This is a genomic window from Haloterrigena salifodinae (genome assembly GCF_003977755.1).
GTDB lineage: Archaea > Halobacteriota > Halobacteria > Halobacteriales > Natrialbaceae > Haloterrigena > Haloterrigena salifodinae.
On the sequence record NZ_RQWN01000006.1, the window covers coordinates 1 to 57671 of the forward strand.

Annotated in this window: 41 protein-coding genes and 5 pseudogenes (1 of these 46 running past the window's edge); 24 read left to right on the forward strand and 22 right to left on the reverse strand. The window is 62.6% G+C overall.

Going from position 1 to position 57671, the window contains the following annotated elements; all coding sequences use genetic code 11:
• The 3 genes and pseudogenes from EH209_RS21340 to EH209_RS25310 form a co-directional block, all read left to right on the forward strand.
• Nucleotides 1–627: SRPBCC family protein (locus tag EH209_RS21340; RefSeq protein WP_282957108.1), on the forward strand; the 627-nt coding region annotated here is incomplete at its 5' end.
• 58 nt (nucleotides 628–685) lie between these two features.
• Nucleotides 686–1045 carry a hypothetical protein gene (locus EH209_RS21345; protein ID WP_126664840.1) on the forward strand — a complete coding sequence of 120 codons (360 nt, stop codon included), beginning with the start codon at nucleotides 686–688 and terminating at the stop codon, nucleotides 1043–1045.
• Nucleotides 1046–1148: 103 nt separating this feature from the next.
• Nucleotides 1149–1403, forward strand: a pseudogene (locus EH209_RS25310) (IS6 family transposase); the annotation flags it as partial.
• A gap of 603 nt (nucleotides 1404–2006) precedes the next feature.
• Here the strand turns inward: EH209_RS25310 and EH209_RS21355 are convergent.
• The 6 genes and pseudogenes from EH209_RS21355 to EH209_RS21370 all read right to left on the reverse strand — a co-directional run bounded on the left by EH209_RS21355 (nucleotide 2007) and on the right by EH209_RS21370 (nucleotide 7222).
• Nucleotides 2007–3329: a dicarboxylate/amino acid:cation symporter gene (locus EH209_RS21355; RefSeq protein ID WP_126664841.1), complete on the reverse strand. Its 1323-nt coding sequence runs from the start codon at nucleotides 3327–3329 to the stop codon at nucleotides 2007–2009.
• Between the two features lie 45 nt (nucleotides 3330–3374).
• Nucleotides 3375–3494: pseudogene (locus EH209_RS24835) on the reverse strand (IS6 family transposase); the annotation flags it as partial.
• A gap of 84 nt (nucleotides 3495–3578) precedes the next feature.
• Complete coding sequence (locus EH209_RS24285; RefSeq protein WP_164722104.1) at nucleotides 3579–3716, reverse strand: hypothetical protein; 138 nt, start codon at nucleotides 3714–3716, stop codon at nucleotides 3579–3581.
• Between the two features lie 126 nt (nucleotides 3717–3842).
• A complete protein-coding gene (gene aceB / locus EH209_RS21360) occupies nucleotides 3843–5153 on the reverse strand; it encodes a malate synthase AceB (protein ID WP_126664842.1) in 1311 nt (436 codons plus the stop codon).
• Nucleotides 5154–5354: 201 nt separating this feature from the next.
• Nucleotides 5355–6122: an IclR family transcriptional regulator gene (locus EH209_RS21365; RefSeq protein ID WP_126664843.1), complete on the reverse strand. Its 768-nt coding sequence runs from the start codon at nucleotides 6120–6122 to the stop codon at nucleotides 5355–5357.
• Between the two features lie 731 nt (nucleotides 6123–6853).
• Nucleotides 6854–7222: a VOC family protein gene (locus tag EH209_RS21370; protein ID WP_126664844.1), complete on the reverse strand. Its 369-nt coding sequence runs from the start codon at nucleotides 7220–7222 to the stop codon at nucleotides 6854–6856.
• A gap of 157 nt (nucleotides 7223–7379) precedes the next feature.
• On the opposite strand from EH209_RS21370, the gene EH209_RS21375 reads away from it, so the two are divergent.
• Complete coding sequence (locus tag EH209_RS21375; protein WP_126664845.1) at nucleotides 7380–10370, forward strand: FAD-binding and (Fe-S)-binding domain-containing protein; 2991 nt, start codon at nucleotides 7380–7382, stop codon at nucleotides 10368–10370.
• Nucleotides 10371–10462: 92 nt separating this feature from the next.
• On the opposite strand, the gene EH209_RS21380 is transcribed toward EH209_RS21375, so the two are convergent.
• Nucleotides 10463–12688 (reverse strand): LUD domain-containing protein, encoded by a 2226-nt coding sequence (locus tag EH209_RS21380; protein WP_126664846.1) that lies wholly within the window; start codon nucleotides 12686–12688, stop codon nucleotides 10463–10465.
• Entirely contained in the window at nucleotides 12681–13205 is a 525-nt protein-coding gene (locus EH209_RS21385; RefSeq protein WP_126664847.1) for a LutC/YkgG family protein, read from the reverse strand. Before EH209_RS21385 ends, EH209_RS21380 begins: the two co-directional genes overlap by 8 nt.
• A 440-nt stretch (nucleotides 13206–13645) precedes the next feature.
• Between EH209_RS21385 and EH209_RS21390 the strand changes: the two genes are divergently transcribed.
• Nucleotides 13646–15382: an L-lactate permease gene (locus EH209_RS21390; protein ID WP_126664848.1), complete on the forward strand. Its 1737-nt coding sequence runs from the start codon at nucleotides 13646–13648 to the stop codon at nucleotides 15380–15382.
• Nucleotides 15383–15542: 160 nt separating this feature from the next.
• Here EH209_RS21390 and EH209_RS21395 read toward each other — a convergent pair whose 3' ends face one another.
• Complete coding sequence (locus EH209_RS21395; RefSeq protein WP_126664849.1) at nucleotides 15543–16262, reverse strand: fumarylacetoacetate hydrolase family protein; 720 nt, start codon at nucleotides 16260–16262, stop codon at nucleotides 15543–15545.
• 738 nt (nucleotides 16263–17000) lie between these two features.
• Here EH209_RS21395 and EH209_RS21400 point away from each other — a divergent pair.
• On the forward strand, nucleotides 17001–17216 hold the full coding sequence (locus EH209_RS21400; protein ID WP_126664850.1) for a hypothetical protein: 216 nt from the start codon (nucleotides 17001–17003) through the stop codon (nucleotides 17214–17216).
• 836 nt (nucleotides 17217–18052) lie between these two features.
• Here the strand turns inward: EH209_RS21400 and EH209_RS24840 are convergent.
• Together EH209_RS24840 and EH209_RS21410 are read right to left on the reverse strand one after the other, a co-directional pair.
• A pseudogene (locus EH209_RS24840) lies at nucleotides 18053–18271 on the reverse strand (aldehyde dehydrogenase family protein); the annotation flags it as partial.
• Nucleotides 18272–18761: 490 nt separating this feature from the next.
• Nucleotides 18762–19243: pseudogene (locus EH209_RS21410) on the reverse strand (IclR family transcriptional regulator).
• Nucleotides 19244–19470: 227 nt separating this feature from the next.
• Between EH209_RS21410 and EH209_RS24290 the strand changes: the two are divergent.
• Nucleotides 19471–19647 carry a hypothetical protein gene (locus EH209_RS24290; RefSeq protein ID WP_164722106.1) on the forward strand — a complete coding sequence of 59 codons (177 nt, stop codon included), beginning with the start codon at nucleotides 19471–19473 and terminating at the stop codon, nucleotides 19645–19647.
• Nucleotides 19648–20264: 617 nt separating this feature from the next.
• Here the strand turns inward: EH209_RS24290 and EH209_RS21415 are convergent.
• The gene (locus EH209_RS21415; RefSeq protein WP_126664852.1) at nucleotides 20265–22745 is read right to left on the reverse strand and encodes a glycoside hydrolase family 31 protein; all 2481 of its coding nucleotides are present in this window, start codon (nucleotides 22743–22745) and stop codon (nucleotides 20265–20267) included.
• A gap of 233 nt (nucleotides 22746–22978) precedes the next feature.
• On the opposite strand from EH209_RS21415, the gene EH209_RS21420 reads away from it, so the two are divergent.
• Together EH209_RS21420 and EH209_RS21425 are read left to right on the forward strand one after the other, a co-directional pair.
• Nucleotides 22979–26041: a glycoside hydrolase family 2 TIM barrel-domain containing protein gene (locus tag EH209_RS21420; protein ID WP_249038874.1), complete on the forward strand. Its 3063-nt coding sequence runs from the start codon at nucleotides 22979–22981 to the stop codon at nucleotides 26039–26041.
• A gap of 118 nt (nucleotides 26042–26159) precedes the next feature.
• Nucleotides 26160–27800: a beta-galactosidase small subunit gene (locus EH209_RS21425; RefSeq protein WP_126664853.1), complete on the forward strand. Its 1641-nt coding sequence runs from the start codon at nucleotides 26160–26162 to the stop codon at nucleotides 27798–27800.
• A 74-nt stretch (nucleotides 27801–27874) separates the two neighbouring features.
• On the opposite strand, the gene EH209_RS21430 is transcribed toward EH209_RS21425, so the two are convergent.
• Together EH209_RS21430 and EH209_RS21435 are read right to left on the reverse strand one after the other, a co-directional pair.
• Nucleotides 27875–28975, reverse strand: a complete 1101-nt coding sequence (locus EH209_RS21430; protein WP_211338406.1) for a Gfo/Idh/MocA family protein — start codon at nucleotides 28973–28975, stop codon at nucleotides 27875–27877.
• Between the two features lie 204 nt (nucleotides 28976–29179).
• A complete protein-coding gene (locus EH209_RS21435; protein WP_126664855.1) occupies nucleotides 29180–32125 on the reverse strand; it encodes a glycoside hydrolase family 3 protein in 2946 nt (981 codons plus the stop codon).
• 232 nt (nucleotides 32126–32357) lie between these two features.
• On the opposite strand from EH209_RS21435, the gene EH209_RS21440 reads away from it, so the two are divergent.
• The 8 genes and pseudogenes from EH209_RS21440 to EH209_RS21475 all read left to right on the forward strand — a co-directional run bounded on the left by EH209_RS21440 (nucleotide 32358) and on the right by EH209_RS21475 (nucleotide 40790).
• On the forward strand, nucleotides 32358–33497 hold the full coding sequence (locus EH209_RS21440; RefSeq protein ID WP_126664856.1) for an ABC transporter ATP-binding protein: 1140 nt from the start codon (nucleotides 32358–32360) through the stop codon (nucleotides 33495–33497).
• A gap of 230 nt (nucleotides 33498–33727) precedes the next feature.
• Entirely contained in the window at nucleotides 33728–35167 is a 1440-nt protein-coding gene (locus tag EH209_RS21445; RefSeq protein WP_126664857.1) for an extracellular solute-binding protein, read from the forward strand.
• On the forward strand, nucleotides 35164–36150 hold the full coding sequence (locus tag EH209_RS21450; protein WP_126664858.1) for a carbohydrate ABC transporter permease: 987 nt from the start codon (nucleotides 35164–35166) through the stop codon (nucleotides 36148–36150). The genes EH209_RS21445 and EH209_RS21450 overlap by 4 nt, the downstream gene beginning before the upstream one ends.
• 1 nt (nucleotide 36151) lies before the next feature.
• A complete protein-coding gene (locus EH209_RS21455) occupies nucleotides 36152–37069 on the forward strand; it encodes a carbohydrate ABC transporter permease (RefSeq protein WP_126664859.1) in 918 nt (305 codons plus the stop codon).
• A gap of 64 nt (nucleotides 37070–37133) precedes the next feature.
• On the forward strand, nucleotides 37134–38102 hold the full coding sequence (locus EH209_RS21460) for a sugar phosphate isomerase/epimerase family protein (RefSeq protein WP_126664860.1): 969 nt from the start codon (nucleotides 37134–37136) through the stop codon (nucleotides 38100–38102).
• Between the two features lie 680 nt (nucleotides 38103–38782).
• Nucleotides 38783–39055 (forward strand): annotated as a pseudogene (locus tag EH209_RS25205) (mandelate racemase); the annotation flags it as partial.
• 183 nt (nucleotides 39056–39238) lie between these two features.
• Nucleotides 39239–40336: a Gfo/Idh/MocA family protein gene (locus tag EH209_RS21470; protein WP_126664862.1), complete on the forward strand. Its 1098-nt coding sequence runs from the start codon at nucleotides 39239–39241 to the stop codon at nucleotides 40334–40336.
• A 115-nt stretch (nucleotides 40337–40451) separates the two neighbouring features.
• The gene (locus EH209_RS21475; RefSeq protein WP_126664863.1) at nucleotides 40452–40790 is read left to right on the forward strand and encodes an L-rhamnose mutarotase; all 339 of its coding nucleotides are present in this window, start codon (nucleotides 40452–40454) and stop codon (nucleotides 40788–40790) included.
• A gap of 7 nt (nucleotides 40791–40797) precedes the next feature.
• On the opposite strand, the gene EH209_RS21480 is transcribed toward EH209_RS21475, so the two are convergent.
• Both EH209_RS21480 and EH209_RS21485 read right to left on the reverse strand, forming a co-directional pair.
• On the reverse strand, nucleotides 40798–41667 hold the full coding sequence (locus tag EH209_RS21480; RefSeq protein ID WP_126664864.1) for an amidohydrolase family protein: 870 nt from the start codon (nucleotides 41665–41667) through the stop codon (nucleotides 40798–40800).
• Between the two features lie 12 nt (nucleotides 41668–41679).
• Nucleotides 41680–43455 carry an alpha-L-fucosidase gene (locus EH209_RS21485; protein ID WP_126664865.1) on the reverse strand — a complete coding sequence of 592 codons (1776 nt, stop codon included), beginning with the start codon at nucleotides 43453–43455 and terminating at the stop codon, nucleotides 41680–41682.
• A 172-nt stretch (nucleotides 43456–43627) separates the two neighbouring features.
• On the opposite strand from EH209_RS21485, the gene EH209_RS21490 reads away from it, so the two are divergent.
• Genes EH209_RS21490 through EH209_RS21500 form a run of 3 tightly spaced genes read left to right on the forward strand, consistent with a single transcriptional unit; the run spans nucleotide 43628 to nucleotide 46546 of the window.
• On the forward strand, nucleotides 43628–44737 hold the full coding sequence (locus EH209_RS21490) for a sugar ABC transporter substrate-binding protein (RefSeq protein WP_126664866.1): 1110 nt from the start codon (nucleotides 43628–43630) through the stop codon (nucleotides 44735–44737).
• A gap of 13 nt (nucleotides 44738–44750) precedes the next feature.
• Nucleotides 44751–45755, forward strand: coding sequence for an ABC transporter permease (locus tag EH209_RS21495; protein ID WP_126664867.1), 1005 nt, complete (start codon nucleotides 44751–44753; stop codon nucleotides 45753–45755).
• Entirely contained in the window at nucleotides 45752–46546 is a 795-nt protein-coding gene (locus EH209_RS21500) for an ATP-binding cassette domain-containing protein (RefSeq protein ID WP_126664868.1), read from the forward strand. The genes EH209_RS21495 and EH209_RS21500 overlap by 4 nt, the downstream gene beginning before the upstream one ends.
• Before the next feature lie 162 nt (nucleotides 46547–46708).
• Here the strand turns inward: EH209_RS21500 and EH209_RS21505 are convergent, their stop codons facing one another.
• Nucleotides 46709–47515 (reverse strand): SDR family NAD(P)-dependent oxidoreductase, encoded by an 807-nt coding sequence (locus EH209_RS21505; RefSeq protein WP_126664869.1) that lies wholly within the window; start codon nucleotides 47513–47515, stop codon nucleotides 46709–46711.
• Between the two features lie 126 nt (nucleotides 47516–47641).
• On the opposite strand from EH209_RS21505, the gene EH209_RS21510 reads away from it, so the two are divergent.
• Together EH209_RS21510 and EH209_RS24295 are read left to right on the forward strand one after the other, a co-directional pair.
• A complete protein-coding gene (locus EH209_RS21510; RefSeq protein WP_126664870.1) occupies nucleotides 47642–48406 on the forward strand; it encodes an IclR family transcriptional regulator in 765 nt (254 codons plus the stop codon).
• Nucleotides 48407–48508: 102 nt separating this feature from the next.
• The gene (locus tag EH209_RS24295) at nucleotides 48509–48652 is read left to right on the forward strand and encodes a hypothetical protein (RefSeq protein WP_164722103.1); all 144 of its coding nucleotides are present in this window, start codon (nucleotides 48509–48511) and stop codon (nucleotides 48650–48652) included.
• A 383-nt stretch (nucleotides 48653–49035) separates the two neighbouring features.
• Here EH209_RS24295 and EH209_RS24845 read toward each other — a convergent pair whose 3' ends face one another.
• Nucleotides 49036–50061, reverse strand: a complete 1026-nt coding sequence (locus tag EH209_RS24845; RefSeq protein ID WP_249038875.1) for a transposase — start codon at nucleotides 50059–50061, stop codon at nucleotides 49036–49038.
• A complete protein-coding gene (locus EH209_RS24850) occupies nucleotides 50000–50665 on the reverse strand; it encodes a hypothetical protein (protein WP_249038876.1) in 666 nt (221 codons plus the stop codon). Before EH209_RS24850 ends, EH209_RS24845 begins: the two co-directional genes overlap by 62 nt.
• A 1192-nt stretch (nucleotides 50666–51857) precedes the next feature.
• Here EH209_RS24850 and EH209_RS21520 point away from each other — a divergent pair.
• On the forward strand, nucleotides 51858–53081 hold the full coding sequence (locus EH209_RS21520) for a tyrosine-type recombinase/integrase (protein WP_126664871.1): 1224 nt from the start codon (nucleotides 51858–51860) through the stop codon (nucleotides 53079–53081).
• Nucleotides 53082–53622: 541 nt separating this feature from the next.
• Here the strand turns inward: EH209_RS21520 and EH209_RS21525 are convergent.
• Both EH209_RS21525 and EH209_RS24430 read right to left on the reverse strand, forming a co-directional pair.
• Nucleotides 53623–54015, reverse strand: a complete 393-nt coding sequence (locus EH209_RS21525; RefSeq protein ID WP_126664872.1) for a DoxX family protein — start codon at nucleotides 54013–54015, stop codon at nucleotides 53623–53625.
• 992 nt (nucleotides 54016–55007) lie between these two features.
• On the reverse strand, nucleotides 55008–55283 hold the full coding sequence (locus EH209_RS24430) for a hypothetical protein (protein ID WP_126664873.1): 276 nt from the start codon (nucleotides 55281–55283) through the stop codon (nucleotides 55008–55010).
• Between the two features lie 663 nt (nucleotides 55284–55946).
• Between EH209_RS24430 and EH209_RS21540 the strand changes: the two genes are divergently transcribed.
• Nucleotides 55947–56996, forward strand: coding sequence for a glycoside hydrolase family 88/105 protein (locus tag EH209_RS21540; protein ID WP_126664874.1), 1050 nt, complete (start codon nucleotides 55947–55949; stop codon nucleotides 56994–56996).
• 178 nt (nucleotides 56997–57174) lie between these two features.
• Here the strand turns inward: EH209_RS21540 and aroE are convergent, their stop codons facing one another.
• Nucleotides 57175–57671, reverse strand: the 3' portion of a protein-coding gene (gene aroE / locus EH209_RS21545) for a shikimate dehydrogenase (protein WP_126664875.1). It continues 304 nt past the right edge of the window; only the last 497 of its 801 coding nucleotides appear in the window; the start codon falls outside the window, past its right edge; its stop codon occupies nucleotides 57175–57177.

The window sequence follows — 57671 nt, forward strand, 5'->3', positions numbered from 1 at the left end:
GTGAATCTCAACGAGGATCCGATGCCGCTGGCCGAACAGGCCGGCGTGATGAAAGACCGCCTCGAGGCGCTGCCCCTCGGGGAGTACGAACATGCCACCCGAATCGTCTCGGAAGTCGAGTGCAACTGGAAGGTGTTCGCGAGTAACTACTCGGAGTGCGACCACTGCCAGGCTAACCATCAGGACTGGATCAAGGGCATCTCGCTCAACGATTCCGAACTCGAGGTCAACGACTACCACTGGGTGCTCCACTACACCCACGCCCAGGACGTCGAGGACGAGATGCGGATCCACGACGAGCACGAGGCCCAGTTCCACTACTTCTGGCCGAACTTCACGGTCAACATGTACGGCACCGCCGACGGCTACGGCACCTACATCATCGATCCGATCGACACCGACCGCTTCCAGCTCATCGCGGACTACTACTTCCGCGATAGCGAACTCTCCGAGGAAGAGCGCGAGTTCGTCCGGACGAGCCGCCAGCTCCAGGAAGAAGACTTTGAGCTGGTCGAACGCCAGTGGGAAGGCCTCAGAACGGGCGCGCTCGCTCAGGCCCAGCTGGGCCCCAACGAACACACTGTCCACCGCTTCCACCAGCTCGCCCAGGAAGCCTACGACTCGTGATGGTATTGCCGCTGCATAACCGATCGACACTGAAACACGACAATCAGAATCAGAACCCATGAGTACCCAAGATCAGGCACCGTACGTCGCGTCCTGTCCGGAGTGCGACGTCGATCTGCGAACCGACGCCCCGAACGAGATCATCGACTTCCACCGCCGTCACTATCGCGTGACGGGCCACGACGTGGAGTTCGAACACGCGCAGTTGGAGTTAGACGAGGACGTCACGAGTGACGGTCTCAAGGATGTTGTCTGGCAGCTCCAAGAGCAGTACGAGAACGGCGTCCCGATCGGCGTCGTCGCGGCGGCGATGTCCGACCGCGGACTATCGATTGGTGAGACGGTAGACGAGATCCACGAGGTACGGATGACCGGCGGCCTGTACGAACCGCAGGACGACCATTTGGGCGCGTTCTGACGTTGGTCCCGATCCTCGAGTCGCGTGCTTCGAAGTCGCCGCTGACGGGTGAGCCCGGGTTCTTCCTCTGGACCGACTTGCACCGCGTGTCCTGAAGAAGGCGCCGTCGCGGACCGCTGTCGACGAAACTACTGTCAGACCAACAAGAAACGGTCTTGCCTTCTACTGCAAAGACATCGAGACAACGTTGGTTCTCGACGCTTCATTATTTAGTTGAGACATCTCTGACAAGGTGGCTGCGTTTCTGCAGAAACGCCGCGAGAAACACGATCTTTCCGAGGCTGAGTTTCTCGTCGATCAGTTTAGCTATCGGACTGCCCTTGCTCGAGTAGGATTATACGGTCGAGTGAATTATACTAGCTAAAGCCACATTGAGAATTCGTTCTTCCGTGAGTTCCTCGACAAATACGACATCTCCGACGCCGCGTTTCTCGTCGATAGCGATCAATCACTGAACGACGCCTACCAGCGGCGTGGCCTCGATTTCAGATGCAAAACGCACGGGATCCGACTAGTAGTAAACATATCTTTAGAGAGGTAAAACGAAGAACCTCTTCCTTTCTAAACCGCTTCAGCAACGAACACACGGAACGGCTAATAAGTGCTTAATCTTGTTCGTATTTCTGGAATCAGCTTCCCTAACTACGATGGTAGAGTTCACTCGAGTTCGCTTCCTGTGTCCTATCGCGAAAGTTAAGAAGTATAATAAATGTCGAAGTCGATGGTTTATAATGTCGTATTTGTGTCCGCAATCGGCACAGTATGATGACGAACGACACCGTTCGTTGACGTGGAGGCACCCAATGGGATAGAGACGAGTATGCGTTCGAGCGTGGTCGCGCTTTCGAGGGTACTTCTCGCTGTTCTTATTCGGACCAGTAGCAGTAGTAATACGGCAGCCACTGGTAGTATAAGTTGCTCGAGTTCGTCGGAATCGGAGTCGACTCGAGCTGGGTTCCGCTCAGTCGTTGTCTGACACGCTTACAGACTCTTCACTGAACTCGACTGGTGTCTCGGTCCAGACGCCGGACGAAAGATCGATCGCATCGTTCCACTTTGCGACTACCGTGGTCACTGCGAGGTCGCCAGCAATGTTGTTCATGGTCCGAAGGCGGTCGAGTAGTGGATCGATGCCCGCGATCATCCCAATGACCTCGAGTGGTAGCCCTACCTGCGTCAACACCGCAGTCATCATGACGAGGCTGGCACTGGGAACGCCCGCGGTGCCAATACTTGCAAGGAGTGCAGTAAGCAGGATGGTAAACTGTTCGACCAGTGTAAGGGAGACACCGGCCATATTCGCGGCGAAGACCGCGACAATACCGAGGTACATCGATGTCCCGTCCATATTGATCGTCGCACCTAACGGGAGTGAAAAGCCATACACGCGCTCTTCGACACGGAGGTTCTCGTCGGCATCCGACATCGTGACGGGAAGCGTTGCGGTGGACGATCGAATACTGAGTGCTGTAATAAGCGCCTCCTTGATCCCACGCAGGAAGGCCACTGGTGAAGCGCCGACTGCTCCTCGGATGATCAGGAGCAGATAGACGAGGGAAATCTGGAGGCCAATAGCAAGCGCGAGAGTCAGGGAGAGAGTGAAGTACGCACTAATCGCTTGTACGCCAACTTCCCCGAACAACGCTGCCATGAGTGCGAACACACCGAGGACGCCGAATTCCATAATTCCCCAGACGATTTTGAACATGACCTCTGCTCCGGCGTCAACTACGTCAAAGATGGTGTCAATGCCGTTCCGGACCGCTGAGTCCGGTTCGACTTCTGCTCGTACCATTGTCATCCCGAGACCGAAGATGAGGGTGAAGAATATGATCGCCAGAATGTTCCCCTCGGCTATCGCAGCGAACGGGTTCTCAGGGACAATATTGAATACTTGATCCACGAGCGACGGTGTTTGTTCGGTCTGGACGTCAGTCTGCTCTACGGTCATCCCTGCGCCGGGGTTGATGAGATTGCTCATACCGAGTCCCATCGCGATAGCAACAGCCGTCGTGGCGATATACAGGAGTACGACCTGTCCGCCGACCTTCCCCAAATTCTTCGGGGAGAGTTCTCGCGTCGCCATCAATAATGTGAATATTATGATGGGAACGATGATCATCTCGAGTAATCGGACAAAGAGATCACCAACCGGCTGCAGTGACGTTGCCGGCTGACCAACTCCCAGTCCAACGAGAGCACCGAGAACGAACGCTGCTCCGATTCGATAAACGATCGGAACTGATCGGTATTGTCGCCATGCCGACCGAAATAATCTAGCCATAGTTTCCAATGTAAAATTCAGGAACTTGCTGATAGTCTTTACGGATTAAACTATATAGTTCTGGGTCTCCTCGGCTATCGTCTTTCCATCGAGCGATTGATGCGGTCGCTGTCGCTTATAGTAATGCACAAGTTATGCAATCCATTTGCGTGCGCTCGACCGACTGCTATCCAGGCGTTCAGCCGCGTAACTCCCGTTGGGCGAGTCTTCCAGCAGAGATTTAGACGTACTCTCTGACCTGTTCGATTCTCAACTGTCCTCTCTATACACGGTCGCTATCTCACCTATTCCACCTATTGCAACCCTTCTATCTATTTTATCTATCTGAACTATTGCACCTATTCTTCCTCTTCCCTCTATGAGGCGTCCGTATTCAATTTCCAGCACCGAGACGCTTGTTCGTCTGGACCACCAGTCTTCATCCGGACCACTACTGACCGTCGGATCTCCGAACCGCTCTCACAAACCCCTCTAATATAGAAAATACCGGATTCTCTGAATATTGCGCCCTGATCAGCCGACCACCATCGCGCGCTCCACGAGGTCCTCGCCGTACATCTCCTCTAAGTCCTCGTGTTGGTCCGGCCGGTTCTCGTAGACGTCTTGGAACAGCGTGATCGGGGTCTGGGCCGCCTGGTAGGTAGCCTCGTCCCACATTCGGTCGTTGCTGATCTCGACCTCGACGCCGTCGATGACGATGGTCGCCGATCGCTCCATCGCGATCGCACCCTTTCCGGCTTCCTTGGCCGCTTCGAACTCCTCCATCGAGTCGACGATGTCGTTCAGACTCGGGATGTAGGAGGCCAGATCCAGAAGCTCCTGGGAGAGTTCGTCGCCGTCGAGTTCGCGCTCGTCGCCGCCGACGCTGAGTCTGTACTGGTCGTCTGTCGCTTCTTTGAGTTCGATCGCGTCGCCCTCGTAAACGTAGCGACCGTCCTCCGCTTCGAGTTCGATCTCGCGGTCGTCGACCTCGAGAAGCCAGCTTCCGTTCTTCGGCGGGAGCGGCGACTTGTTTGCCTCGACGACCTGACCGGGGGTCAGCGACCAGATTCCGAGCATCCCCTTCGCCTGGTTGTCGGTCATCCGCTCGTGGTAGCCCTCGACATCGCGGATGTCGTCGTACGGGCCGTCGATTGCGATCAGTCCAGCCGCGCTCGCGCCGCGGGAGGTGTTGTGTCGCAGCTCCGGCCACGGCGGCAGTTCGCCAGTCGGCGTGATCGCGCGCATGTCCTTGGTGTAGTCGACCTCGCCGTCGACGAGGAGGAACAGCCGCTCTAAGTTGTTCGAGGGCTTGCCCATCTCCTCGCGGAGGTCGCCGAGCGCCAGTTCGGCCTCGCCGCTCTCGACGATGACCGACATGGCCAGACTCCCCTCCTCCAGTCCGTGCTCGTTCTCGACGATGGTGATGAACTCGTCGGCCTTCTTCCAGTCGTCGATGTCGCCGACTTCCGGAATCACGACGCCGTCGAGGTGTTCGACGGCGTCGTTTTCGGGATCTGCGAGCTCGAGGATTTGCTGGAAGCCCTGGTATCGGGTCTCGGGGCTCTCGCGGTGCCAGACGACGCGGGGGTGGACCTCGCCGGGGACGTTGTCGCCGTCTTCGGACAACACGTCGATGATGTTCTCGATTCCCTCGTCGCGCATCGAAGGGGCCGTCGCGTCCTCGTTGTCCGGCACCCAGACGTCCGGCGCTTCGATGCCGCTAAGCTGGGCGGCACGGCGCAGCATCTTGGCGGAATCGTCTTCTCCTTTCACGGCCGTCGGGGTCGTAAAGAACGTCCGAACGAACTCCCGATCGTGAAGGCGATCAGTGTGCGTACTCATGAATCCAATTACCGGTATTCTTTCCTACTATTAATATTGTGTGGTGCGCTCTCTCGGTAGCCGCTATCACGGTCGGCCGCACGAATCGTAGGTACTGTCCGCTTCCCATCGGCGTTTGTCGGTGGCTTCTCCCGGCTCAACACTCACGATCGGGCGTGCGACGTAGAACGTCAGAACGGATCGCTGACAGCGGTCGCGTCGTCAGACGTTGTACTTGTTGAGTTCGATCACGTTCACCGTTCGCTGGAGTTCACTGACGAACTCGTTCGACTCCCAGTCGTCGTCGATCCGGGCGGTCGGCCCCGACACGCTGATCGCGCCGATGACGTCCGAATCGAACTTGATCGGCGCGGCGATACAGCGAAGCCCCTCGAGTCGCTCCTCGTCGTCGACCGCGAACCCGCGCTCTCTCGTCCGCTCGAGTTCCTCGAAGAGTTCTCCGCGCGACGTTATCGTCTGGGGCGTCACCTGCGGGAGCCCGTGTTGGTCGATAATCGCGTCGACGCGATCCGCCGGGAGCCGGGAGAGGATCGCCTTCCCGAACGCCGTGCTGTGCATGTGGTGTCGACAGCCGATGTAGGTGTCCAGTTCGACCGCGCGCTCGCCCTTCGAACGGCACAGGTAGACGCCCTTGCCGTCCTCTTCGACGACGAGGTGGACGAGTTCGCCCGACTCTTCGGCCAACTCCTCGACCTTCGGCTCCGCGACCTTGTAGACGTCTCTCTGGCTCCGGATCTGCCCGCCGATATCGAGGAACTTGAGGCTGAGCCGGTAGGTTTTGGTCTCCGAATCCTTCACGACGTAGCCGTGTTTCTCGAGCGTGCTGAGGTGGTTGTGGACCGCGCTTTTCCCCATCTCGAGTTCGTTCGCAAGCGTCGTCACTCGCGCTTCCCCCAACTGGTTGAGCTCCGCGATGATTCGCAGCGACTTCTCGGTCGTCCGGACCGGGTGTTTCGCCCGTTTCGTCATAGTCAACTGTATTATCACGAGCAATATAAGTGTTGTTCTCACATAGCAAACAATGTGTCTATCGGTGTCGAGGATAGGCTCGTTTTATCGTTTTCCGGCAGCGATACACCGGAACTCCTCCCGCTCCTGCCGATCCTCGCCAGCCCCGGGCGATGCCGTTTCGGATAGCGAATCGAACGGCGCCGAACTGGCAGTCGCCTTTGCTGCGAAGAGAGTCTCAACCACGCGTCTCCGTGGTTAATTCCGAATCTATGTCCCTCAACCGCTGGGGACGCTTTCTCCGGCCAACCGTTCTGGAATAGAAAACGACGGAGCGTGGCTCCTTTGTTCCTCTCCGTTTCGCTGCGACACTATCTCAATTATTTACAGATGTACGAGTGTAATTCAGTTGGCCGGCGTGTTCACCGTTGGCAATGATTCTGGAATAGAGAACAACTGAACTGCTTCGAGTCAGCGAGCCGGACCCAGTAGTCGCGCCTCGCTGGTCTTCCCGTCCGTTCACAATTCGCCATCGCGGAACAGAGGTGGAATACGAACGAAACACGGACGGGAGTTGGACGGAAGACAGGCGAATAGGCGGAAGACGAACGGCACACAATGACGAGACGGCCGAAACCGACGACGGACTTTCGTGAACCATCCGGGAGGTAATCCCGAAATACTCGCCTTGCTTCGCTGTAGAATCGGTGAGCCGCGCTGTACCGGACCCGGTGAGCCGCGTTACACCGGAGTCAGTCTAACGATTCGACGAGTTCGACTTTCCGACCGTCCGGGTCGTAGACGAACGCCGTTCGAGCACCGGCCTCGGGCTGATCACCCGGTTCTTTGACGACGCCGTAGTGATCAATCTCCGCGAACACCTCGTCGACGTCGTCGACGCCGATGGCGAGGTGGTCCCAGGCCGTTCCCTCTTCGAACTCCGTCTCACCGTCGGTATCGGAAAGCTGCAGTTCGATCCCGTTTTCGTCCGCGATGTACCGGTTTTTCGTTTCGCCGTCCGGGGTTTCGAACTCCCAGCTCTCCTCGAACCCGAACTGTTCGTAGAACTCGATCGTCTCGTCGGCGTCGGCGACGTTGATGTTGAGATGGATGAACTCCATATCTCAGTTCCCGACGACCATTCTCTTAAAGTCGTTGATCAGTGCTCGAGGCGACCCGCTCGAGACACGGGTCGGTCCCCAATCAGTGTACCTTTCGAAGGTAACGGATGCAACTAATGGCAGGGTTTATAATAATTGATGTACGAAAAAGAATACGATGGCTGTTGAAAAGCCACAGGGCGATCTCAGCAACTACGAGGAGTTTCGAACTACGCTCGACCACGACTACAGCGACGTCGGTGAGTACGCCGAACTCGCGGACGATCTGCGATCGGTTATCAAGGGGGAAGTTCGGTTCGACGAGTACGCACAGGTACTGTACTCGACTGACGGGAGTATCTACCAGGCTCGTCCGGCCGGCGCCGTCCTCCCTCGGGATACGGAGGACGTGCGAAACGCCGTCCGCGTCGCAGCCGAGCACGACGTCCCGATCATGGCCCGCGGCGCCGGGTCCTCTCTCGGGGGACAGACGGTCGGTCCGGGCTGTGTCGTGCTCGATATGTCGACCTATATGGACGATATCCTCGAGGTCGACGCTGAGGAGAAACGGGCGCGCGTCCAACCGGGCGTCGTCCAGGACCACCTCGACGATCACCTTGCACAGTACGGCCTCAAGTTCGCGCCGGATCCCGCTTCATCGAACCGCGCGACGATCGGCGGCGGGATCGGGAACAACTCGACCGGCGCTCACTCCGTTCGCTACGGGATCACCGACGCCTACACCGAGGAGTTGAACGTCGTCCTCGCCGACGGCTCGTTGATCCATACCCGCGAGGTCGTCCTCGACTCCGAAGAGTACGAGGAAATCGTCTCGAGGGACGACCGCGAGGCAGAGATCTACCGGACCGTCCGCGACCTCGTCGAGGAGAACGCCGACGAGATCGAGGCCCGCTACCCGGACCTCAAGCGCACCGTCTCCGGCTACAACCTCGACAGGGTGATCTACGAGAACGAGGACGGAGAGACGGTCATCAACCTCTCGAAGCTCTTCGTCGGCGCGGAGTCCACCCTCGGCGTGATCGTCGAAGCGGAGCTCAGCCTCGTGACGCTCCCCGAGGAGACCGCGCTCGTGCTCTACTGTTTCGACGACCTGATCGACGCGCTCGAGGCGGTCCCCGAAGCCCTCGAGTTCGATCCCAGCGCGGTCGAACTGATGGACAGCGAGGTGTTCAGGCTCGCCCGGGAGTCCGAGCAGTTCTCCCGTTACGAGGAGCCGATCCCCGATGGGACGGAGGCGGCGCTGATGCTGGAGTACGACTCGGAACTCCACGACGACTTCGAGGCGGCGATCGGGCAGACGAACGCCCACTTCGTCGACGAGGGCGACGCCTTCGAAGCCCTCGAGGCCTACACCGAGGACGAGCAGGCGGACCTCTGGAAGCTTCGGAAGGCGGCCATTCCGCTGCTGATGAGCCTCGAGGGCGATCCAAAGCCGTACCCGTTTATCGAGGACGCGACGGTTCCGCCCGAGGAACTCGCCGAGTACGTCGAGAAGTTCATGGACATCCTCGACGACCACGATACCTCGGCGGCGTACTTCGCCCACGCGGGCAGCGGTACGCTCCACATCCGGCCCATCCTCAACCTGAAGGAGGACGAGGGCGTCCAGGCGATGCAGTCGATCTCCGAGGATGTGACGGACCTCGTCGTCGAACACCACGGCTCGTTCTCCGGCGAGCACGGCGACGGGCTTGCCCGTACCGCGTTCAATCCGAAGATGTACGGCGAGGATCTCTGGGCCGCGTTCCAGGAGGTCAAGTCGGTCTTCGATCCCGACTGGCGGATGAACCCCGGCAAGGTCGTCTACACCGACGAGAACCCGACCGACATGCGCGAGAACCTCCGGTACGGTGCGGGCTACACGTCGATCGAGCCCCAGACGAAACTGGACTTCACCGACGAGGGCGGGTTCTCGCAGCTTGTCGAACTCTGCAACGGCTGTGGGACCTGTCGGCAAACCGACGACGTGATGTGTCCGACCTATCGGGGGATGAAAGACGAAATCGCGACGACCCGCGGCCGGGCGAACATGCTCCGATCGGCGATCTCCGGCGAGATCGACGAGGAAGAGATGTACTCCGAGCGCTTCCAGGAGGAGGTGCTCGACCTCTGTGTCGGCTGCAAGGGCTGTAAGAGCGACTGCCCGACCGGGGTCGATCTAGCGAAACTCAAGGCCGAGACCAAACACCAGTACCACGAACGGGAGGGGATCGGGCTCCGCGAGCGGCTGTTCGGTAATATCGACACGGTCTCGAAGCTCGGGAGCGCGCTCGCGCCGCTGGCCAACGCCGGAAAACAGCTCCCGGGCAGTCGACTCGTGATGGAGAAGGTCGCCGGCATCGCGCCCGAGCGGATGCTGCCCTCCTTCGAGCGCGAGTCCCTCCAGGAGTGGTTCGCCGAGCGCGGCCCGCGGGTGAGCCCGGAAACCGCCGAACGCAAGGTGGTGCTCTTCCCCGACACCTACACGAACTACAACTACACCCGGCCCGGGAAAGCCGCCGTGCGCGTGCTCGAATCGGCCGGCGTCCACGTCGAGATCCCCGAGGACGTCGCGCCGAGCGGCCGTGCGGCGTTCTCGGTCGGCATGCTCGACGCCGCCGAGGAGCGCGCCCAGGCAAATATCGACCTCTTCTCCGACTATATTGAGAACGGGTACGACATCGTCACGGTCGAACCGTCCGACGCAGTGGTCTTTCAGGACGAATACGGCGATCTGGTGAGCACGCTGCAGGCCGAAACCGTCTCCCAACACGCCTACGGCATCAGCGAGTACATGGACACGTACCGGCTCCTCGAGCGGTTGCCCCTCGACGAGACCGACGAGACGCTCGCGTACCACGGCCACTGCCACCAGAAGGCCACCGGCAAGGACCACCACGCGGTCGGCGTCCTCCGGCGGGCCGGCTACGCGGTCGATCCGATCGACTCCACCTGCTGTGGAATGGCTGGCTCGTTCGGCTACGAGGCCGAACACTACGACCTCTCGAAGGCCATCGGCGAGCGGCTCTACGAGAAACTCGACGAGAGCGACGGGACGCCGGTCGCACCCGGCGCGTCCTGCCGGAGTCAGATCGGCGACCAAGAAACGCGAGACGAGAAGCCGCCGCACCCGATCGAGAAGGTGAACGACCTGCTCACGGGATCGTAGTCGTCTCCGCGGTTCGGCGACTGAGCCGCGAACCAACTGCTATCGCGGTTCTCTCGCGAGACGGCCGAAAGAAAAACCGGTGGTAGCAGTGGTCAGCGGCCGATTCGCTGCCGCGGATCGAGTAGCTCCACTGGGTGGACGGCGTCGCGCTCGAGCAGCGAGCCGAGCTGGTCCTCACAGGAGGTGCCGCTCGCGGCGACGATTCGATCCCGCGCCTCGGGGGCCGTGAACTGCTCGCGAAGGCGGTCGCCGACGTCGATGCTCAGCTCGTAGTACTCCGTCTTGTAGCCGAAGCTGCCGGCCATCCCGCAGCACTCGACGTCGCTCTCGAGGACATCGTAACCCGCTTTCTCGAGGACCGTCGTCGTGTACGGCTCGAGGCCGAGGGTCCGCTGCTGGCAGTGGGAGTGGTAGGCGATTTCGGCGTCGGCGCCGCCGAGCGCGTCGGCGTCGGCGCCGTTCTCGAGCAGTCCGTAGATGTACTCGAGGGCCTCGTAGCTGCCATCGCGCAGCCGTTCGAACGACGCTTCGGGCAGCAGCTTCTCGTACTCCCGGCGGAACATCGCGAGGTCCGACGGCTCGACGACGACCACGTCTCGGCCTGCGTCGATGTGTTCGGCGAGGGCGGCGTAGACCCGGCTGGCGCGCTCGTCCGCGGTGTCGATCATCCCCTGCGAGAGCGGTGCGCGGCCGCTCTCGGGTACCTCAGGGATCCGAACGCGAACGTCGAGCGCCTCGAGGACCCGGACCGCCGCCTTGCCGCGGTCGACGTCGACGTGGTTCGTGTAGGTGTCGGGATAGAGGACGGCCTCCCGATCAGCATCGGCCGCGTCGACCCGCGGCCCGCGACTCTCGTACCAGTCCCGAAGCGTTTCGCGCTCGAATTCCGGTAGCTCGCGTCGGCTGTCGACGCCGGCGACTCGCTCGAGGACCGTCCGTGCCGGTCCGGCGGAAGCGAGCCAGTTGGAGACGGGTGCGGTCGCGCTCCCGAGCTTCGCGAGCGTCTCGTAGTTGCCGAACAGTCGCTTCTGCAGGTCGATCCCGCCCGGCTCCTCGTCGGGGGTGAGTCCCTCGACGAGGAACTCGAACTGTCCCTCGTCGCCCCCGCGGTTGAGCCGGTCGCGGACGACGGTGTTGATCCACGGGATGTCGATCTCCACCGGGCACTGGTTGACGCAGCGCGAACAGCCCGTACAGAAGTCGTTGAACTCGGCGGCGCTGTCGTAGCCGTGGACGCCGGCCTCCCAGCCGGTCGCGATTCCCCCGGAGTAGGTTTCGCCGCCGAATGCGTGGCCGCCGACGGACTGGAAGTTCGCACAGGAGTTGGCGCAGGCCGAACACCGGATGCAGTACAGCGTCTCCCGCAGCTGGTCGTCCTCGCGCATGGCCATGCGACCGTTGTCAATCAACACGAGGTGGAACTCGCGGTCGTCGTCGCGGTCGGCGAACGCGACGTCGGGCTCGTCGACGTCGACGACCGGCGACTCGACCGGCGGCGTCAGCAGCGAGATGTAGGAGGTGATATCCTGACCGGTTCCCGAGCGCCCGATCAGTTCGATGAAGGGGGCCAGATCCTCGACGCTCGGGACGATCTTCTCGACGCCCGCCACCGCGACGTGGGTGTCCGGAACGACGGCCGACTTGCGGGCATTGCCCTCGCTCGTGACGAGCGCGATCGTCCCCGAGTCGGCGGTGATGAAGTTCGCACCAGTCATCCCGACGTCCGCCTCGCGGATGAGCCCGCCCAGCCGCTCGCGGGCGAACGCGGTCAGCTCCGCGGCGGTCTCGAGGGGCTCCTCCGGGTCGAACCGCTCGTTGAACAGCCGGGCGATGTCCGCCTCGGACCGGTGGATCGCGGGCGCGACGATGTGCGACGGCGCCTCGTCGGCCACCTGTAACACCCACTCGCCGAGGTCGGTCTCGACGACGTCGACGCCGTCGGCTTCGAGGGCCTCGTTGACCTCGAGCTCCTCCGTGGTCATCGACTTCGATTTGACGAGCCGGTCGGCGTCCTTCTCGCCTGCGAACTCCCGAATGTAGCGGTTGGCGTCGGCGGCATCGTCGGCGAGGTAGACGGTCCCGCCGTTTTCCTCGACGGTCGCGGTCAGTTCGTCGATCAGCTCCGGCAGCCGCTCGATGGCGTCCTCCTTGATCGCCCGCGCCTCGGACTTGAGCTCCTCGTAATCCTCGAGGTCGGCCACCGACTCGTACCGTCCCTGATTGAACCCGATAGTGTTCTCCTCGACCGCGTCGCCCTCCGTCTCGAGCAGGCGGCGGATGTGGGCCGCCTTCGAACGGCGGCTGTCGGCGTCACTCATTGGTCTCACCGTCCTCGAGCAGGACGACGTGGACCGCTTTCGGGCCGTGCGCGCCGCGGACGAGCGCTCCCATGTCGGCCGTCGCGCTGGGCCCCGTCGCGAGGATCGCGCTGCCCCCGTCTCGAAGCACGGGCCCGAGGCGATCGATCGCCGTTGGCATGTCCGGAACGAGGTCCGACTTCCGGAGGATCGGCACGTGCAGTTCCGGGAAGAGACTGACCTGTTCGCTTCCGTCCGTCCGCGCGGGTAGGACGACGCTCCCGTAGTCGGCGATGCCCAGCGAGGCCGACGTGACGCTCGTCGTCGCCGCCTCGAGCGTCGCCGGCGTCGGCGCGTCGTCGATCCAGTCGGGCAGCGAGACCACCTCGAACTCGAGGGGCGTTCCGATTACCGGCTCGCGAACGATCTCCTCGAGCACGGACTCGAGGGCCGTCGGCTCCGTTCGGGTCACCGGCACCTCGAGCTCGGCGAGCGACTCCTCGAACCGTTCCCGGGTCGTCTGTACGTCGACTGTCATACCCGAAATGACCGAGCCCGGCTATTTCATTGTTCCCCTCGTTTTCGGCGCAGGTACTCGGCGCCGGTACCGCTTCGATGGGAACGTTAGTCGAATGCGTTTCGATCGGAGTACGCTTTCCGCCCGAGGTTGTCGTTCCGAGGGTCGAATTGCTAGTATAAAGCTGTTTTTCGCCCGCTCGAGACCCAATTCGACTGGTATCGCTCCGAAGCTAACCAATCAGAGACGTTCATTATACTATTCAGTTGATGAACTAGACAATCGGGAATTCAACGTCTGTCGCCGGTTTCTGCCGTCAACGACGGTCCATAATATGATAATAGTCGACAATTATAAATGCTATCTGAACAGTTTACCACCCATGCCATGCTCCACCAATGATGGCAGTAGGGTAGTCGTCGAAGCACCGTTGCTCGGACGCTCCGCCGGGGGTGATTCGGATGGCTAGTGCGGTTGAACTCGCGCTGGCGGCGACGCCGCTCCTGCTCGCGGGCGTGTTGCTCGTGGGGCTGCTGTGGCCGGCGACGCGCGCGATGCCGATTGCGTACGTCGCCGCGCTGATCGTCGGCTACTTCGTCTGGGACATGCCGGGTGAGTATCTCTTCGCCGCCTCCGCGGTCGGGGTGATGACGGCGATACAGATCCTCTGGATCGTCTTCGGCGCGTTGTTGCTCCTGTATACGCTGATGCAGGCCGGGGCCTTCGATCGGATCAACCGCGGGTTCGCGACGATCAGCGACGATCGACGGGTGCAGATCGTCCTGATCGGCTTCTTCCTGGCGGCGTTCATCGAGGGCGCGGCCGGCTTCGGGACGCCTGCGGCGGTCGTCGCGCCGCTCCTGTTGGCGCTCGGGTTCCCGGCGCTGGCGGCTGTGATAGCCGGACTGGTCGGTCATATCCTCGCTGTCACGTACGGCGCGGTCGGCACACCGATCGTCATCGGGATCCAGGATCCGCTCGGGTCCACCGAAGCCACGAGCACGGCGATTACGGAGGGCGGATTCACCGTCCAGGAGTTCTCGCTTCAGGTCGCCGTCTGGGCCGCGACCTATCACTCCCTAATCGGGTTCGTCATGCCGCTGTTCGCGGTCGGGATGGTCGTCTACTTCTTCGGTGACACGGACGAACGCAGCCTGGAGCCGGCCTGGGAGGTCGCGCCGCTGTGTCTGTTCTCCGGAATCGCGTTCGTCGTTCCCTACTGGCTGGCGGCGCAGGTCAGCGCCGAGTTCCCGAGCCTGATGGGCGCGATGGTCGGCGGCGCGATCGTCGTCGGCACCCTGAAGGCGGGCTACTTCGTGCCCGACGAGGAGTGGGACTTCCCGGACCGCGAGGAGTGGCCGGCCCACTGGGTCGGAACGATCGAACCCGGACAGGCCAACGCACCCGGCGTGGGCGGCGGCGCCGGCGACGCGACCGCCGCCGACGGCGGCGTCGTCAGAACCGACATGTCGCTGCTCCGCGCCTGGGCGCCGTACATTCTGCTGGTCGTCCTGCTCGTTGTCACGCGGGTGGTCGAACCGCTCCCGTCCGTCCTCCAACAGTTCGGCACGCAGTGGAACGACATCCTCGGAACCGGTCTCAGCGGCGGTATCGACTGGGTGTACGTGCCCGGCTTCTGGCTGTTCGTCTGCGCGCTGATCGCGATTCCCCTCTACGGGATGTCTGGCACGGAGGTCAAAAACGCCTGGAGCGAAGCGGGACAGAAACTCATCGCTCCGCTGATCGCGCTCGTGTTCGTCATCGCGATGGTGCAGGTGATGCTCCAGTCCGGCGCACACGCCGACGGGACCGAGAGCATGATCTTCGTCCTCGCCGAGGCGACCGCCACCGCCGTCGGCCCCGCCTACCCGTTCATCGCCGCGCTCATCGGTGCGCTCGGCGCCGCGATGGCCGGTTCGAACACGGTTTCGAACATCACCTTCGGCGGGTTCCAGTTCGAGGCTGCCTCCCAGCTTGGACTGCCGACGCAGGTCATCGTCGGCGCACAGGCCGTCGGCGGCGCCATCGGGAACCTCGTGGCGATCCACAACGTTGTGGCCGCGCTGGCGACCGTCGGCCTCGTCGGCAGCGAGGGGCGAGTCATGCGACTGAACCTGATCCCACTCATCTACTACGCGGTCGGGGTCGGGATCGTCGCCACTCTGTTTAGCTACCTCATCTTCCCGGGACTCTTCTAGCCGTCTCGCGCCGTTCTTTCGCGGGCCCGACTCGAGGAATCACCGACGAACAATCGTTCTCGAACAGCGACGCGTGACGGGGTCCGTCCTCGAGCGTCGCGAGTCACCGCGGCGTCTCGAGTCGGTTCGATCTCGAAGAAATCGGGCCGCGACGCTGGGACTATTCTTCGGCGCTGACGACCGAATTGCGCAGCGTTCCGACGTTCTCGTAGGTGATCTCGACGGTGTCGCCGGGCTCGATGAGTCCGGGGTTCGCGGGACTGCCGAAGGCGATGACATCGCCCGGACGGAACGTGAATCGCTTCGAGAGGAACGAGACGACTTCGTACGGATCGAACAGCATGAGCTCCGTGTTCGCGTCCTGTCGCCGCTCGTCGTTTACGTCCGTCCACATGTCGATGCCAGTCGGGTCGACGTCGGTTTCGATCCACGGGCCGAGGGGGCCGGAGCCGTCGAACGCCTTTCGCGCGGTCCGGCCCTGCTGATCCAGCGCGTCCACGTCGTTCATGATCGTGTATCCGCGGACGACCTCCGGAACTTCGTCTTCCGAGAGGTCGTGGCAGGGTTCGTCGATGACAGCCGCGAGCTCGCCGGCGTAGGTTAGTTCGTTCGTGAACTCCGGATAGGAAATCGGCTCCTCGTGGCCCAACAGGGAGGCGGGCGGTTTGATGAAGAAGTCGGGCTCCTCCGGTCGTTCGTAGTCCATCTGGTCGAGCGTCTCCGCGTAGTTGCGGCCGACGCAGTACAGCGCCGAGGGGTCACAGGGCGGCAGCAGTTCCCCGTCGACGCCGACTTCGTACGTTTCGTCGGCGTGCACGTAGCCGTCTTCGTACTCTCCGGCAACCGGTCCGTCGGACGTTTCGATCCGTGCGAGTCGCATTATCGACTCTCTTCCGTCCAGGACGGTAGGTTTACCGATTCGTCACGATCTCGAGTACTTTTCTGCCACGGAAGTCACACGGGATCTCGAGGTGGCTATTTCGTCGTGTCGTGTGTCGGCGCCGTATCGATACGACGCCGATCGCATCTATCACGTTCGTGACCTATTCGGGCGAAACGCGCCGATCGAAACGACCCTCTAGAGACGACAATTCTACATTATATACAAGTTAGGTATTTGTGTTGTACTAGAACTGAACGGGCTGGGAATTATTGGGTGCCGGTTCATACGATCGTATTACCGGGCGATAGTCTCGGGATAATTGCTCACTTTGCCTCGACCGATCAGCGGAAGAGCGATACCTCCGATACACGAGCGTGCTGGGGAATCGGATCCATAATATCTAATTGAGTCGATATCACGATCCCTGCTATTCGACTGTTACCACTACTACTGAATACTATTTTGAACCACTCTCAGAATATTACTTTTCATTATATGGATATAACCCGTTGAACGCTATTCTCACGGCAATGTGTTACTTCCGATTGGTCTCTCTCAGGAAACGCGGAACACCGTAGCGATGAACTGAACTGAACTTCTCCGGTGAGAAGCGTCGCAAATCGTATCCTCCTCTCGGGATTTGTCAGCCATCGCGACCGGGCAACCGATCGTCGCCAACGAACCGGCGTCTCCACCTCCCTAGATTTATGTCACTCTATACCAATTAGAGAGACAATGACGTCGATCACGGTCGATCCGTTGAATCCGCGGGTCCTTACGCGCAACTACGATTACGCACAGAAGAACGTCCGCGTCCTCGCAATGTGGTACGGATGCGATATCGAGCGAATGCTTGAGCTGCTTGCGGCAAACGATATCGAACTCTCGAGGAACGATCGGATCCAGTTCGGCGCGGAGTATCGGTCGATCCAACGGAAACGCTCCGTATAGCGGTCTCTTCGTTACCCTTTTCGAGGACTCCAGCCGATATTCGAATCGGTGTCCGTTCGAACATTCTCCTCTCTGAGCACGGTGGGTGCCCGCAGCTATACCTGTGGATAGAAAAGAGGTGTTGAACCTGGATAGCTGCTGAGACCGGAAATCCGATTTCTTGTCTTTGCGACGGTAGCCGCTCCGATACCGTGTTCCCTGCCGTCGAAACGGGGTCCTTCGGAAATTTTTAAATCGATGATGGATTTGACCATCTTCCAATACCCAATACAATCATGAACAAATTCATAACGTTATATAATGTCTATCTATGCGAGAGTGCCGGCTAGCTGACCGCTACTGCTGATCGGTCCGTTCGTCCCCGTTAACGGCTGTCCCGGATTCCATCGGGAGTTTCCGTTGCACGCGTCTGACACGACTTCTCGCGAAAACGAATCGACCCTTTCTCCCGAAACTGCACGGCCGATAGTCGAACTCGGTCCCGCTCCGCTCGCTCTCTCGCCTTCTTGTGGTGTGTTATCAAGCACCACTCTTATATACGGGAACGTAGTCTACCTTCGTAGATGAAAAATGGCGCCCGAAAACCCCACTCGGTGTCCGCGCTGTGGCGGGAGTCTCCGGAAAGGAATCTCGTGGCATGAGTTCCTGCTCTCGAACGTGTTGAACTGCGAGGAGTGTCAGTACGCAGCGTACCTGATACCGCCGGATTCCCACGCCTGAACTGAACTGAACTGAACTGCTAATCGTATTGCCGACTCGTGCACGGCGTCGACTCGCGTCGCCGACCGCGCGTTCGGATTGCCTTCGGAGAGCGAGAGTCGGTACCGATTCGACGACAGCACAATGCTCTTCGTCCGCATCATCGCGTGTATCGAAGCGTCGAGCCCTTCTCGGCCGATACCCGAATCCTTGTTCCCGCCGAAAGGGATATCGCTGAGTCCATGGGACGGCGCGCCGTTGATGCGGACCGCACCCGCATCGATCCGGTCGGCAAGCGCGAGCGTATGCTCGTAATCGGTCGTGAAGACGGCAGTGTCGAGCGCTAACTCGGACCGGCTGGCGAACTCGTCCGACGCGCTCTAATAAACGCGACGCCGGACACGCCGAGAATCGGCGCATTCGATCGGTCTCGATTCACTGTTCGGGAGGACGTTGTGTACGCTATTACCATATGCGGCCGACAGCGGCGGGTCCGTCGGGCGAGGTAGCCGGACGATCGTTCGGCGCGTAAAACTACACGCAGACTTGAGAGGGAATTGCGGAAGCACTACTGTTAGAAACTTCGTAGGAGCGATTAGTGGGTCTTCTCAGCGAATTGTTTACAGAAGTACTCGTGTAATCGAGGTCGAAGCCAGACGTCGATCTGCCTCGTTCTCTGCTCCCGATCGCGTCGACGTCAGTATCTGCGGCCCACGTTCGAGTCGACCGCACATCTTCCGTCGCCCGTGGAACCGGATCGTCGTCGGCAACGAATCGCCGGAAGGAGATCTGAAACCGCGAACGCGGGAGCCGGAACCGACCGTACGACAATATCGTATCTGCCGCTCAGCTGTACTTCAAATCGAGCGTGATCCGGTTTGCGGCCTCGAGAACGTGCTTGGATAGTTCCTCTTCGAACCGCTCGTCGCTCGCTCGGGACATCGGACAGCAGACACTCACGGCGCCGAACACGGTACCGTTCTTCTTGACGGGAACCGCAATCGAGCCGAGTTCGGGCACCCGCTCGCCGCGAATGGTCGCGTAGCCGTCCTCCCGCGCTGTCTCGAGGTGTCGGAAGAACCGTTCTTCGTCGGTGATTGTCTCCTCGGTGACCGCGGGGAGCCCCTTCTCGGCGATGATCTCCGCGACGCGCTCCCAGGACATGTTGGCGAGCATCGCTTGCCCGAGGGCCTACAGTGCATCGGCGCCCGGCGACCGACGAACGTATCCAGGGAGACGGCCCGTTCGCCCTCCGCCTCGTAGACAATGACGCCGGTGCCGTTCTTCTCGACCGAGAGGTAGACGAGTTCGCCCGTCTTCCGCGCCAGCTGATCGACCTCCGGCCTCTCAGTTTTGAAGAACCGCGATTGTTTCTGGCGTGATCGCCCAACTCGAGAAAGCGTAGTCCGTCTACTTCGCCATCCTCGAGACGATCACGCTGCCGGTCGGACTCGCCCGCTATACGGCCGCGGTGATTGCCTCGTCGAACTGGCTTACAACAGGTATAGAGGGATTGAAACTGACTTTTGTGGGATTCATCATCCCGTCTGTCTTCGTGTTCGACGGCACGCTGCTCGCACAGGGGAGTCTCGGCCACATCCTGCTCGTCGCCAGCGTTGCGACCGTCGGCACCGTCTCGATCGCCGCCGGACTGAACGCATCGAACGTGGGATCGGTGAAACGGTTCGGACTCGTCGCCGCCGGCGTCGGGATGTACTACCCGTCGTACTGACGTACTCGCTGGAACTGGTGCTGTTCGTGCTCCTCTCCTGGGGCTACATCGCGGCGTCGTCAATGCGCGACCGAGCATCGACCCCTTCGAAAACCGCGAATGAGCCGAGCGCGATTCAGCGTCGGCTCGGAGACGACAGGATTCGCCGCTGTCGATCCGTCCCCTGTCTCAGTGTCGCGTTGGTCGCTATCCGAGGAGAGCGCAGTACTGTGCTATATTTCGACCTGACAGCGCCGACCGCAGTCTGGTAATGAACGCTTTATTCGAATGCAGCAGTTAGGGCACCTCTACCAGCTGCTGACGACTACTCTCCCGGGAGATGCAACTCGGGTTGTGGTGTGTTAAACTCTCCCGGGGGATGAAACTCGGATTATGGTGTGTTAACCCATTACTACCGCCGGCTATCCCTTCGCTTCGATACGCGGGTCGGTGGTTCGGACTCCGTCCTCGCTGGTACCGAACGAAAGTAGCGTCGAGTGAGAGCGCTGTGATTCACGTCGCGGTCGGCGCTCCCGCTCGCCGCACGATCCATCACGCGCCGTCGGCGTCGCTCGAGAGCCGGCGCAGTTCGCAGTCGCGGAACGCGCCGAGAATCGTCGACTAGCGGACGCGGCCTACTAACGGCCGACGTCGACCGTCGTTTCGCTCCCGTCGTAGGTCACCGTCGTCTGCGACTCGGCCTCGTCGACACCGGTGCCGACGCCCCGCTCGACGGGGACGATCCGGAACTCCCGCGTTTCGGTCAGTTCGGGGAACCAGCCCTCGCGGTCGCCGATCGCGAGTTCCCCGGCAGGATCGTCCCACGCGATCGGCGTCACCGCGTACTCCCCGTCCTCGTACGCGTATCCGTCGCCGGCATCCTCGTAGAGCTCGAACGAGCCGTCGCGGCCGGGGTAGACGCGCAGTGTCCACGGGGCGTCGGGCCGTTCCTCGGTGTGTTGGACGACTGGGCCCATCGGGACGACGCTCCCCGCGCGGACGAACAGCGGAAGCTTCTCGAGGGGCGCGTCGGCGAGGATCGTCTGCCCGCCCTCGTAACGCTCGCCCGTCCAGAAGTCGTACCACGCCGCGCCGTCGGGGAGGTAGACCTCGCGGGCTTTTGCCCGTCCCTCGAGGGGCGTCGAGCCGGGGCCGTAGTACATCGGTTCGGTGACCGGACAGACCAGCAACGCCGGGCCGAACATGAACTGGTCGACGATCTCGTGGACGCGGTCGTCCTCGCGGAACTCGAACGCGAGGTGGCGGAACATCGTGTACTCGTCGCGGGTTTCCCATCCCGCCAGCGAGTAGATGTACGGAAGCAATCGGTAGCGCAGTTCGTCGAATTTCACGAGCGTGTCGTAGGTTCGATCGCCGGGTTCGCCGAAGCGCCACATCTCGCGGGGCGTGTTCGTTCCGTGCGAGCGAAACAGCGGCAGGAAAGTGCCGAACTGGAACCAGCGCGTGTAGAGCTCCCGATAGCCGAGGTCCTCGTGGCCCGCGTCGAAGTCGCCGTTCGCGTAGAACTCATCGTCGGTGTTGTCTTCGACGAAAAAGGCGCCGATGTCGAGGGTCCACTTCGGGTTCCCGGTGACGGTGAACTGCAGCCCGTCGGCGATCTGTCTCTCGAAGCGGTCCCACGTCGCCTCGATATCGCCTGACCAGGTGACCGCGCCGTAGCGCTGCTGGCCCGGATACCCGCTCCGCGTGAGGTTGAGTACCCGTTTTTCCTCGGTCGTCGACCGCTGTCCCTTGTAGAGTCCTTTCGCCTGGTAGAGCGAGTAGGCGTTGGTGTAGGCTGGATCGAAGACCCGCTTGTAGTCGCTCGCAATCAACTCGAGGCGTTGTTCGGGCTCGAGGGGGTCCTCGAGCCCCCAGTTGGGGTTGTACGGCTCCGTCGAGTCGGCCCACCAGGCGTCGACGCCGTGGGAGAACAGCCCTTCCTCGGCCTGGTTCCAGTACAGGTCCCGCGCGTCCTCGGAGAAGACGTCGTAGTAGTGGACTTCGTTGTCGGGCGCCGAGAGGTCGCCGTCGTCGAGCAGGTGGCCCGCCGCGGCCATCTCCTCGTGGTCCTCGCCGGTGATCATGTTCGGCCAGATGGAGAGCATCAGGCGCACGTTACGTTCGTGCAGTTCGTCGGTCAGCGCGTCGGGATCGGGGAATCGCGACGGTTCGAACGACTTCTGGCCCCAGCGTCCCCAGTCGCCTTCCGGGCCGCCCCACGACTCGAAATCGGGGTCGTCCGCCGTCGAATCGGGCCAGTACTGCCAGTCCTGGACGATGCAGTCGAGCGGAATCTCCCGGTCGCGGTACTCGTCGACAACCTCGAGGAGTTCGTCCTGACTCGTATAGCGCTCTTTCGACTGTACGTAGCCGTAGGACCACTTCGGGAGCATCGTCGCGTCACCCGTCAGCCGGCGAACGCCGGAGACGACGTCGTCGAGTTCCGGTCCGTAGACGAAATAGAAATCGAGTTCGTCCACGCACTCCGACCAGACGTACGTGCCGTGGCGGTCGTCGTGGAACGTCGATAGCGAGTAACTGTCGAACAGGAACCCGTACCCGCGCGTAGAGACGAACACGGGCATCGCCACCTTCGTGTTGTGCTGGTAGAGGTGCTGATCGCGTCCGCGGTAGTTCGCGATGCCGTCGTCGTGCTGGCCGAGCCCGTAGATCGCCTCGTCCGCGGCGAACTCGAGGGACAGCTTCGTCGAGTACGCCTCGCGCTCGAGCGTCTCTACCGGCGTCGCGGCGTTCTCGCCGGCCAGTTCGGCGACGTCGACGGGGCAGCGTTCCTTCCCGCCGTCGCGGGGCTCCCGGACCAGCAACTCGCCGTCGGCGTCACGCCACGTGAGCGCGCAGGTGTCCTTTGCGAGGTCGACCCGGAGCGTGTCGGTCTCGAGCGTGACCGTCGCCTCGCCGTCGGTCACTGACCAGTCGACGTCGGTTGCGGGTTGCTCGACGATCATCGGGCTCTCGGTCGACGGCTCGGTGATCGAGTCGCCGTCCGTCGCGACAACCCTGACGACGGCGTCGTCGATGATTTGGAGCTTCAACAACCCCTCGTCGGTTCGAATGCGCGGACCGTCCGGTTCCGATCGGAGTGCCTCGAACTGCATACACAGACGAAGTCGGTCCGATCCCTTTACTGTTGCTATCACAACAGGTCGGGATCGTCGACGACGTCGGCGGCGATCGAGTTCGCACGGCGTTCGCGCCTCGCCGCCCCCGTCCGATTCTATCGGTGAGACGGCCCCAAACGGAGGGGATGACTGTCTTTCCGCCACGATATATAATATATCATCCCGGTACGAACATTTATTATTAACGTTATCATTATCTATCATTCCGAATGGGAAGCGAACAACCCGATTCACGGCGGAGTGCAGTCGATGGTACAGTACCGATCTCCCGACGGAACGTGTTGCTGGCCTCGGGGGCCGTCACCCTCCTCCCCGGCCTCGCGGCCGGCGGTCGAACGGACGACCCGATACCCGATCGATCGCCGGGCGATCTCGATCTCGAGGCGTACCTTGAGAATCCGGCGACGGTCGCGGAAAACCAGACCGAACCGCACGTCCCGACGATCCCGTATCCGTCCGTCGAGGCGGCCCTCGCTGGGGACCGACGGTGTGCGTCGCCGAGCGAGCGACGGGATCGGTCGCCGTTCGTCCGATCGCTCGAGGGCGAGTGGGAGTTCGTCTGGTCGCTCACGCCCGACGGCGCGCCGGACGACTTCGACGCGGTCGACGACTGGGACCGGATCGACGTCCCGTCGGTCTGGCAGACGGAGGGCTACGGCCACGCCATGTATCGGAACGTTCCGGTACCGATGACTCCCTACGAGCCGCCCGAAGTACCCGACACCATCAACCCGGTCGGGACCTACCGCCGGACGGTGACGGTGCCGGGGAACTGGACGAACGACCGACGGACGTTCCTCCGGTTCGAGGGGGTCAAGTCCGCCGCCTTCGTCTGGGTGAACGGCCGGTACGTCGGCTACGATCAGGGCTCGATGACGCCGGCCGAGTTCGACGTCACCGATGCCCTCGAGCCCGGCAAAAACACGGTCGCCGTACAGGTGTACCGGTGGTCTGATGGCACCTACCTCGAGAACCAGGACATGTGGCACTTCGCGGGTATCTACCGGGACGCGTACCTGTACTCGACGCCGCAGGTTCACCTCCGCGACTACGCCGTTCGCACCGAGTTAGACGAGAGCTACGAGGACGCGACGCTTACAGTAGACGCCGAAGTCGCCGACCTCTCGACGGCGGATGCAGACGGGGACGGGCGCGGAAGAGGGAAAAACGGTGGGGGCGAAAACGGGAAGAGACACGGAAGAGCGAACGGAAACGGTACGTCCGGCTCGTACGCTCTCCGCGCGCAGCTGTTCGATCCGGACGGCGATCACGTGACGACGGTCGAGGAGGACGCCGACGTCCCAGCCGGCGACAGTGTCGGCGTCACGCTCGAGGCCCACGTCTCGGACCCGCACAAGTGGTCCGCGGAACACCCCCACCTCTACCGGCTCGGGCTCGAACTTGTTCCGTCCGGCTCGAACCGGCCGCTCGAGGCCCAACTCGAGCGCGTGGGGTTTCGCGAGTACGAGATCGTCGACGGACAGGTCCGCGTCAACGGCGCGCCCGTCGAGTTCAGGGGCGTCAATCGCCACGAACACGACCCCGTGAGCGGCCGGACGATGACGACCGAGCGGATCCGCGAGGACCTCGAGTTGCTGAAGCGATCCAACGTCAACGCGATCCGCACCTCACACTACCCGAACGATCCCAAGTTCGCCGCACTGGCCGACGAGTACGGCTTCTACGTACAAGACGAGGTCAACGCCGAGACCCACCAGAACGAGGAACTCGTCAACGAACACCCCGAGTTCGATCCGTCGTTCATGGATCGGTTCCGCAGCATGGTTCAGCGCGACAAGAACCACCCGTCGATCTTCACGTGGAGCACCGGTAACGAAGCCGGTCTCGGCCCCGCCCACGTCGAGATGGCCGACTACGCGACCGACGTCGACGACACGCGCTTTCTCTATCACCAGGCCAACAACGGCGGCGTCGCCCCGTTCGCGCCGATCATCGGCCCGCGGTACATCAGCCCCGACGAACTCGAGGGCTTCGCGCTCGACGAGGACGAGGACCGACCGGTGATCATGGGCGAGTACAGCCACGCAATGGGCAACAGCTTGGGGCTCATGGAGCCGTTCTGGGAGACGATTCACGAGCGCGACCAGCTTCAGGGCGGCTTCATCTGGGACTGGGTCGACCAGACGTTGTACGAGGACCTGACGATCACGCCCGACGAGAGCGGCACCGGGAACGACGGGGCCCTCCACGGCAACCCTTCGATCGTCGAGACCGACCGCGGGAGCGCGCTCGCCCTCTCCGGACTCGACGACTGGGTGGAACTCTACAGGGACCCGAGTCTCGACGTCACCGAGCCTGGGCTCACCGTGGAGGCCGTCATCAAGCCGCGGGAGCCCTGGACCGGCGCGGATCCGTACGTCACGAAGGGCGACACCCAATACGCCCTCCAGATGGCCGACGAGGAGACGCTGGAGTGGTTCGTCTACGATCCCGACGAGGAGTGGATCACCGTCAGCGCGCCGGTGCCGGACGACTGGACCGGCTCCTGGCACCACGTCGCGGGCGTCCACACCGGCGCCGAACTGCAGCTGTACGTCGACGGCGAACTGCTCGAGACGACCGAGCACGACGGCGATATCGGACATGCCCGCCAGCCCGTCAACGTCGGGCGAAACGCGACGCTGCACACCGACGGCTACGAGGGCTGGCTGTCCAACGCCGTCTTCGATTCGGTCCGCATCTACGACCGCGCGCTCTCGCCCGCGGAACTCGCGTCCGACCGCGCCGCCGACGATGCGATCCTCGACCTCGCGTTCGAGGAGTTCCGCGACGAGGGAACGTTCCGCTCGTACGGCGTGAGCCCCTTCTGTATCAACGGAACGATCTTCGCCGACCGCACCCCGCAGCCGGAGCTGTGGGAACTGAAAAAGGCCCACCAGCCCGTCGGAATCGACCCGGTCGATCCGGCCGCGGGCGTCGTCGAGATCCACAATCGGTTCCACTTCACGCCCCTCTCGGCCCTCGAAACGATCTGGGAGCTGACCGACGGCGAGACGGTGCTACAGGACGGCGTCCTGTCGCTCGAGGTCGAACCGGGAGCGACGCGGGACGCGACCGTCCCGTTCGATGAGCCCGATCTCGAGCCGGGTGCGGAGTACTGGCTGACCATCAGCGTCGCGCTTGCCGAGGATACCAAGTGGGCCGACGCCGGCCACGAGGTGGCCTTCGAACAGTTCGCGGTCCCCTTCGACGTCCCGGAACCGCCGCTCGAGCGAATTGACTCGATGCCGAGCACCTCGGTGAGCCGATGACCGGGAGCGCCGTCGACGCGACCGACCGCCCGCGACCCAGCCGGCGTCAGATCGATGCGGCGCGGACTGACGGACAGCGGTTTCGAACGAATTCACACCGACGACCACGGACGAGCACATGACAGACAACGTTCAAACGGCGATCGACGGACCGAATTTCGAGTACACCTTCGACGCGGATCGCGGGACGCTTCGCTCCCTCGAGGCGGACGGCCGCGAGTTCCTCGCTCGCGGGCCGCTGTTGAATGTCTGGCGGACGCCCATCTCGAACGAGATGGTCGACTGGGGGACGGCGGAGGTCGAGGAGTGGTACGAACTCGGTCTCGACCGGCTCGAACACGCGGTCGAATCGTTCGAGATCTCCGATATCGCCGACGGCGTCACCCGCGTCGAGATTACGACGCTGGTTTCCGCGCCCGACGCCGACGCCGGCTTCGAAACGACGTATCTGTATCACGTCTTCGGGACAGGCGACGTGCTACTCGGCGTGCGCGCGGAACCGAACGACGCCCTTCGCGAAGGGATCACGAACTGGCTCCCGCGCGTCGGCGTCCAACTCGAGGTGCCCGACGCGTTCTCGGAGTTCTCGTGGCACGGGAACGGACCGGTAGAGACCTACCCGGACCGCAATAACGGCACGGAGATCGGCACCTACGCCGGCGCCGTCTCCGAGCAGTACGTCCCCTACGTCCGGCCCCAGGAGTACGGCAACAAAACGGACGTCAGGTGGGCGACGCTCTCGGCGGCGGACGGCGCCGGACTCGCCGCGTTCGGTCGGCCGACGGTCAACGTCAGCGCCCACGGCGTGGCGAACCTCGATCGGGCGCTGTTCGACTACCAACTCGAGGAGCGCGACGGCGTGCTGTTCAACGTCGACCACGCCGTGACCGGCGTCGGCGGCACCCCCGTCCAACCGAGCCCGGAGCACCGCGTCGTCCCCGACGGCCCCTTCGAGTTCGTCGTCGGATTCCGCCCCCGGACGGCGGACGATCCGTCGCCGATGGAGCTCTCGCGCCGGCGCCTCCCGTACGCGTTCGCCTCGACGAGCCCCGTCGGCGGATTCGAGGCCGAACACGACGCGGACGAGGGGACGATCACCGCGTCCGCGGTCGTCAGGAACGCGGACGCGCAACCGGAGCGGATCGACGTCCCGCTGACCGTCAACGACGAGGTGGTCGCGAGCCGAACGGTCGACCTCGCTCCCGGCGAGAAGACGACCGTCTCGTTCGAGCACGACGTGCCCGAAACCGGCGTGTTCGAGGTGCGCGTCGGTGACGAACCGCCGCTCCTGTTTACCGCTCCCCAGCTCTCGCTCGAGGGCGAGTGGCGGTTCCGCGAGGGGGACGACCCCGCGTGGGCCGAGCCGGAGTACGACGACGGCGACTGGGAGGTCGTCAACGTGCCGGCGACCTGGGAGGCCCACTCCGAGTACACCGAAAACGATGTCTTCGGCTGGTACCGGACGACGTTCGACGTTCCCGAAAGCTGGGCCGGCTACGCCCTCGAGCTCCCACTCGGCGCGATCGACGACGTCGACGAGACGTTCCTCAACGGCGAGAAGATCGGACAGACCGGCACGTTCCCCGAAGACGGGTTCGAGACCGCGTGGAGCGAACCGCGACGGTACACCGTCGACCCGTCGACCGTCGCGTTCGGCGGCGAGAACGCGATCGCGATCCGGGTGTACGACGGCGGTGGCGGCGGCGGACTGCACGACGGGCCGCTCGGCCCGATCACGGTGGTGCCGGCAGGCGACTGAGACGCCGCTCCTTCGTTTTTCGCGCTCGAGATCGATTTCGGTTCTCGATGCCGACCGATCCCGGTTCGTCGCGATTACCGTTGCTCCGCGAGCGGCGAGTCAGAATCGATCTGCTCGGACAGGAACTCCCGTACCTCGACCGCCTCGCCGGTCTCGGCGCTCTCGATGGCGGCGAAGACGATCGCCATCGACCGGAGGTTCGCGCGGGCGTTCGTCTCCATCGGCTCGCCGCCGGCACACCACTCGGCGAACCGCTCGACGAGCAGGGCGTTCCCCCACTTCTTCCCGCTCTCGAGGGTGATCGGCTCGCCCGCCTCGAGCGATGTGTGGCCGAGACAGTTCTCCGCAGACCGCTCGTAGGGGAACCGACGGAGTTCGCCGTCGTCGAGGACCAGCGAGGCGTCCCGACAGTTCGCCCGGATGCGTTCCGCCCACCAGCCGTTGAAACTGGTCGCGGCCGTGTTCAGTCCTTCGTAGACGATCGTCGTCCCATTGTCCATGCCCAGTTGCACGATCGCGTTCGGATCGCCCGCGAAGTCGGAGTACTCCGGGTTCCATGAGCGACAGAACACCGTTTCGGCGCGCCCGCCGGCCAGATCTGCCAGCAGATCGAGGTGGTGGATCGCGCCGTCGACGAGCAGCGGCTGTTCCTCGATGTCGTACAGCCGTTCGCCGGCCCAGCTCCCGCGGGACCGGGCGTTGACCGCGTACCGACAGTACAGGTAATCGACGGGGCCGTCCTCGCCCGATCGAAGCCGCCGCCGGAGCGAGGTAACGTCCCGCCGAAACCGGTGGCTCATCGTGACGCCCAGCTTCGTGTCGCTCTCTTCGACCAGTTCGACGATCTCGACGGTGTCGTCCATCGACGCGGCGATCGGCTTCTCCGTGAGTATCTCGAGGTCGTGATCGATCGCGAGCGAGACGAGTTCCGTTCGAGCGCCGGGCGGGACGACGAGCGCCACGGCGTCCGCGTCGCGCCCGTGTTCCGCCATCGCCGTCTCGGCGTCCGTATAGCACTCGGCCTCTGAGAGCGGAAGCGCCTCGACTGCGTTCGTCAGCGCCCCCTCGTTCACGTCGACGGCCGCGACGACCTCGACGGTCCCGTCTTCGACGTTCGGCGGGAGGAACTCCCGACACCAGGCTTCGCCCTGGTTTCCCGTCCCGAGCTGTATCACTCGACAGGTCACGTCAGAGACGTCTGATGACGGTCTCCTTGAATGTACCGGTGCGAGAGGGCGACTCGAGGCCGAACGCTCCGCTCCGCGACCGCTCGAGGTGAACGTCTCGTCCTCGGGTCGCTCGAAGTGACCGTCCAGTTTTCCGGCCGATCGAGGCGAGTCTGCTACGGGATCACTCGAGACGAACGCTCCGCGCTCCGATCACTCGAGTTGGATCGTGTGCACGCGGACGTCGCCGCCGCGAACCACGACGTAGAGGTCCCTGTTGTTCCCGTTGGCGTGCTCCAGCGACAGCGTCCGCTCAGCGTACTCGTAGACGCCACCCGTCGAGGGGACCCCCGTCCGACCGAGCAGCGGTCCAGACGGCGAGCCCCGGCGTAGTTGTAGCGTCGCCTCGCCCTCGTCCGCTCTGGCGACCGAGACGGTCGCTTTAGTCGGCTTGCTCCGCAGGTCGACGTCCGCGAACGAGAGCCACGAGCCGTCGGTCATGCCGACGACCGTCCCCGCAGAACGCGACCGGTCGAGGAGTTCGATCTCCGACCACGACCAGTCGTCGGCGTCGACGGCCCGCGTCGTCGCGGAGAGGTCCCGCGGCGGGATCGTCTCGCCGTCGACGCGGATCGATCCGCGCTCCCGGATATCGTCGGACGCGGCGCCGACGAGCACCGAGTGCGTCGCCCGCTCGACGACCCGCTGCCGGCGCGTGACGTCCCAGAACGAGAACTCGTTGTACCCGACCGAGAACTCGACGGTCACGCTCTCGCCGGGCTCGAGGTGGATCCGCTCGAACCCGCGTAGCACCCGCTCGGGCTGGTCGGTTCGGGACTGGCGCTGGCGGGTGTAGAACTGGACGACTTCGTCGGCGGCCGTCGAGCCGGTGTTGGTGACCTGAACGCTGACGGTCGCCGTCTCGCCGGGCTCGAGCGGCCCCGTCGGCGAGATGCGGCGATCGTCGTACTCGAAGCTGCTGTAGGAGCGCCCGTGTCCGAACGCGTACAGGGGGTCCGCCTGTCCGTAGCGGTAGGTCATCCCCGTCTCGGCGATGTTGTACTCGGTGATATCGGGGAGGCGATCGGCCGAGCGCGGCCAGGTCTGGGTCAGCCGGCCGCCGGGGGAGACGTCGCCGACCAGCACGTCCGTCAGCGCGCGCCCGGTCTCCTGCCCGGCGTGGCTGGTCCAGAGGATCGACGGCACGCGGTCCTCGACGCCCTCGAGGTGGACCGGGTAGCTGCTCTGCAGGACGACCGCGGTATCCGGCTGGGCGTCGCTGACGCGCTCGACGAGTTCGCGCTGGGAGTGCGGGAGGGCGAGCGTCTCTCGATCCTGTGTCTCGCGGCCGCCCATCAGCGGGTGCGTGCCGACCGCGATGACCGCGGCGTCGGCGTCGCGCGCGGCCTCGACCGCCGCTTCGATTCCGTCGGTTCGCACTTCGACGTCGAACCTGGCGGCGTCCGCCTGTGCGTCGGCGCTGGCCCGTAGCGTTCCCTCCTCGACGGTCACGTAGCTGTCGCTGCCGGGATGGTACAGGACGACTGCATCGCCGACGTCGACGAACTCGAAGGCCTCGTCGACCACCTCCCAGCCCCCGGGTCCGTCTGAGGAGTTGACCAGTTCGTCCCCGTCGACGGTCACGTACCGCTCGTTGGCCGTCGCCCGGAGCGTCCAGGCGTCGTCCGTCCACTGGATCCGTTCGAACAACTGCACGCTGGGCGCGTCGGTGCTCTGCAGCCCAAGGACGCCGCCGCCCTTGCCGACGCCGGCCGACACGTAGTCGCCGGACGAGCGCTCTTTGAGTGCGATCCGATCGGCGCCGACGTCGGTGCGGAGCCGGCCGGGACCGAATCGATCCCGCAGTCCCTCGCGAAGGGTGATCCGGTACGGCATCGTACCGCTGTACCAGTCCTCGAACACCCGATCGGAGAGCGGCCCCACGACGGCGACAGTGTCGTCCGTCGAGAGCGGGAGCACGCCGTCGCCGTCACCGCCGTTCTCGAGCAGGACGGTCCCCTTTCGCGCCGCCTCGCAGGCGAGTTCGCGGTGGTCCTCGTGGCCGATGACGTCCTCGGTGAGATCGGCGTAGGGGTCTTCCGAGGGCTCGAGGAACTCCCCGAGCAGCGAGCGCACCGTCAGCACGTGGCCGGCGGCCCGGTCGAGATCTGTCTCGTCGAGATGCCCGTCCTCGATCGCACCCAGTAGCGCGTCGGTCGTCGTCGAGTTATCGGCGCCGAACTCGGTGAAGCTGTCGAGTCCCGCGAGTACCGCGGCGGCGCGCGCTTCCGCATCCGAGTCGAAGTACGCCTGGTCGCCGGTCAGATTCACCGGCGCCCAGGCGTCGCTGACGTTCATGATCGCGTTGCCGTCGGGCGCCCACTCCCGAACTCCGTCCAGCAACGGCGAGACCGTCATCGGTCGACCGTTGACGAGGTTGTACGAGGCCATGACGCCGGCCGCGGTTCCGGATTCGATCGGATCCCGGAAGAAGGGAAGATAGTACTCGCGGAGGAGCCGCGGCGGCAACTCGGCGTTGGTCGTTGTGCGCTCAGTCTCGTTGTTGTATCCGATGTAGTGTTTGAGTATCGGCGCCGTCTTGAGGTACGTCGGATGGTCGCCGGTCAACCCGTCCGTGTAGGCCGTCGCGATCTCGCCGCTCACCAGCGGATCTTCGGCGTACCCCTCCTCGTTGCGGCCCCAGCGGGGGTCGCGGAGGGGGTCGACCGTCGGCGACCAGATGTTGAGGCCGACGCCGCCGTCCGTTGCGTTGTGTTTCCCGCGCACTTCGTCGCCGACGGCGTCGCCGACGCGCTCGACTAGGTCCGGATCCCACGTGCTCCCGAGGCCAATCGCCTGCGGAAAGACAGTCGCCTCGCCCAGCCACGCGACGCCGTGGAGCGCTTCCGTCCCGGTCCGGAACGCGTCCAGTCCGGCGCTCGGAATCGGCGGCTGATACTGGTGGAGCAACGACGCCTTCTCGTCGATCGTGAGTCGCTCGAGGAGGTCGGCGATTCGGTCGTCGAACGGTACCTCGGACGTCCCGTCGTCCCGGTCGTCGGTTCCATCGATTTCGGCAGTTGCGATGCCCCCGACGAGGGACAGCCCCGTTCCCGCTCCGATACCTGCGAGTACGTCTCTGCGTTGCTGGCTAACCATTTCGGACAACTCCGTCCTCAGTGTACCGTAATGATATTGAAAAAGATACTCGATTATATTTATTCTCATATGGCGAAATAAAGAGAAATCGAACGACGGAACGCCGAGTAGCGTGTTGACCACAGTTGCTCGCTTCGGGCCGGTGGAACGTAATTCGGATCAGCAGTCGATCCGCGGTTCATGTCGATGGACGCTAATCTTTATGGGGACACTCGATAAACGAACTCGTGGTATGGGTTCAGTTCGCCTGGAAAACGTTACCAAGCGGTACAGCGACGTCACGGCGGTCGACGACATGAACATCACCATTGAGGACGGCGAGTTCGTCTCGTTCGTCGGCCCCTCCGGCTGTGGCAAGTCCACAACGTTGGAGATGATCGGTGGCCTGACTACGCAGTCCGAGGGGAGCGTCTACATCGACGGGACCGACGTCACCGACCTCCCGCCGAAGGATCGGAACCTCGCGATGGTCTTCCAGAACATCGCGCTGTTCCCCCACATGGACGTCTTCGACAACATGAGCTACGGGCTCCGGATACGGGGCGCCGAGGACGAGGCCATCGAACGGCGAGTCGACGAGGCCGTCGAGACCCTCAAACTCGAGGGGATGTTAGACCGCATGCCGAGCGAACTGTCCGGCGGGCAGCGACAGCGCGTCGCCATCGGTCGCGCCATCGTCCGGGATCCCGAGGTGTTCCTCATGGACGAGCCCCTGGCGAACTTAGACGCGAAGCTGCGGGTACATATGCGCACGGAACTCCAGCGCATTCAGCGCAAACTGGGGGTAACGGCGATCTACGTCACCCACGATCAGGAGGAGGCGATGACGATGTCCGACCGCGTGGCGATCATCAACGACGGCGAACTCCAGCAGATCGCGCCGCCCCTGACGTGCTACGAGGAGCCGACGAACGTCTTCGTCGCCGGCTTCATCGGCTCGCCGTCGATGAACTTCCTCGAGGGGACGGTCGCGGACGGCCGCTTCGAGTCGGAGATCGTCTCCCTCGACGCGCCCGGCGTGGACGCGTCGACCGACGTCACGCTCGGGGTCCGGCCGGAAGACATCTATCCTGTCGACGATCACCGCGCTCCGGCGACGGTCGGCACCGTGCGCGCCGACGTCGACGTGATCGAACCGATCGGGGAGAAGATGTTCGTCTACCTCCGGCCGGCGGCGGCCGATTCGCCGGTCGAGGAACGGGGCCGCACGGAACGCGACTCCCTGCTCATGAGCGTCAGTCCGGAGACGGAACTCGCGGAGGACGAGGTGATCGAGGTCACATTCGATCAGTCCAGCATCCACCTGTTCGACGCGGCGTCCGGAAACGCCCTCGTCCACGGTCTGGAACGGGAGCCGACCCCGACAACCTGAGCGAGACCAGAGATATCGATGGACTGAGAGAGACCTGGACGATCACTGAACTGGTCGAGACCAGAGCGTCCCTACGGGACGGAGACTGGAGCCGTTACCGGTCCGAATGGATGCGGAACTGTTCACACCGAGGAAGCTGATCGGTCGCGAGCGACCGCACTGGCGACGATAATTGGCCGACGGTCTTATTCGAGGAAAAATATTTATACTTGCTTACGGTTGTTGTGATTATGCATGACAGCCGCAGCACGGACGCTGCTAGCGCTGGCAGTGTGCTCCGTCGACGACGGTTCGTAATCACAGCGGGCGCGACCGCCACCGCCGGCCTCGCCGGCTGTTATGGCGGGGGGAGCGACGACGCGCTCCAGCTCACTGCCACGAACGAGTGGCGGAACAACAGCGACGAGATAACGCAGGCGCTGTACGACGCGGGCCTCTCCGAAGACATCGAGCTGGAACTGATCAGCGGCGGACAGACCACCGACGAGATGCAGAACCAGTACTCCCAGTGGCTCTCGTCCAGACAGGAGAAACCGGACCTGCTGGCGTTCGACAGCGGGTGGACGCTGCCGTTTATCGTCCGGGGGCAGCTCCAGAACCTCGAGGGAGAGCTGCCGTCGGACGTCCTCGATACCGTCCACGAGGACTACTTCGAACAGAGCGTCAACACCACGACCGACTCGGACGGAGAACTCTACGGCGTCCCGCTGTACCCCGACTTCCCGACGATCCAGTACCGGAAGGATCTGGTCGAAGACGCGGGGTACGACTGGGAACAGTACCGGACCGATCCGCTGTCGTGGGAGCAGTTCTCCCACGAACTGCAGGACGTCTACGAGCAGGCGGACGTCGCGTACGGCTACAACTGGCAGGCCGCCTCCGAGATCCAACTGGCCTGCTGCGTGTTCAACGAGTTCGTCACCTCGTGGGGCGGGGCGTACTTCGGCAACCCCGAGGAGTACCTCTACGGGCCGATCGGCGATCGCCCCGTGACGATCGACGAGGAGCCCGTCCTCCAGTCGCTTCGGATGGCGCGGACGTTCATCCACGGAACGGACGCGCCGGACACGCTCGACGAATTCGCCGGTGGCATCACCTCCGAGGAGGCATTCCAATGGGGACTGTCACCCTCGATGCAGCCGTTTACCGACGGCGACGCCGTCGCGCTGCGCAACTGGCCGTACTCGATCAACATCAACGGCGCCGACGACGCGCTCGGCGAGGACATGGGCGTGATGCCGATGCCGTACGGCGTCCCCGAGGGCGAAGGCGAGTACCCCGGCACCGGCGGCTCGATCGGCGCCCTCGGCGGCTGGAACTACTGCGTGAATCCGAACACGGACCGGCTCGACGACGCCCTCGCGTTTCTGGAGACGCTGACGTCGCCGGAGTTCCAGCGGGCGAACTTCGAACTTGTCGGTCACATCCCGCCGAACCCGGACATCCTCGAGGACGCGACCGACGTGTCGATCATGGGTCGGTACCTCGAGCCGCTCTCGTTCGCCGGCGATCACACGATGGCTCGTCCGGCGACGGCGGTGTGGAGCCAGCAGTCGGATCCCGTCGCCCAGGAGGCCAACGCTGCGCTAATGGGCGACACCGGCGTAGAGGACGCGATGTCGGAGCTCGCCTCGCGGCTGACCGACCTCGAGGAATCGTTCGAATCATGAGTACGGACGACCGCTCAGCGACGATCACCGGTGATCGATCCCGGTATCGTCTCGACCTCGCGGTGCTCGACCGGATCGAGCGACTGAGCGATACGCAGTTCGTCTACGTGATGTTGCTCCCCGTCTTCGCGCTGCTCGGAACGATGGCCATCTGGCCGTTGCTCTACACGGCCAACATCTCACTGCACGCGGACAACATCGTGGCCACGAACCCGGTCGGCGAGTTCGTCGGCCTGGGGAACTACGTCGACATTCTCACCGGTCAGGCGAACCTCCAGCGGCCGTTTTTCAGCCTCGAGACCCCCTTCACAAGCGCCGTTCCGGTGACACTGCTGTTCACGGTCGGCGCGGTCGCCGTCGAAACGGTGTTCGGGCTCGCGATGGCGCTGATCCTGAATAAGGAGTTTCGCGGCCGACGGTGGGCGCGCGTCGCGATGATCCTTCCGTGGGCCGTCCCGATCGTCATTCAGGGGATGATCTTCTATCTCATGTTCCAGCCGTCGGTCGGGTTCGCTGTCGGTCCACTCAACGAACTCGGGCTGATCTCGACGACGCCGCTCGCGACCAGCCGAGACGGGCTGTTGATCGCCATCCTGGCCGACGTCTGGAAGCAGTCGGCGTTCATGGCGCTGCTCATCCTCGCGGGCCTGCAGAGTATCGATCGGAGCCTCTACGACGTCGCCGACGTCGCGGGCGCGTCGAAACTCCAGCAGTTCCGGACGATCACGTTCCCGCTCGTGCTCCCGGCGCTCCTCGTGGCGCTGCTGTTCCGAACGATCGGGGCACTCAAGGTGTACGGACTTGTCGAGGCGACGTCGGGGTGTAACACGGTGCCGACGCTCAGCTGTCTCGTCATCGGGCTCTGGAACGGGAACAGGTACGGCTCCGCGGCGGCGGTCGCGTTCATCATCGCCGCCGTCATCGGCGTCCTGTTGCTGGGATACCTGGCCCAGCTACGGCGCCACGAACGGGGTGAGATGTAATATGAGCGACGCCACCAGCGATACCGAGTCCGTGATCGACCGCACGGCCCACCGAGCGATCCGCGATCCCGACACCGTCTACCGATGGTTGACCTACGCCGGGATCGGGTTCTTCCTCACCGTCTCGCTGTTCCCGTTCTACTGGCTGGTCGTCCTCGCGCTCACGCCGAACCGGGCGATCGCCGATATGGGCGTGGTCCCGAAGGGGTTCAACCCCGGCGCGTTCCTCGAGGTCTTCGAGGTCGTGCCGTTCCACCTCTACATGCTAAACAGCGTGATCATCGCCTCGCTGTCGACGATCATCGTCCTGACGGTGGGCAGCATCGCCGGCTACGTCTTCGGCCGCTACGACTTCCCCGGTCGGACGCCGCTCCTGCTCGGGATCCTCGTCATCTCCTACTTCCCGCCGGTTGCCTTCCTGATCCCCCTCTTTCGCCTGTTCACGGGCCAGGTGACGCTTATCGGGCTCGAGTCCCCGGAGCTCTACAACACGCCGTGGGGGATCGTCATGCCGTTGAGCGCGATTACCATGCCGCTGATAATCTTCCTGCTGACGACGTTCTACCGACAGATTCCCGACGGTCTCGAGGACGCCGCACGCATCGAAGGGTCGACGCGAATCGGCGCCCTCCGCCGCGTCATCGTTCCGCTGTCGGCGCCCGGCGTGGCGACGGCGGGCATCCTCTCGTTCATCATCGTCTACAACGAGTTCTTCTTCTCGTATCTCATGGTGAACGGGACGGTCGAGGGCTGGTCGCCGGTCCTCCACGGGATCTTCGCCTTCCAGGGGTCACAGCAGGTCGCGTACAACCTGATGGCCGCCGCGAGCATCATCGGCGTGATTCCGATGGCGCTACTCGTCATGATCGCCCAAGAACGGATCGTTAGCGGGCTCACTCAGGGGGCGCTCAAGGAGTAAGTCCGCGCGGTCACCATTCTGTTACCTCCCCAAGAGCTTTGGTCGTCTCCGGTGACCGTCTCGTATGGACATCGGAGTCCTCACGACGTCGATTTCGGACGAATCGCTCGCGGACGCGTTCGCGTACCTCTCGGAGCAGGGCGTCGACGCAGTCGAACTGGCCTGCGGCGGCTTCGTCGGCGACGACCACCTCCCGCAGGACGAGTACCTCGACGATCCCGACGCGCAAGCGGAACTGCAGGACCGCCTCGAGGAACACGGGTTGTACATCTCGGCGCTCGCCACTCACAACAATCCGCTTCACCCCGTCGACGACCGCTCGCGGGAGGCCGACCGGGAACTTCGCGGCGCGATCCGCCTCGCGTCGCAACTCGGCGTCGACACCGTGACGACGTTCTCGGGGCTTCCGGCCGGCGGACCGACCGACGAGGTTCCGAACTGGATCACCGCCCCGTGGCCGGCCGAACACCGGGAGGCCCACGAGTACCAGTGGGACGTCGCTGAGGCCTACTGGTCTGAGGTGGCCGCCGTCGCCGACGATCACGACGTGAACGTCGCGATCGAGATGCACCCGAACATGCTCGTCTACGAGCCCCGAGGGCTGCTCCGGCTGCGCGAACTGACCGACGACCGGATCGGCGCGAACGTTGACCCGTCGCACCTGCTCTGGCAGGGAATTTCCGTCACCGAGGCGATCCGACTGCTCGGAAACCGCGACGCGATCCACCACGTCCACGCCAAGGACACGAAGGTCTACGACCACAACGCCCGCGAGAAGGGCGTCCTCGACACGGCGCCCTACACCGAGGAATCCGAGCGCTCGTGGCTCTTCCGGTCGATCGGCTACGGCCACGGCGAGGACTTCTGGAAGGACGTCGTCTCCGCGCTCCGGTTGGTCGACTACGACGGCGCGCTCTCGATCGAACACGAGGACTCGCTCACGTCGGCCAGGGAGGGACTCGAGAAGGGGATCGACGTTCTCGACCGCGCGATCTTCGAGTCGACGCCGGACGACGCCTTCTGGGCGGAGTAGCGTCGAACTGATCTCGTCGCGGCCGACGGGACGAGGGCTCGTTTCGTCCCGTCTCGTCTTATCTTATCCCGTCTTGTCACCCGCCCTATCCGTTTCTCCCGAAATTCTCGAGCCTCGGCCCGTTTCTGGCGACGAAACCGAATACGGCCGCGTCGAGTGCCGGTCAACGAACCGTGAAACACGGCGTTCATCATCGATGAACGAAATCGTCTCGCCGGTTCGTCGCTCGTCGGTGCGACGACGGAATCACGTCGGTTCCTCGTCCATACTTTGGCAACCTTTCGCGTTCTATTACAACCATACTGCTGTAACAGATGTACCGATACTCGGCATGCGTCGCGAAGCGCACGGACGGAGCGACGCGTTCGATCCTAACACTAGATCGTACTATCATTCATCATCGTTGAATAGCCCGGGTTCACGGATCTCTCTCACCGGCCGCGTTAACGGCTCTCGGACTGGGAATCGCTTCGCATCCCGAGGGGCGAACGGATTGCGAGCGGCGTTTCTGCGGGTCGAACGCGTGCGTTAATCGGTTCGTTCGTCTCGGTCGCGCGAATCCGCGGGTGGGGTCGTTCATCACTACGTAACACGGACGTTCACTACTCCGTACTGCGCCATTCTTTCCGTGAGCGTGCCGCCTCAGGGAAATTTATGGTGCTGGTCGTTGGACGACTCGTATGGCGCCGACGATAACGCGAATCGAGAGCTGCGAGTTTCAGTACCCGCTCGAGGATGTCGGGACCGATCGGAACGGCTTCAATCTCGTCTACGAACCCGGGGAGACGACGCGGCGGAAGCTGTTCGGGATCAAAATCCACACGGACGCCAGATTCACCGGCGAGTACGTCGGGGGGAACTCGCCCGGCGCGGCCCAGATCAACATGTTCGCCGACTACCTCGTCGGCGAGAACCCGCTCGAGCGCGAGAAACACTGGAGCAAGATCAACAAGATCCACGGCTGGGGCGGCAGCGACGCCAGCCGGAACCTCGACTGCGAGATCGCCTCGATCGAGACGATCGACGAGCAGGGCCGCGTCGAAGTCCCGGATGGGCCGGGCCTCGGCGTCGATTACGACTGGGAGTACATTGAGGAGCATCGGACCGGCGACCTGCACGTCTACGAGTGATCCCCGATGACGTACACTGCAGGCATCATCGGAACCGGCGGCATCGCCGGCATGGGGATTCTCGGGATGCACGACGAGGAGCGGATCGGCCGCGAGAAGATCACGGCCAGTCACGCCGGCGGCTTCGACGCGCAAGCCGAGATCGATCTCGTCGCCGGCGCCGACGTCGAGGCGGCGAAACTCGAGCGGTTCGGTGAGGCGTGGGGGATCGATCCGGACCGGCGCTACGTCGGCCACGAGGCGATGCTCGAGTCGGAGTCGCTCGACGTCGTCTCGGTCTGTACGCCGTCGTCCCTCCATCACCGGCACGTCGTCGATGCCGCCCGATCGGCCGCGGACCCCGAGCTGATCTGGTGTGAGAAACCGATCGCGACCGACGTCACCGCCGCCCGCGAGATGGTCGACGTTTGTGCAGAGACGGGGACGGAACTGGTCGTCAACCACTCGTTTCGGTTCACCGACAAGCTCCGGCGGCTTCGGACGCTCGTTCAGGAGGAGCGACTTCTCGGCGACCCCCAGTCGGTGACGATGCAGTTCCGGATGGAGTTGCTTCGAAACGCCACGCACCTGCTCGATACGCTCGTCTACCTCCTCGACGCTCGCGCCGAGACCGTTTCGGGGCACATCACCGGCGAGAACGAGGCGGTCAAGAGCCTCGAGGCCGGCACGCAGGTCGACGACGCCGGCGGCGGCGGCTTCGTCGTCATGGACGACAGCACGTTCGTTACCGTCGATTGTACGATCCCTCGTGACAGTTCGTCGATGACGCTCCAGTTCATCGGCAGCGAGGGGAAACTGTACCTGAACAACGACGACGGCGAGTGGCGCTACTGGCGACTCGAGGACGGCGAGCACGTCGAGGAGCCGCTACCTGGCATCGACGGCGCGTGGACCTGGGAGGACGACTACGAACGGGCGTTCAGCAACGCGGCCGCACACGTCGTCGACGTCCTCGAGGGACGCGCGGCGAACCGGTCGACGGGCGAGGAGGCGACGCGCAGCCTCGAGATCATTATCGGCCTCTACCTCTCACACCACACAGGCGGACAGGTCGAGATTCCGCTGCCCCGTCCGCTTCGCGACGTCCGCGTCACCTCGTGGTAAGCCCGACTGACGACTGCGCGTCCGCGACGGAAGAACGGGTGTGCCGACCGCAGGACCGACGGTCCTCTCACGACGCTGGCAAAGCTTTGTGTCGGTGGCCGTCGAGACGTCTCGTATGACCGATGAACTGGAGCGGGCGGTCTACGTCCAGCGAATCGATCCGGATCGAACGGCGGAGTACATCGAGGCCCACGACGACGTGCCGGACGGCGTCACCGAGGCGATGGAGCGCGCTAGCGTCGAGACGTTCCAGCTGTTCGTTCGCGACGATATCGTGGTCTGTTTCCTCGAGTGTCCGGACGTGGACGCCTACGACGAGGTGATGGCGAACGACCCGGCCGTCGAGGCGTGGGAGCGCCGCGTGGCGCGGTTCAAACGCGACGGTGTCGACGCCGACGCCGCCGCCGGCGAACAGATCCCCTACATGGAGGAGATCTGGTCGTTCGAATCGTAGCCCCCGATCAGCCGTGGAGGCGCTCGAACGTCCGGTGCGAGATGAACGCCCGATCGCGCCGCGAGAGGGTCTCAACCGTCTCGAGCCACGAGAGGCAGTCGTCGTAGGCGGCCCAGTCGTCCATCCAGGGGTAGTCCGAGCCGAGCAGCAGCCGTTCGGGACCGAACCACTCGACGAGGTTCGTCACGTAGCCGTGTAGATCCTCGTACGGCCAGGGCTCGGTCGCCGATCGGGGCAGCGAACTCAGCTTGACGGAAACGTTCTCGTACTCGGCGAGCGTCTCGAACTCGGTCCATGACCCCTCGTCGGGGCTCGTGGTCTCGTCGGGCCAGGCCATGTGATCGACGACGACGGTCGTCTCCGGGTAGCGGTCGGCGAGCGTCGCGAGGTGCCCGAGTTGCTGGGCCTTCGGGAAGACGAAGACGCAGGTCTCGAGGTCGCCGGCCGCCCGCCAGACCGGCTCGAGGCGCTCGTCGAGGATCCAGTCACCGCAGCGATCGACGGTCGTCGGAATCACCTCGTACTCGTGGGCGGCGTGCATGCGAACGCCGAGCATCCGCGGGTGGCCCGTGACGCGTTTCAGGGCGGAGACGATCGCTTCCGGGCCCGACCGGAAGAACTCGAGCAGGCCAACGCCGTAGAGGCGGTCGGGGTGGGCCTCGATCGATCGCATCGTGTACTCGTTGGCCCGCACGCCGCGGCCGTACAGCGGCGTCGTGACGACGACGGCCTCGTCGACGCCCGCGGCGTCCATATCCGCGACGAGGTCGCGGTGCGTGTACGATCCTGTCCACCCAGGCGGCAACACGTCTGCGGCCCAGGGGAGTTCATCGGTCGGCTCGCCCCACGCGTGGGTGTGCGTATCGACGGTTTTCATGCTCTGGAGGGCTTATCGGTGGGCGTTCTCGGAGGGCTCGAGGTCGAACCCCTCGAGCGCGAACGCGACGGCGACGTCGCTCGGGCGCGCCGACTCGGCGAGATCCGGCACGTCGATCACCGGGCAGCCGTCCGCCGAGACGGCGAACGGGACCGGTCCGTGCCCGAGCAGCCGAATCGAACTGCTCGCTGTTCCCCGACGCTTCCCGGGAGGTCCCTGATCGCGGCCCGATGGCTCAGTACATCCCGGCGGTGAGCCGCCGTGGCCCGGCGGCGTTCCGGGGGCCGCCGAGGGGTGGTCGACGGTCATCCCCTCGAGGACGAATTCGCCGGTGCCGGGCCAGCCCATGACGATGGCGTACACCGTACTCCCGTCTTTCGACCGGGTGTACCGCACGTCAGCCGGGCCGTACTCGACGTCCTCGATGAACTCGCCGCCCTCCTCGAGGCGGGTCGGTCCCTCGCCGAACGCGTCCCACGGACGGGTCTCGTAGATCGCTTCGCCGTGGACGTCGAGCCAGTCGCCGATCGCGAGCAGTCGCTCGCGTTCCTCGCGTTCGATGGTGCCGTCGACGCGCGGTCCGACGCTCAACAGTAGTTGGCCGTTCTTGCTGACGACGTCGATCAGGACGTGAATCAGGCGCGTCGGGGAGTGGAACGTGCGGTCCTCGACATACCCCCACCCGCCCTCGTCGGCGACCTTGAACTCGGCGTTCCACGCCTGCTCCTGGGTGTGACGCGGCCGCCCGAGTTCGAAGTCAGCGACGCTCGACTCGAGGGGCAACGCGTCCTCCTTGTTCGTTGTGACGACCTCCTTCCCACGCTTTGCGGCCGCGTTGTGGTAGTATGCCAGGAACCGCCGTTGATACTCCTCGGGAACGTCGGGGAGCCCCCAGTCGAACCAGACGAAGTCGGGGTCGTACTCCCCAACAACCTCGACGAGCTTCGCCAGCCACGTATCGAACTGCAGCGTCTCGGGCAGGTTACCGTACAGCACGCGGTCGGGGTAGCCCTCGGTGACCGACGGGTAGTTCTCGTAGGCGAACGAGAAGTAGCCGTCCTCGCCGATCAGGTTGTACGAGTGGTGGAACGTCGTCACGAACCGCATCTCCCGCTTCCGGATCGCCGACTCGAGCTCGCCGGCTAGATCCCGCTCGGGCCCGGTGTCGGCGGCGTTCCAGGGGGTGACGTCGGAGTCCCAGAGCGACCAGCCGTCATGGTGTTCGACGACCGGCCCGGCGTATCTGGCCCCCGCCCGTTCGAAGAGCGCCGCCCACTCATTGGCGTCGAACGCCTCGGCGGTGAACTCGGGGACGAACTCCTGGTAGGGGTGTTCGTCCGGTTTGCCGTACGTCTCGCGGTGGTAGTCGTTGATCTCGTTGTCGGTGTTGTACATCTGGCGGGGGTACCACTCGTGTGCGTACGCGGGTACCGAGTACGGCCCCCAGTGACAGAAGATGCCGAACTTGTCGTCGCGGAACCACTCGGGGACCTGCGTCACGTCGGCGAGGGACTCCCACTCCGGATCGAACGGGCCGTCGTCGACCACCGCTCGAGCGCGCGCGACCGTCTCCTCGACGGCGTCCTCGAACTGGTCCATCGTTTCCGGCGCCCGGGTAGCCGTCGTTTCCGATGTCGTCCGGGCGGTCGTCGACTCGGTTCCGAGCGCCGCCGCTATCGCGAGCGTGCCGCCGGTCGCGAGGAACCGACGCCTCGGCGTTCCGTCCTCGTACTCGCTACTCGCGCCCCTCCCATCGTCTCGGTCCGCAGACTGGTCCTCGTGTGTCATCATCTCTCCCGATACACGCAGCATCAACACCTCAATTAATAAATTTTCTCACGTCCTAGGGAATGAATAAGACGGTAAGGATGACACTCTCATTTCGTTTAGTCCAATGTAACAACAACCAAGGTGTGTAATACCAAGTTTTATCTGGGTCGGTGTGACTGTATCGAGTAGCATGCCCATCACTAGCAGACGCCAGTACCTGATCACCGCAGGTACCGTCGGTGCGCTCGGGGTCGCCGGGTGTACGGGCGGCGACGGTGACGGCTCGCTCCGGGTCGGGGTTTCACAGCATCTCGTGGGGGGTGACTGGGTGACCGCGTTCTACGAGGCGGGCGAACTGTACGCTCAGGAGGAGGGGATCGAGTACGACGTCGTCAGCCACGATCAGGATTCAGCCCAGCAGGTGACCGACATCCGGCAGTTCGTCGCCGAGGGCTACGACGCGATCATCGCCGCGCCGTTCGACAAAGCGGTCGACGACGCGATCGACGAGGCCGCGGCGGAAGACATCCCCGTCTTCACGGTCAACGACCCGGGAACGACCGACTCGATCAAAACGTTCACCGCGTTCGGCAACGCCGAAGCGGGCGAGACGTGCGCCGAACTGATGGTCGACGCGCTCGAGGAGCAGTACCCGGATCGGGAGGAGTACTCCGTGTTGCACGTCCGCGGCGCGTTCAACCAGCAGTCGAACGCGCGGACCGACGGCTTCGACGAGTACATCGGCGAGCAGGACCACGTCGAGGTCGTCGATACGATCCAGACCGACTGGAGCATCGACGATTCGCAGTCGACGACGACGGACTACCTGAGTGCGAACGATCCGCCGGACGGGATCTACGCGACGAACATGACCTGCGGGATCGGCGTCCAGAACGCGCTCGAGCAGTTGGATCTCGCTGCTCCCGCCGGCGACGACGACCACATCGTCCACACGCAACCGGACGCCGGTCCGGACGTGAACCCGTTGATCGAAGACGGCTACATCGATGCGACCGTCGATCAGCCGGTTCACTTCTACATTCCGCTGGCGATCAAACAGTTGCTCGACTACCTCGAGGACGGCGACGAGGCGCTTCCGCAGCCGGGCGAGACCGTCACCGAGGACGACTACTCGTTCGATCCCGTCGAGCACAACGGCGCCGAACTCTGGTCGGATCCAATCTGGGCGCCCGCCGAGGTCACCGAACGGGACGGCCACACGCACGTCCTGACCGCCGGCGTCGCCGTCACCGCCGAAAACGTCGATAACCCGGGTCTCTGGGGGAATATCTGGAGCTAGCGAGCGCTGTGTTATGAGTACGTCGAACATCGTTACGCGGCAGTTCGAACGGATCCCCGAACGAACGGTACTGGTGTTGCTCGAGAACATGATCTGGCCGATTCTGGCCGTCATCTCGCTGCTGATACTCGCGACCGTCCCGCGGGTCTTTACGAACACGATGGCACTCAGACTGATGCTCTTCGCGGCGGCGCCGCTCGGACTCGTCGTGCTGGCCGAGAGCATCTGCCTGCTGTCGGGCCACTTCGATCTCTCGGTCGGCGCCATCGCCGGCTTCTCCGCCGTGTTCACCGCGATGGTGCTCGCCGAGTGGAGCCTCGTCTCGAACCCCGTCCTCGGCGTCGCGATCGTCCTCGCGGTCGGCTCCGCGATCGGCGCCACGAACGGGATCATGATCGCGAAGCTCGGAATGAACCCCTTCCTGCAGACGCTGGCGTTCTTTATCATCTTCGGCGGCGGGAAGCTGGCCCTGACGACCCGACCGATCTCGGACCTTCCGGAGGGGTACGTCGCGCCCGGGGGCAACGAGTACGTCGCTATCGGAATCCTGCTCGCGTCCTTCGCGTGCATGGCGGTGGTCTTCCGGTACACGGCGTTCGGACAGGCCGTCTACGCGGTCGGAAGCGACGAGGAGGCCGCGCGCGCCGTCGGGATCCGCACCGATCGAACGATCATCGCGGTCTATACGCTGAGCGGGTTCTTCTGTGCGCTCGCGGGCTGGCTGCTGACCGGCTACACGGGGATCGTCTCGCCCGATATCGCCGACGACATGGTGTTCTCCGCGTTCGCCGCCGCCATCATCGGCGGGATCAGCCTCTTCGGCGGTCGCGGCAAACTGCTCGGCGCGCTCGGCGGCGTATTGCTATTGAGCCTCGTCGAGACCGCGCTCAACGTCAGCGGGTTCGATCCGACGCTCATCGAAGTCGTCAACGGAGTCGTCCTCCTGTTCGCGATCCTACTGTACAACACGAAAGAGAGCATCCGCGAACGAGTCCTTTCGGCGGGGGTCAGCTCATGAGCAGCGACGCGCCGACCGTCTCCGACGACGCCCCGACCGCCGATGACGCCGGTCCGAAGATCGCCGCGGAGAACGTCCGGAAGGTGTTCGGTCGAATCGTCGCGCTTGACGACGTTAGCCTGTCCGTTCGCGAGAACGAGATCTTCGCCGTCGTCGGCGACAACGGCGCCGGCAAGTCGACGCTGATGAACCTCCTCTGTGGCGTCCACCGGCCGACGCAGGGTTCGCTCTCCCTCAACGGTCGCCCGGTGGCCTTCGACGGTCCCGACGAAGCCCGGGCGGCCGGCATCGAAACCGTCTATCAGGACCTGGCGCTGATGGACGACCTCGATGTGGCGACGAACATTTTCATGGGTAACTTCCCGCGAAAAGGCGTCGGTCCGTTCTCTGTGGTCGACTGGGAGGAGACCTACGAGCGGGCGGCGACGATCGTCGATACGCACCTCGAGCGGGACATCGATCCCCGGGCGGAGGTCGCCTACCACTCCGGCGGCGAACGCCAACTGATCGCCATCGCCCGCGCGCTCGCGTTCGATCCGGACGTCGTGATCCTCGACGAGCCGACGAGCGCGCTCTCGGTCGACGCCACCGAACTCGTCCAGGAGACGGTTCGCACCCTGCGGCGAAACGGCAAGACGATCATCATCGTCAGCCACAGCCTCGAGGAGATCTTCGGGCTCGCCGATCGTATCGGCGTACTCTATCAGGGATCGATAGCGGCAGTGACGAGCACCGACGACGTCTCGGCGGACGAACTCCGTTCGCTGATGGTCTCCGGAGAGCGATCTTAGATTGATTCCCTTCCCTGACTACTGGCTTCCGAACGCGGCGATCAACTGGAGTTCCGATCGCTAATCCCGAACTCGAGTCCCGCTCTCCGACGCCCGAACTCACCGGGTGCGTCCGCTCTCGGGGATCGCCGCCGATATCGCAACCCGACGGTGTCGGATCCGTTACTGTAGGTTCCCGCCGCCGCTCACCCGCAGGATCGTGCCGACGACGTACGTGGCGGCGTCGCTGCAGAGGAACAACACCGCGTCGGCAACGTCCGCCGGCCGGCCGAGGCGGCCCAGCGGGCGCTCGGCTGCCCACTCCTCGAGGACGTCCTCGGTCGTCTGTCCGGACCGATCGGCGGCGATTCGACCGGCCTCGCGGCGAAGTTGCCTCGAGTCGGTCGCGTCGGTCGAGACGGCGTTCATCCGGATGCCCTCTTTGGCCAACTCGTGGGCCATTCGCCATGTGAGTCCGTTGACCGCCGTTTTGGACGTCCCGTACAGCCCGCGTCCCCCGGTCCGCCGGTCGCCCGTCTGGCTCGTGACGTTGACGATCGATCCCTCGACGCCCCGCTCGATCATATGTCGAGCGACCAGTTTCGACGCGTAGTACTGGGCGCGCACGTTCACGTGCATCGTCGCCTCCCAGTCCTCAAGGGGTGCGTCGACCATCGACGCTTCTTCTGGCCAGACGGCGGCGTTGTTGACGAGGATACCGATTTCGCCGAACGCGTCGATCGCCTCGTCGATCAACCGGTTGATCTCGTCCGTTCGCGAGAGATCCGCCGCCACGCCGACGATGGAGCCGTCGCCGAGCTCGTCCAGTTCGGCCGCCGTCTCGTCGACGTCCGACGCCGTTCGAGAGTTGACGACGATGTCGGCGTCCGCCTCGGCGAGCGCCGTCGCGATTCCGCGCCCGATGCCGCTCGTCGACCCGGTTACGATGGCGGACTCTCCGCTGTAGTCGTACGCCGTGCGTCCAACCATACCGCTCACTGCCAGCCGAGAACGTATATAATTACCTCAGATTGCGACGGGACAGCGACTCGTCACGGCCTTCGTTTCACAGTCTTGAACCAAGGTTTTTGTGTGATGAACGATACTAGCAAGCTAATGTCTCCCACAGCGAGGAACCCCATCAAATCGACGCGGACGACGTTTCGCATCCTCGAGGCGCTCGTGGAACTCGACGGCGCGGGCGTGACGGCGGTCGCCGACCACCTCGATCTCCCGAAGAGCAACGTTCACAACTACCTCAGTACGCTCGAGGAAGCGGGGTACGTGGTGAAACGGGGGACGACGTTCCACGTCGGTATCCGGTTTCTGGAACTCGGCGCCCACGCCCGGAATCGGCGCGATCTGTACGACATCGCCCGCCCCGAGATGGACAAGATCGCTGATGAAGAGGGCGAACTGGTGAACCTCCTCGTCGAGGAACACGGCCGCGGGACCTACATCTACCGGGTCGCCGGCGACGATGCCGTCCAGGTAGACGCCCACGTGGGAACGCGCGTTCACCTCCACTGTACGGCCCTCGGCAAAGCGATCCTCGCCCACCTCCCGGAAGAGCGCGTCGACGAAATCGTCACCCGGCACGGCCTGCCGGCGGTCACCGACGACACGATCACGGATCGCAACGAATTACGCGAAACGCTCGCCGACGTCCGAGAGCGGGGCATCGCCTTCGATAGGGAGGAACGCGTCGAGGGGCTCCGCTGTGCGGCGGCGCCGATCTGCAGCAACACTGGCCGCGTCCTCGGAGCGCTCTCGATATCGGGACCGACGACGCGGATTCAGGACGAACGACTCGAGGAGGAGATTCCCTCGTTGCTCGAACGTGCGACGAACGTGATCGAACTAAACATCACGTATTCCTAACTCGAACGTCTCCCTGTGTTCGCATCGCTCGAGACGAACTCGAAGTCGTTTTCATTGCGTTTTCAGTCACCTTCTCCCCACTCGAATCGCTTTAACCGAGCTGTGTTCGGCGAACGGAACCTCGTGTATGACTTGCTGGTGAAACTCGCAATCGAGGGCGAGAACACGACGTACGCACCGCGTGTGGATTCAAATCAGTTCCTCACGGTGGCGAAGAAGTACTACGGCCTCGACCCACCGGACTAACTCTGAATCACCCTGTGTGTGCTGACGGTTGAGCGGCGGAGCTGTCCTGTGCCGTTTGTTTTCGACTGATTTCCGGCCATTCCTGAAATGGCGACCGCATCTCTCCTTGACGTTCCTTTCGTACAATCGAATTGCAGTGATAGGAACAGCGTTTCAACCGATTATGTAGGCAAATGCCTGCCTTCAGCACTTCTAGAAGACAGGTATGTGACCAAATAATCGGTTGAACCGAGGTTCCTTGCGACATACCACGCCCATACGAAAACGCCCTGAGAAGACGCTGAGGGAGGCGATTCAGAAACAGCCAGAATTCTTCTGAAAATAAGGTACATAGAACAGCGCCGCCGCTCAATGGTCAGCGAACATCTGACCGACCGACGGTGTTAGTCCGGCGGGTCGAGACCGTAGTATTTCTTCGCCACCGTCAGGAACTGGTTCGCGTCCACACGCGGTGCGTACGTCGTGTTCTCGCCCTCGATTGCGAGTTTCACCAGCAAGTCTACCAGCCGCCAGACGTTGTACAGCACGCACGCGAACACGAAGTTGAAGAACCGATACGTGTGGCGCTTGCTCGTCGTACGGACTCGGAACGTCTTGATTTGCTTGTAGCCGTTCTCGATGCCCCAGCGATGGCGGTAGCGGCGAACCATCCGCTCAACCATATGGATGCGCTCGGCCTCGCTATCACCCTCATTCAGCGTCACGCTGGGATGATTCGTCTCGAACAACGCGTACTCCCGTGCATCCTTCTTACTTCCCACGGTCGGCTCGTTCTCCTCCTCTTCTCGAAGTTCCTCTGTGAGGGCACTGAAACCGTGCTGAGCATCCCCCTCCTCCAGTTCGATACCGAGGTCAGCAAGGTCTTCTCGCATCTCTTCGCGGATGTCCAGTCTCTCCTCATCTCTGTCCCCCTCATTCTCGTTCTCTGCTTCGAAATCATCGTCAGCACTGGACGGGAGGTACATCCGCTTGCGAGTCGGGCCGCTTGAGACTGGTTCCACCTCGATGTGAACCGTCTCCCCGGAACGGCGGAGTCGCGTACACGTCGCCTTCGCTGACTCGTGTTTCCGTGCGCCATTTAGATAGTACACACCGTGCTTGTCGCACGAGTCTTTCACACCCTCGCTGTCGAACTCTCTATCCATCATCACAAGTTCGATGTCGTCCACGAGGTCAAGTGCGTTCTCTAGCAGACTGTCCACGATGTCGGCCCGCTTCATCCCCCGTTTGACGGGAATGGCGTCCAGCACGAGCGGGATGTCGTATCCAACAATCTGAATGGTCGCCCACTGATAGTACACTTCACCGTCTTTGTAGCCGAGAATCCAGTCTTCCGTGATGTTGTTATCATCGTCGCGCTCGATTTTGCCCGTCCACGGGTTGCCCTTGGTGACAGAGTTTGCCGACAAGTTCGGAGTTGTGCCGAGCGCGGGCGATGAGCATCCGTGTAGTCTCGTGAAGCATCGAACGCATATCCTCGACAGTGAGTTTTCCTATCTGGTAGCGGTGGTCCGATGCACTCGGTGTGCGGTCACGCTGAGAGTCGATGTAGAAGGAGTGCTGGCCGCTCTGGGCGTACATGTTCTCTCGCATCCCCATGTACGCGTGCTGTTCCCAGAACGCGTTCTCGTGAACCACGGTGTTCTCGGCCCGCTTCAGGTAGAACGTGTCCGTGACAAACGGTTTGGCCTGTTGCCAGACCTCTTTGGTCTTCTCTGCAACGAGCCGCTGTTCACTCCGTTTTGAGGTGATGTCGCGTTCCTCGGGGCGGAACACGGGGTCGGGTGCGGGGATGCCTTGTTCGCGGGCGAAGGCGAGGGCTTCCTCGGTGGCCGTCCGCACGAACTCGCGCTGTACGTCGGTAAACTCCTCGTTCCACATCTCCCAGAGCCGCGACTGACTCGGCGTTCCACTCGTGTCGCGGTCGTGGTCGATGGGGAATCCGAAGTCGCGGCAGATGTTGGGGAACGAGTGGAGGAAGTAGCGCGGAGGAATTCTTCGCGGCAGTCCCACGCAAGTCGGAGCATATGGGCTTTCATCCACGCAAAGATGGACGTGGTGTTCCGGTGCCAATCCTCACGGGTGTCGCCGTAGGTCTTATCTTGGAAGAAGGCATTCCGCAAGACTTCCACGAAGTCCGGTTCCCGGCGTAGTGGGTGAGGAAGTGAATACTTCCGGTGTAGGTCTCGTCGTTGATAGTGAACGTGAAGTACCTGTCGTGGTCGAATGGGGAGTCAGTAGGTTGAGCAACCGACACTAGTTGATAGCACGAGAAACGTCGTATATAATAGTATGTATCTTGATGAGACCCTGAACGGAGAACATCCGATAAATGCAGGTGAAGCCGTCTACAGATTTTTCAAAAGATGACTATCTGGAAAATAGATTCCAAGAAATCGGTTTTATCCCGTTGCAGGTGCTGGATGATTGCCGTTATCACGCCGTGCGCTAACGCTGAGGGCTATCGCAGCAGTCAATAAGCCCACTGCCGAGACCATGAAAAACCATCCCAGCCAGATACTGAAGACGGAAATTCCTACGCTAACAATTGCAGTTCCCCATGTTATGCGTCGGTGGTTGGTCCATGTAGCGATTCCGCCGATAGCGACGAGGCTTAGGAGGAGAACTGCCCAGAAGAACAGCGTAGATGCATTGCTACCAGCACTCCCAACAAGATAGTCGATGCCCGCTACACATCCTTCGGTTCCACCACTTGTCTGAGAACACGAGACTGAACCGAATGCGCCCATGAGATAGAGAAATCCATACACTCCGGCCAGACTGGCCAAGCCAGCAGCAATTTGGGCGACACGTCTGGGACCGACCGTGGCATTCACCATAATAGAGACAATGATGTATAGAGACTTTAACATTCCCCGGATAAACATGATTCACTCAGTACGCATTTGTATTGAACGGCCAGTCTGCGAGAAGCGGTTGTGAAGTAAAGTCCGTTGAATGAGAAATCCAAGCGATTATTTCTGACGTGCCTGCCTTCTAAGCACTTCCGATTGCTATAGCGATATACGATATATACCCTCTCGGCGTCAGATGGATGGAATATTATTTATCTCGTGTGTCCTGCAAGCGACACACGGCTAAACAATAGCCTTATGTGACTGTCAATTGTGGCAGAACCTACGAAAATGAGCGTCTTCGAATACCACCAACCCGGAGGAAACGCCTTTCTCGAGCGGGTAAAACGATGAGTAGCGAGCAAATCAACTGGTCTCGGATGTCCCTCGAGGAACTCCAGACGACGTGGAACACCGAGGTCGAACCCAACCTCCAACGCGAGGGCATCGATCTTGACGACCGGCCGACCTACCAAGAGGTCGCCGACGCCGGCTACGGTGGTATCGCGTACGCGCTGCGCGAACACCACGATCTGACGTTGACCGAGTTCCTTGCGACCATCGGCTACGTAGACCCTGATGATGACACCTACCAGTGGGGTATCGACGACGAAACCACGGTTGACGCGCTCGAGGCGTTCCTGCGACGGGTCAAGCGCAAGCGTGCCGAGACAACCGCCGACTCGAAACGCTACCGACTCGCAACCTACGTGCGGCTGTACGAGACAGTCCACGGGACGGCGGCGATCGCCGACCGCGTGATGGACGAGGAGAACGAGTACGACGAACTCCGGCGTGTCGAAACCGTCCTGTACGAACTCGACGACGAACTCGAGAGTCCCGAATCGAAACTCCGGTATCTGAGCGACATTCGGCAGTGGTATGAGCACCTCGAGACACGCCACGGGGCGCCGTTCAACCCGGCCAAGAACGTCGACCACGACGATATCTGGCGGGGAGAACTCGACGACGAGAAGGATAACCCTGCACTCTCGAGCGACCAAGTCGGAAAACTGTACAACGCTGTCGAGAGCCCGGACGAGGAACTCCTCGTACTTGCGCTGTGCGCGTGGGGGCTACGCCGGAGCGAGGTTGCATCGTTGCACGTCTCCCAGCTCGTACTTGAGAGCGACGACCCACACATCGCGTTCGACGAACGGAAGAACGGACCGGGCACGGTCGCGTTGATCTACGGTGTTCCTGAACTCGCCGACCGCGTCGACGCACTCGGAAGCGACGATCGTGACTGGAACGGTTACCTCTTCCCGTCGCGAAAGTCCTCGAGCGGCCACATCACCGGCGAGACGGTACAGGCTCGGTTCAAGCGGCTGGCCGAACGAGCGGAGGTCCGCGTTCGTGGGGACTGGCCGACGTCGAAAATGGGGCGGCGGTTCTGGTATACGACGTACAATCAGGCGATGAACGACCTCCTGAACAATCTCGATGCGATTGCTGGCGACCAGGGAAGTTCTGACGCGAGCGTGGTCCTGAAAAACTATCTCTCGGAAGCCGAGCGGCGGAAGTACCGACGCGAGTTTATGCGCGACCGGCTCGAGGAAGCGTTCGCCGATTAATCTCCCTACGGACAGCACGAAGATTTACCTCACTGTCGTTGAGTTCTAATAACATGACACCAGAACAACCTCCTACGGCTGACGGAGAAGTTAACGGAGGAAGAGGTGGATGAAGTATTAGAACCGATTTGCGAGTATATAGACGACGAACTCTTGATGGAGTAGGGTAGAGCTGCAAGGTCTTGGTTACAACCTCACACGCCACGTTTCCGCTGCAATTAGACCTGTTCAAGGACAGCGGAAGGTGGTTCTACTCCCGCTGAATCCGAACCCCAATTCCGCGAGTATCGATTTTGCCTTCGGTCGGTAGCCCATCGCCGTCGACGATATGAAGGATTGACTTGCCTCCGACGAGGGGACAGAAGCTGAGGAGTTGCGACATGAAATCGAAGCACCCGAAAAGCGTATTGACGACCTCACGAGCTTCCGGGCAGGGACGGAGGTACAGGGATGACCGCTGACAGCTTGTGTATCTCAGTGTCTTCTGTAAAATGATAGAGTGATGCCCGAGACGGGTTACTCCAGGTGAAATCGTTTGCTGTTAGTTTTGCTGTGCTCGCTTGAAGAAAGCGATTGCAGCGCCGAGGAGCACGAGATTCTGAAGGAACGAGGTGAGTTCTTCGTCATATGACTCTTCGTCGACGGCCCAGAAATCGTGCATAACCGGAGTTACACCGATAAAGAACGTGGCGATACTGGCTGTAGACAGCTTGGGTAGTTTCCAGAGGCCGATGCCAAGGCTGCCTCCGAGGAGGAGACCACTCGAGGTTGGGACGAGTTTGTCTGCGAGAGGGACGTCTTTGGCCTCTGCATAGGCAATTCTTCCGTCGAGATTCGTCAAGTTGCGGAGTGCGAGTGCTGCAAGTCCACTCCCAAAGAGGAGTCGACCAAGCAACGACGGTGGGCTCTCGTCGAGAGAGGCGGAATCAGACATCAACTAAAGCAGAGGGCGGTGGCAGGTTAACTGCTACTATCTCCGATGCTCCTGCCGCTATCTCGGGAATGGAACACAGTGTGCTTGTGGTGTAATTGTGTCATGCCGACCAAACAACGCGACATCGGGGATCAGTCGTGTTGTCTCGCCGTCGACCTCGATACCGGCCTCGTTCGTGGATTCCGGATTTGCCGGTCGGCTTCCTTGGTGATCGACGGCGGAGCAATCGTCCGTTTCCGAAGGATCGCACCGATATCGCTGCTGGGCTCAGATCGTTCGACTGTGGCCTTCTCGACGGCCGTGTACTTACTCGCCGCGTGGTCATTCGGAAACAGCGGCCACTCGTCGATCGGAGGATCCTACGCTCAAGGGCGTCATGAGCGGCTTCCGTCAGCCCGACGGTTGGATGGAGAGCCACGTGAGGAAATCATCGACCGACTCGAACGGACTCGAGAGCTAGCAAAGCAAGCGTAGTGTGGGTGGAATCCCCTCCAACAGATTGCTCCCAAATTACTACAAGATAGCAAGACTTGATGAGACGGTAAGCCCTTGAATAGGCTAACGCCAGTTTCCGCTGGCGTTGAAGCTCCCTACTGTGACGTTATCGGGTACGTGACGTTGATACTCTACCTCAGTACCACGCGTGATTATTCGACTAACCATGAGTGTGCTCTAATTTCGACGATATCTGGGATATCGGGCGTTCCAGGAGCTAAAGGTAGAAAACCCGTCTAAATAAATCATATAGTGCTATACATAATATGGCGACCTGGAAGTTGAGACGATAGTAAGGGAAGCAAGGCTGTAATCATGATTTCTGGCGAGCGAGCCCCTTTTGATCGACTCCCGAACGATTATCCGAACTCGCCAGGTACTTCACTTGGACGAGTACGACCGGAAGTCCAGTTTAGAGCGTCACGCTGGTAGCGAAGGTAGCAGCGCTATTCAACCGAAGGTACTCTACCGAAATATCGTTCAGACCGCCGTTCTGTCTACAACGTGATTCGCTCTCCGTCCTCAGGAACGGGAACATCCTCCGGCCCCGACTGCAATTTGTTGCGCGAGAGCAGGCGATCGGTGACCCCCTCAGCAGTGAAGGCGTCCGCCACTTCCGGCTGACAAAAGAGGGAGACAGCCACCTCGAGTTGCGGTCGCCACGACCGAACGTGCGGAGTTCTCGCCCGCTGTTCGCGCCAGCGCGCATACGCCGCCGCTGGTGACCCCTTTATCACGTCGAGACCGGCGAGTACGAGTGGTTCCCTGCTCACGAACCATTACACATGTACGAATGTAATAAAATCACGACGTGTGCCAAGACGCGGATCCCCTAACCGAATATCGCCTTGCAGTTCTATCGATTTACGGTGCCAATAGCCGTTCTTTCGGCAGCGAGATCCGTTGTCGTTCGATATTCCCGACTCCCGAACGTTGGTTCACATCGCGGGTCGACTACATCAAAGTTTGCTCTGACGATCGTCGTGATTCGATAGACCGTCAGCGAACCCATACGGAGGGTGATGGCACCGATCCGGAGTGAGGGTGACGGTCTCCGGAACTGCTCGAGCAGTTCCGTGTGGCCTCAGCGGGTGAACTCGCGTTCGCCACTGGGGATCAGCACGTTCGAGGTCTCGCGGCCCGCCACGTACCATCGCTGTCGTAGGGATGACCGACTCTTCGATCGATTACGTGGTGGAGCGCTCGAGAACGCTTTCCCGCTGAAATCTTTCAGGAAACGATCTGAACCATTGATAGAATCGGTACAGTAGGATAAATAGCTGCAATAGGCACAATAGGCACAATAGCACCAATAGACTCTACTCGTCAGCGTGTAGTGTGTCGCTTCACGTTTGAACGACATGAGGGATCGATTCGATGATCGTTGACTGATCGACATCTATAACCTTAAGTGATAATCCGTCACATATCCCCGTATGTCCATGGAACGATCGTTAGCAGAACTGCTCCCGACCGTCGCCGAGTACACGCTCGACCTCGATTTCGAGGATTTCATCCAGGGTGAACGACCGATGGTACTCCGCGGCCTGCTGGCGACGGACGACGACGAACACACCGAGATCGCCGAGCGGTATATCGACTGGGCCGTCCGATCGCAGTCGAGCGACGGACTGATGGCCTACGGATCGATCGACGTCGTCCCGGAGTGGGACGAACACCGCATCTTCCGCCCCATTCCGGACGCCGGAGCGGTCGCCGTCCTCGCTCTCGAGGCCTACGAGAACGGCGGCCCCGACTCCTACCTCGAGGCCTGCCGGCGACAGTTCGAGTACCTCCACGAGGATGCTCCCCGAAGCGCGGACGGCGGAATCACTCACCACATGGACGACATCGAACTGTGGGTCGACGCCATCTACATGATGTGTCCGTTCATGGCCCGCTACGGCCAGCTCACCGATACGCCCGAAGCGATTGACGAAGCCGTCGACCAGATTCTGGTCCACGCGAAGCACCTCCGCGACCCGCAGACCGATCTTTACCGGCACATCTGGCGCGAGACGCCGAACAGCTACCCCGACGGCTCGCTCTGGCTGCGCGGCAACGGCTGGTTCGCCACGGGCGTCCTCGACACGTTAGACTACGTGCCCGAAGACCACCCCGAGCGAGATCGCCTCGAGGAACTCGTCCGTGACCACCTCCTGAGCATGGCCGAGTACCAGGACGCCAGCGGCTTCTGGCACCATCTCATCGACGACGACACGATGTACCTGGAGACCTCGGGGACCCTCCAGTACGCCTACGCCTTCACCGAGGCCGTCGATCGCGGCCTGCTCGAGGAGGAGTACCGCGAGGTCGCCGAGGACGCGATCGGTGCGGCCAAGACGGTCGTGACCCCCGACGGCGCGGTCCAGCGCAACGCGGCGATGCCCGGTGGCCCGGAGGCTCCGCAGGCGATCAACCTCTACGGGCAGGGCTGGTTCCTGATCGCCGGCAAGCGGGTCCTCGAGTCGGACGCTGACGTCTGAGCAGGTTAGAAACTCGCGTCTGTTCGCGATCACCGTCGCGACGATCGCTGACGCGCCTAAACGATGATCTCGAGTTGCCGTCTGTCGACGAGCCACGTTTTGCGGCGACCAGTGCAAAAAGCGAAATTAGGGGCTCGACCGGTCAGTTCGCAGTTCGCAGTCGTCGACCGAGCGCGAGTTACAGGTGACTGCGAAGCGCCTCGTTCATCGTCTCGACCGGCGCGTCCTCGCCCGTCCACGTCTCGAAGGCGTCGACGCCCTGGAACAGCAGCATCCAGGCGCCGTCGATCGTCTGAGCGCCGGCGACCGCCGCATCTTTCAGGAACCGCGTCTCGAGGGGCTTGTACACCGCATCGAAGGCCACGAGATCCCCGTGCCAAGCGTCGGCCGGCGCGACCGACTCGTCGGACTCCAGCCCGACGCTGGTTGCGTTGGCGACGACGTCGGCGTCGGCCATCAGGTCGGGGAGTTCCTCGAGTTCGTGACCGGTCGCCTCCGGAACCTCGTCGGCGAGGTCGCGAGCCTTGGACGCCGTCCGGTTGGCGATCTGTACGGTGGCGCCCGCTTCTTCGAATCCGAAGGCCAGCGCCCGGGCGGCGCCGCCGGCACCGACAACGACCGCACGAGTGCCCTCGAGGGCCACGTCGTGATGCTCGAAGGCGCGGAGCGTCCCGG

Bases quoted from the DNA above. Each gene is read 5' to 3' on its own strand.
- EH209_RS21480 (WP_126664864.1), bottom strand. From the start codon at position 41,667: ATGAAAACCGTCGATACGCACACCCACGCGTGGGGCGAGCCGACCGAT.
- EH209_RS21470 (WP_126664862.1), top strand. From the start codon at position 39,239: ATGACGTACACTGCAGGCATCATCGGAACCGGCGGCATCGCCGGCATG.
- EH209_RS21485 (WP_126664865.1), bottom strand. From the start codon at position 43,455: ATGACACACGAGGACCAGTCTGCGGACCGAGACGATGGGAGGGGCGCG.
- EH209_RS21540 (WP_126664874.1), top strand. From the start codon at position 55,947: ATGTCCATGGAACGATCGTTAGCAGAACTGCTCCCGACCGTCGCCGAG.
- EH209_RS21500 (WP_126664868.1), top strand. From the start codon at position 45,752: ATGAGCAGCGACGCGCCGACCGTCTCCGACGACGCCCCGACCGCCGAT.
- EH209_RS21375 (WP_126664845.1), top strand. From the start codon at position 7,380: ATGGCTGTTGAAAAGCCACAGGGCGATCTCAGCAACTACGAGGAGTTT.
- EH209_RS21520 (WP_126664871.1), top strand. From the start codon at position 51,858: ATGAGTAGCGAGCAAATCAACTGGTCTCGGATGTCCCTCGAGGAACTC.
- EH209_RS21370 (WP_126664844.1), bottom strand. From the start codon at position 7,222: ATGGAGTTCATCCATCTCAACATCAACGTCGCCGACGCCGACGAGACG.
- EH209_RS21435 (WP_126664855.1), bottom strand. From the start codon at position 32,125: ATGGTTAGCCAGCAACGCAGAGACGTACTCGCAGGTATCGGAGCGGGA.
- EH209_RS21475 (WP_126664863.1), top strand. From the start codon at position 40,452: ATGACCGATGAACTGGAGCGGGCGGTCTACGTCCAGCGAATCGATCCG.
- EH209_RS21380 (WP_126664846.1), bottom strand. From the start codon at position 12,688: ATGAGTGACGCCGACAGCCGCCGTTCGAAGGCGGCCCACATCCGCCGC.
- EH209_RS21355 (WP_126664841.1), bottom strand. From the start codon at position 3,329: ATGGCTAGATTATTTCGGTCGGCATGGCGACAATACCGATCAGTTCCG.
- EH209_RS21425 (WP_126664853.1), top strand. From the start codon at position 26,160: ATGACAGACAACGTTCAAACGGCGATCGACGGACCGAATTTCGAGTAC.
- EH209_RS21495 (WP_126664867.1), top strand. From the start codon at position 44,751: ATGAGTACGTCGAACATCGTTACGCGGCAGTTCGAACGGATCCCCGAA.
- EH209_RS21460 (WP_126664860.1), top strand. From the start codon at position 37,134: ATGGACATCGGAGTCCTCACGACGTCGATTTCGGACGAATCGCTCGCG.
- EH209_RS21490 (WP_126664866.1), top strand. From the start codon at position 43,628: ATGCCCATCACTAGCAGACGCCAGTACCTGATCACCGCAGGTACCGTC.
- EH209_RS21455 (WP_126664859.1), top strand. From the start codon at position 36,152: ATGAGCGACGCCACCAGCGATACCGAGTCCGTGATCGACCGCACGGCC.
- EH209_RS21390 (WP_126664848.1), top strand. From the start codon at position 13,646: ATGGCTAGTGCGGTTGAACTCGCGCTGGCGGCGACGCCGCTCCTGCTC.
- EH209_RS21345 (WP_126664840.1), top strand. From the start codon at position 686: ATGAGTACCCAAGATCAGGCACCGTACGTCGCGTCCTGTCCGGAGTGC.
- EH209_RS21440 (WP_126664856.1), top strand. From the start codon at position 32,358: ATGGGTTCAGTTCGCCTGGAAAACGTTACCAAGCGGTACAGCGACGTC.
- EH209_RS21400 (WP_126664850.1), top strand. From the start codon at position 17,001: ATGACGTCGATCACGGTCGATCCGTTGAATCCGCGGGTCCTTACGCGC.
- EH209_RS21385 (WP_126664847.1), bottom strand. From the start codon at position 13,205: ATGACAGTCGACGTACAGACGACCCGGGAACGGTTCGAGGAGTCGCTC.
- EH209_RS21365 (WP_126664843.1), bottom strand. From the start codon at position 6,122: ATGACGAAACGGGCGAAACACCCGGTCCGGACGACCGAGAAGTCGCTG.
- EH209_RS21395 (WP_126664849.1), bottom strand. From the start codon at position 16,262: ATGCGACTCGCACGGATCGAAACGTCCGACGGACCGGTTGCCGGAGAG.
- EH209_RS21450 (WP_126664858.1), top strand. From the start codon at position 35,164: ATGAGTACGGACGACCGCTCAGCGACGATCACCGGTGATCGATCCCGG.
- EH209_RS21505 (WP_126664869.1), bottom strand. From the start codon at position 47,515: ATGGTTGGACGCACGGCGTACGACTACAGCGGAGAGTCCGCCATCGTA.
- EH209_RS21445 (WP_126664857.1), top strand. From the start codon at position 33,728: ATGCATGACAGCCGCAGCACGGACGCTGCTAGCGCTGGCAGTGTGCTC.
- EH209_RS21510 (WP_126664870.1), top strand. From the start codon at position 47,642: ATGTCTCCCACAGCGAGGAACCCCATCAAATCGACGCGGACGACGTTT.
- EH209_RS21415 (WP_126664852.1), bottom strand. From the start codon at position 22,745: ATGCAGTTCGAGGCACTCCGATCGGAACCGGACGGTCCGCGCATTCGA.
- EH209_RS21525 (WP_126664872.1), bottom strand. From the start codon at position 54,015: ATGTCTGATTCCGCCTCTCTCGACGAGAGCCCACCGTCGTTGCTTGGT.
- aceB (WP_126664842.1), bottom strand. From the start codon at position 5,153: ATGAGTACGCACACTGATCGCCTTCACGATCGGGAGTTCGTTCGGACG.
- EH209_RS21420 (WP_249038874.1), top strand. From the start codon at position 22,979: ATGGGAAGCGAACAACCCGATTCACGGCGGAGTGCAGTCGATGGTACA.